Below are 54,241 nucleotides of genomic sequence, written 5' to 3'. Positions count from 1 at the left end.
GCGCCGGTCGCCGATCCGTCCTCGATCTCCCGTTGCAGGAACGCGGCCTTGGCAATCGGCGCATGGCCCAGGATGCGCGTGACCTCGGCAAACACCTTGTCCGCCCCGCTTGCGTGCTGCGCCACGATCACCGCGACGCGATGCAGGTGCTGCCGGTGCTGCACCAGGAAGCTGCGCATGGGCCCGGGCAGCCGGCCGATCCAGACCGGCGCGACCAGCACCACACAGCGGAAGTCGCCCGGATCGGGGCCGCGGTAGGTGACGGGCGGATGGCGCCGCAGCACCGAATCGAGCACGCAGCGCAGGAGGCCGCGCGGCTGCGGGTCGATCACCTCGCCCAGCGGCCAGCCGCGATGCGAGGCGAGCAACTGCGCGACGCGGCGCGCCGTGCCGGTGTACGAGTAGCAGACGACGAGCATGCTGTCCATGAGAGGGCTCCTTGCTGGCTTTTCCGCAGCGTAGGCAGCAGCCGGAACGGCGAGATGATGCAGATCAAGGGACGGCACGCGAGAATGCGGGCGTGGCCCACTTCGACGTGTTCAACGGCGATGCCGACGGGATCTGCGCGCTGCAGCAGCTGCGGCTCGTGCAGCCCCGCACGGCCACGCTGGTCACCGGCGTCAAGCGCGACATCGGGCTGCTCGCGCGCGTGCCGGCGCAGGCCGGCGACACCGTGACGGTTCTGGACGTCTCCCTCGATCGCAACCGCGCCGCGCTGCTGGCGCTGCTGGCTCGCGAGGTGGACGTGGAATATTTCGACCACCACCATGCGGGCGAGCTGCCCTCGCATCCGCGGCTGCATGCGACCATCGCCACGGAGTCCGGAACCTGCACCAGCCTGATCGTCGATCGCCAGCTGGCCGGCCGGCAACGCGCCTGGGCCATCGTCGGCGCTTTCGGCGACAACCTGCCCGAGCCGGCCGGCACGCTGGCGCAGACGCTGGGGCTGGCGGCGGAGGACGTGCAGGCATTGCGCCGGCTCGGCGAGGCCATCAACTACAACGCCTACGGGGACGACCTGCACGACGTGCTGCTGCCGCCCGCTGAGCTGTTCGTACGCCTGCAGCCCTACGCCGAGCCGCTGGAGTTCCTGGCGCGCGAGCCGGTGGCGGCCGCTCTCGTTGCGCGCTGCGGCGAGGACCTCGCCTGCGCCGATGCGCACGCCATCCGCCTGCCGCAACCCGGTGCCTGGAAGTTGCCCGACGCGGCGTGGGCCCGCCGCGTCTCCGGGTCTTTTGCCAACGTGCTGAGCCAGCGCGAGCCGGAGCGGGCGCATGCTGTGCTGCGCGCTGCGCAGGCCGGCGGCTGGATGGTGAGCGTACGCGCGCCGCGCACGCAGCCGCGCGACGCCGACACGCTGTGCCGCTTGTTCGGCGGCAGCGGCCGGGCGGCCGCCGCCGGCATCGACCACCTGCCCGCGGACCGGCTCGATGCCTTCCTGGCGGCGTTCGCGCGCGCTTATCCGCAGCAGCCCTGAGCTGCGGGCGCCAGGTGTCCGGCCGGTCGAGCGCATCCCCCGCAGCGGCGGCAGGTGTACCGCCAGTCGCCCTTTGCCTGCACCGCCCTTGACGCGGCTCAAGCGGCACGCGCATGCTGTGCTCGATCGTGAGGCACCATGACAGACAAGCGCAAGCAGCCAGCCCGGCGCCAGCCGAAGAAGTCACCCGTCCCACCGCGCCACCCCGCCGCGCCGGAAGTCGACGCGGGCGAGCTTGCCGACGCCGAAAGCCTGGACCCTGCGGAGACGCTGCGCGAAGCCGAAGAAGAGATCGGCATCAACGAGTGGCTGGACCCCGACACGGGCGAGCCGGCCGAAGGCCAGTCGCCGCCGCACATCGAGCGTGAGTAGGTCCTAGCCAGGGAGCGGACTGCCCTCCCATGACCGGCATCCTCACCGTCACGATGAATCCGGCGCTGGACCTCTTCACCACGGTGGAGCGGGTCCAGCCCACGCACAAGCTGCGCTGCGCCTCCCCGGTCGTGCACCCGGGCGGCGGCGGCATCAACGTCGCTCGCGTGCTGGCGCGCCATGGCGCGGACGTGCTGGCATTGCATCCGGCCGGTGGCGTCACGGGCGCGCAGCTGCAGTCGCTGCTGCAGGCCGAAGGGGTCTCCACGCAGGCGATCGCCATCGCAGGCGAGACGCGCGAGAGCTTCGCCGTGCACGAGACGGCCACCGGTCTCGACTGGCGCTTCGTGTTGCCCGGACCCACGCTCGCGCAAGCCGAGTGGCAAGCCTGCCTGGATGCGGCTGCGACCGTGCCGGTGCAGTGCGGCCTCGCCGTCGCGAGCGGCAGCCTGCCGCCCGGCGTGCCGGAGGACTTCTACGCGCGGCTGGCGACGCGGCTCGCGCGGGGCGGCGTGCGGCTGGCCGTCGACAGCTCGGGACCCGCACTGGCACGGGCGCTGGAGGCCGGCGTGTTCCTCGCCAAGCCCAGCCTGCGCGAGCTCGCCGAATTCAGCGGCGCTGCCCTGGACACGCGCGAGCAGCAACTCGCGGCGTGCCGCCGCATCGTCGAGGCCGGACGCGCCGAGGTGATCGCGCTGTCGCTCGGTGCCGGCGGCGCACTGCTCGTCACCGCGCAGCATGCGTGGTTCGCGCCCGCGCTCCCCGTGACCGTCGCCAGCACGATCGGCGCGGGCGACAGCATCCTGGCCGGGCTGGTCCTCGCCATCTCGCGCGGTGAGGCCTTCGCCGCTGCCCTCGCGCAGGGCATCGCCGCGTCGGCCGCGGCATTGCTCACGAGCGGCACGGCTCTGTGCCGGCCGGACGATGTGCAGCGGCTGCTGCCGCAGGTGCGGGTCCAGACGCTGGACTGAGCAGGGCGAGCCGGCGCTGGCGCTGCGTCCGACGCGCAACGACCCGTCCGCCGCATTCCGGCGAGAATGGCGGCCCACCAGAAGACACCCGCAATGAAAGAAAGCTCGCGCCCGTTCGAGGCATGCAGCCGCGCCGGCGGTACCGGCCTTCGTGCTTCCGTGCTGCGCTCGGTCTGCCGCTCGGCCCGGCCGATGCTGCTTCCGCTGGTCACGACCGCCGCCCTGCTCCCCGCGCTGGCGCAGGCCCACGGCTTGGTCGGCCAGCGCTTCTTCCCGGCCACGCTCGCGACCGACGACCCGTTCGTGGCGGACGAACTGTCCTTCCCCACCATCACCTCGACCCGCAGCAGTGCGCAAGGTGACACTCCGGGCACCCGGCAGACGTCCGCCGCGATCGATTTCGCCCGGCGCATCACGCCGGACTTCGGGCTCGCGTTCGGCGCCAGCCGTCTGCGCATCGCGCCGGACGGGCAGCCGACGGCCTCCGGCTGGGACAACGTCTCGATCGGCGCCAAGTACCAGCTGTACACCAACGCGCCGCACGAAACGATCCTGTCGATCGGCGCCGACTGGGACGTGGGCGGCACCGGCAGCAGTTCGGTGGGCGCCGAGCGTTTCAGCACCATCACCCCCACGGTGTACTTCGGCAAGGGCTTCGGCGACCTCGCGACGCCCGCGCTGCGGCCCTTCGCGGTGACGGGCACGGTGGGCGTGGGGATCCCGTCGCGCGCCAGCACCACGACGACCGGCGTGGACCCCGACACGGGACTGGCCACGAGCGAGGTCGAACACCATCCGCATGTCCTGCAGTTCGGGTTCGCAGTGGAATACAGCGTGCCCTACCTGCAGTCGGCGGTGAAGGACGTGGGCCTGGCTGCGCCCTTCGACCGCATGGTTCCTATCGTGGAGTTCACGATGTCCAGGCCGCTCGACCGCGTCGACGATCGCCGCACGACGGGCACCATCAACCCCGGCGTGCTGTGGGCCGGCCGGCAGGTGCAACTGGGACTGGAGGCCGTCATCCCGATGAACAGCCGCAGCGGTCATGGGGTCGGCGTGCTCGCGCAACTGCATTTCTTCCTCGACGACCTGTTCCCGGGCACCTTCGGCCATCCGATGGCGGGAGGGGCCAGGTGAACACGATGCGACGCTGCATCGCGGGCGCGTGCATGGCGCTGCTGGCCGTCGCTGCCCATGCGCATGGCTTCCTGGAGCGCGCCGAGCCGCGCGTCGGCTCGCAGGTGCAAGCCGCGCCCGCGGAGGTGAAGCTGTGGTTCAACGAGCCGCTCGAGATCGCGTTCAGCACGCTCACGGTGCTCGACGCCAGCGGCCGGCGCGTGGACCGCGCCGACGCGCACCTGGATGCGCACAACAAGGCGCTGCTGCGCGTCTCGCTGCCGCCCCTCGCGCCGGGCGTGTACACCGTGCACTGGCGCGCGGTCTCGATCGACACGCACGTCACGCAGGGCGACTTCGTGTTTCGCGTCGGCCCCTGAGCCCGGCGCCGCAGTGAACAGGGGCACGGCTTGGACCTGATCGCGCTCGTCCGCGCGCTGCACCTCGGCGCCGTAGCCGTCCTCATCGGCGGATTGGCCTTCCCCTTGCTGGTCCTGCCGCTGCGCCGGGTTCCGCAGCCGCAGCACGCGGCGCTGTCGGACTGGCTCGCGCGCCTGCGCCTTTACGCGACCTGGGTCGCACTCGCGACCTGGCTGGCCTGGCTGGCGCCCGTGGCCATGGCCATGAGCGGACTCGGCATGGCGCAAGCGCTGCGGCCCGGCGTGCTCGAACTCGTGCTGGCGCAGACACGCTTCGGCCACGTCTGGCTCGTTCGCTGCGCGCTCCTGCTGCTGCTCGCAGGCTGGCTGGCCTGGACGCGGCCCCGCGCTGCGCGCGCGAGCGGCCGCGATGCCATCGGTCTCGCGCTCGCTGCGGCGTTGCTCGTTTCGCAGGTGTTCGCGGGACACGCCACGGCCGCACCGGCCTCGCACGTCGTGGCCGACGCACTGCACCTGGCCGCCGCCGCCGTCTGGATCGGCTGCCTGCCCCCGCTGTTGTTCGTCCTGGCCCGCGCGCGCGCGGGCGCAGCGCCATGGGATGCGCTGGCGCTGGCGGCGGCACGCGGATTCACCGGCATGGGCGTGCTGGCCGTGGCCGTCCTCGCGGTCAGCGGCTTCCTCAACGGCCGCATGATGGTGGGCAGCCTGCAGGCGCTGGTGGACACCGGCTACGGACGGCTCATCCTGGCAAAGATCGTCCTGTTCGCAGTCCTGCTCGCACTGGCCGCGAACAACCGGCTGCGCCTGACCCCGCTGCTCGCCTCCGATCCTGCGCACAGGCTCGTCGCCGCGCGGCGGCTCTGGCGGACCGTGGCAGCGGAGCTGGTGCTGGGCGCGGCCATCTTCGGCATCGTCGGCGTGCTCGCAGGCAGCGAACCGCCGGCGCACCGGGACGACGGGCCCGGTGCCATGCAGGACCACATGGGCGCTCGCATGCCCGAGTGACGTGCACGGAGGCTCCGCGGCCGGAAGCTCGCATCGCCTCGCCTGCGCGAGGCGGGTGGCCGCAGCCTCTTACCGTGCGTTACCGGGCTGCGGCCGATGCCGCTGCGCCTGCGTGCGGCTTTCCGCACTCAGCTTGGCCTGCACCTCGGCCTGCCGGCGAAAGCTTTCGCGCAGCGCCTCGGCGCCCTTCGGGTCGAAGCGGCCGTTGACGTAGTTCGCTGCGTTCTCTTCCGGGAACTGTTCCGAGTCGGTTGCTTGTGCCATGGCATCCTCCACTGCAATGCTCTCGCCACTGTTATACCGGCGTGCGCGTGCCCTCGCCAGTGAAGTGTGGCGCGCATGCAAACACCGACGTGTGCATTGCGCCAAATGCGACAGCCCGCGCGGCCGACGCCGGTTTATTCGTCGGCCAGCACCTGGAAGCCGGAATCGCGCGTGGCGTCGATGGCCGTGCGGGCCGAGCTCGTGACCGCATCGATGAGCGCATTGCATTCCATGGCACAGCGGCGGCAGACCCGCACGACCAGGCTCCACGCCGCGCTGTTCACGCCCGGCGGCATCTGCGGCGTCGCGCACGCCATGCACATCTCGGCGCACCAGCGCAGGAGTTCCAGGTCGGCGTCGCCCTCGCGCAAGGCGCGCGACACGAGTCCGCAAACGGACGCGCACGAGACCATCGCGAGGTGCGGCCTGCTGTACGGGTCGGTGCCCGGACTGGTGTACGCGTTGTCCGTCGCGAGCGCGGCCTCGCAGGCCAGCGCGCACAGCTCGCTCGCCTGGATGCACCGGTCGATCAATCTCTTGCTCACCCCCAACTCCTGGTACGCGGGTGCATGGCCCGCCCAATATCCAAGCCGCCGATCCGACCCGCCACGACATTGGCGTGGCCCAGTGTCGCTGCTGCGACAACTCAAGCTTAACGCCGAGTCCCTGCGCCGGGATGACGTTGTTTGCTTAACCGGGAAGTGCTATTCGGGGCGATTGCGGATCGCAGAACGGCCGCCGTGCGCAGTCGCCATTCTCACGCCGCCGGACTGTCCGGCAAGTACGCGTCGAGCCACTTGAGCAAGGCGTCGCCTTCGGCCTTGTCGATGACCGCCGTCGCTCCGAGGCTCTTGCAGCGCTGCGCCACGCCCGCACTCGCATAGCCGCTGAACACCACGATGGGCGCATGCGCCGCCACTTGCCGCGCCCGCTCGATCACGCTGAAGCCGCTGCCCTGCGCCAGGATCAGGTCCACGATCGCGAGGTCCCAGCCGTGCGGGTTGTCGTCGAGCCAGAGCTTGGCTTCCGCTTCCGTCGTGGCAATGCCTTCGAGGCGGAACTTCTTCGACGATGCGAACAGCTCGTTGAGCAGGTCTCGCATCGACGCGAGATCCTCGACGAGGAAGACACGGATGGGGGTCACGGCGGGAGGGAAGGTACGTTTGGACGAATCATTATCGCGTCGGACGCCCGTGCCGCGTGCGGATCCCCGGTCCGGGAGATCGCCGGCGATGGGGAGAGCCGGTCTCCGCTCGAGCTGTTCGCTCCGAGACCCGCGACGGGGTTTCGTAGCTAAGGCGCGCGAACCTCAGCGATTCGGTGAAGCGCGGTAAGCTGGGGTTCGCCTGCGGCTCACCGCCAGCCTACGCCTTTCCGGGACGGGACTTGGCGACTTCGTAGCAATCTCACCCGGCCCCCCACTTGCATGCGGCGCCTTCCTACGACGAGGCGCAACGCAGCCGAAACGCGCGGCGCACCCTGCTTGCCTATGCTGATCGCATCCGCCACCGACGACCTTGGAAGATGCGCAACCGCTGCAGCCGCCCGCTATCCGTCCAGCACCTCCTGGCCGCCGCATGGCTGGCAGCGGGCGTGCTGGCCGGCCCTGCAGTGCATGCGGAGAGCGTCGCGGCCGCAACGGCGACGGCGACGCCGGTCGCAGCGCATCGCTTCCCGGCCAAAAGCCCGTCCGCTGCGCTGCAGCCCCGGCGGCTCGCGGACTTCGGCGGCACGCCGGTCTCCGCCGGCGTGCGCGAGGTGGCGAACTGGGCCTTCTACACCGGCGACAACCAGGGCCGCGCCGTCGTGATCCTGGACAAGCAGGCCGCCACCGTCTACGCCTTCGATGCGCGCGGCAAGCTGGTGGCCAGCGCACCGGCGCTGGTGGGACTGACCGTCGGTGACGACACGGCGCCCGGCGTCGGGGACAAGCCGCTTGCGGAAGTGCGCGACGACGAGAAGACCACGCCCGCCGGCCGCTTCGTCGCCGTGCCGGGCTGGGACGACTCCGGTGTGGACGTCGTCTGGATCGACTACGCCGGCGCGGTCGCCATGCACCGCGTCATCGACAAGGTGCGTGCCGAACGGCGCCCCGAACGGCTTGCTTCGCCCAACGCGGCGGACCGGCGCATCTCCTTCGGGTGCATCAACCTCCCCATCCCGTTCTACGAACAGGTGCTGAGCCCGACCGTGCGCCAGTCCGGCGCGATCGTGTATGTGCTCCCCGAGACGCGCAGCCCGCGCGAGGTCTTCCACTCCTGGGACGTCACCGATCCCGCCGCCCATCCGCCTGCCTGAGTACGGGAATCCCTGTACCCCGGCGGCCGTCGCGCGTGGCAATCTGCGGGCCGGCACTGTTGCCGATGCGAACCGAGGATGCCCCATGCGCCCTGCCCCGAAACTGGTCCTTGCCGCCGTTGCGGCGCTCACGCTCGCCGCCTGTGCCGAGATGCCCTGGAGCTCCACGCACAACGGTGCCACGCACCTCGGTGGCACGCTGACCGGCGCCCAGGAGGTGCCGCCGGTGACCTCGGCCGGCACGGGCACGCTCGACGCCAGCTACGACAAGACGTCGCACAAGCTGGAGTACACCGTGACCTACTCGGGCCTGAGCGGGCCGGCGACGGCGGCGCACTTCCACGGGCCGGCCGCGCCCGGGACGAACGCCGGCGTCATCGTCCCGTTCGCCAATGCGGCGAGCCCCATCAAGGGCGAGGCGACGCTGACCGATGCGCAGGCCGCCGACCTGCTGGCGGGCCGCTGGTACGTCAACGTGCACACGCGCGCGCATCCGGGCGGCGAGATCCGCTCGCAGGTCACGACGCGGTAAGCCGCGAGCGAAGGCACGGCCGCCCCCTGCCTGCTTGACGCGGCGCATGCGGCGCCCGTCACTTCCTTGACGTGAGGCAAATCGTGCGGGGCGGCTTGCGCTGGAATACGCGCATGGCCTCGATGACGTATTCAGTGACCCCTGGCGATCGCATGGCGCTTCAGGAGTACGAAGCGTTGTACGAGCAATGGCGCCATGCCGAAGCCGAACTCGCGGACTGCGAAGTGCGACTGTGGACCGAGGCGCTGCGCGCGCCCGGAGGCGAAGCGCCCTGCCCGCTCGGCGCCGAGACGCTGCGCCTGCGCGAGGTCGCCCACGCAGCCCGCGCTCGCGTGCTCGATCTCTCCAGGGCCGTGCTGCGCTGACAAGCCGGGCGGAAGGCGAAGCGCAAATCGTAGGCTGGCGGTGAGCCGCAGGCGAACCCCAGCTTGCGGCAGAACTGGAATGCTGGGGTTCGCGTGGCTCACCCCAGCCTACGAAGACTACGAAGACTCACTGCCAACCTGCGCGAAGGCCCCAGGCTGCGACCCGCGCGCTGCGCGCTGCCTCAGCGCTGCCGCTTGAGGACCTCGCTCATGGGCAGCATGTTGTGATCGAGGTGCGCCATGATCCACAGCGAGCCGCCCACGATCAAGGCGACGATGAGGATGCCGAAGGCGAGCGCCAGCACGTTGTTGGTGTTGTCCGGCGCGGTGGTCATGTGCAGGAAGAACACCAGGTGGATGCCGATCTGCGCGATGGCCAGCACGATCAGGGCCGCCGGGATGGCCGGGCCCCAGATCAGGTGTGTGCGCACCGCGTAGAAGGATGCCGCCGTGAGCAGCGCGGACAGCACCAGCCCCAGCGCATAGCTGCCGATCGCCGCCTTCGGATTCACCCCGGGGGTCGCGAGTCCCGGGCCGATGTCGTCCTCGTCGTGCGCCGGCGCCGCGAGGTGGTCGTGCTCGCTCATCGTCCTTCTCCGATCAGGTACACCATCGTGAACAGCGCGACCCAGATGATGTCGAGCGTGTGCCAGAACAGGTTGAAGCACAGCATGCGACGCATGATGTCGGCGCGGAAGCCCTTCGCGAGGAACTGGGCCATCATGGTCCCGAGCCACAGCAGGCCGGCGAGCACATGCAGGCCGTGGCAGCCCACCAGCGCGAAGAACGAGGAGAGGAAGGCACTGCGCTGCGGACCCGCGCCGCTGGCGATCATCCCGGCGAACTCGGACGCTTCCAGGCCGAGGAAGGCGACGCCGAGCAGGCCGGTGACCAGCAGCGCCAGCTGCGTCCAGAGCTGCCTTCCCATCTGCGCCGACACGCCGGCCAGCCCGCAGGTGAAGCTGGAGAGCAGCAGGCAGGCGGTCTCGATGGCGACCCGGCTGGGGTCGAACAGCTCGCGGCCCGAGGGTCCGCCCGCGGTCTCGGTCTGGAGCACCGCGTGCGCGGCGAAGAAGCACGAGAACATGACGACGTCGCTGAGCAGGAACAGCCAGAAGCCGTACCCGACGATCACGGTCTTGGAGGCCGGCCCGCCCTCGCCGCGGCCCGTGGCCACGGAGTGCCCGGCCTCGCCGTGGCGATGACCAACCCTGTACGGATCGAAGCCACCTTCGGCGAATGGAGCGGTCGCGCTCATGCCGGCTCCCCGCCCGCGTTGCGGGCCAGCCAGTCCGCGCGGGCGCGGCGCCGCTCGCGGTCGATCCGCGCGACCACCGTGGCCGGCACGATCTTCTCGGACACGTCGCGCCACGCGAACCAGACGAACACGGCATAGGCGGCCACCAGCCCGACGATCACCAGCCACCAGATGTGCCAGATCAGCGCGAAGCCGGTGAGCGTAGCGAAGAACGCGCAGATGAAGCCGGTGGGGCTGTTGCGGGGCAGCTCGATCGGTGCGTAGTCGGGCTCCTTGGGCAACTGCTGCGTCTCGATGGCGCGGCGCTTGATCTCCCAGTAGGGCTCGGTGCCATGCACGCGCGGCAGCACGGCGAAATTGAAGGACGGCGGCGGCGAAGACGTCGCCCATTCGAGCGAGCGGCCATGCCAGGGGTCGCCGGTGAGGTCGCGCAGCGAGTCGCGATGCCGGATGCTGTAGGCGAGCTGGAACACCTGGCAGGCCGCGCCCGCGGCCATGACGATGATGCCGGCACCGGCGATGAGCACCCACGGCCGCCATGCGGCGACGTCGTAGTGCTGCAGCCGCCGCGTCATGCCCAGCAGGCCCACCACGTAGAGCGGCATGAAGACGATGTAGAAGCCGGCGAGGCCCAGCCAGAACGCGGCCTTGCCCCAGCCTTCGTGCAGGCGAAAGCCGAACGCCTTGGGGAACCAGAACGTGATGCCCGCGAAGGCGGCGAACAGCACGCCACCCACGATCACGTTGTGGAAGTGCGCCACCAGGAACAGGCTGTCGTGCAGCTGGAAGTCGGCGGGCGGGACGGCCAGCAGCACGCCCGTCATGCCGCCGATGACGAAGGTGACGATGAAGCCGAGCGCCCACAGCATCGGCGTGTCGAAGCGGATGCTGCCGCCGTACATGGTGAAGATCCAGTTGTAGACCTTCACGCCGGTGGCCACGGCGATCAGGCTGGTCGCGATGCCGAAGATGGCGTTGACGTCGGCGCCTGCGCCCATGGTGAAGAAGTGGTGCAGCCAGACGGTGAAGGAGATCAGGCAGATCGCCATCGTCGCGATCACCATGGAGCGGTAGCCGAACAGCGGCTTGCGGGAGAAGGTCGAGAAGATCTCGGAGAAGATGCCGAAGGCCGGCAGCGCCAGGATGTACACCTCCGGATGGCCCCAGGCCCAGATCAGGTTGATGAACATCATCATGTTGCCGCCGGCCGTGTTGGTGAAGAAATGGAAGCCGAGGTAGCGGTCCAGCGCCAGCATCGCGAGCGTGGCGGTGAGCACGGGGAAGGCGGCGACGATGAGCAGGTTGGCGGCGAGCGCGGTCCAGGTGAACATGGGCATGCGCGTGTAGCGCATGCCCGGCGCGCGGGTCTTGAGGATGGTGGTGACCAGGTTGATGCCGTTGATCAGCGTGCCCACGCCCGAGATCAGCAACGACCACAGGTAGTAGTCGACGCCGACACCGGGCGAATACGGCAGCTCGGACAGCGGCGGGTAGGCGACCCAGCCGGTGCGCGCGAACTCGCCCACGACCAGCGACACGTTGATCAGCAGCGCGCCCGTGGCGGTGAGCCAGAAGCCGGTGGAGTTGAGCGTGGGGAAGGCGACGTCGCGCACGCCCAGCTGCAGCGGCACGACGAAGTTCATCAGGCCGATCATGAGCGGCATGGCCGCGAAGAAGATCATGATGGTTCCGTGCGCGGTGAAGACCTGGTTGTAGTGCTCGGGCGGCAGGAAGCCGGGCGCACGGAAGGCCAGGGCCTGCTGCGAGCGCATCATCACGGCGTCGACGAAGCCGCGCAGCAGCATGAGGATGCCCAGCAGCGTGTACATCACGCCGATGCGCTTGTGGTCGACGCTGGTGATCCACTCGCGCCAGAGGTAGGGAAGGTGGCCCTTGATGACCACCCACGCAATGACGGCGATCAGGATGACCAGCACGGTCGCGCCCGCGGCGAGCGGGATGGGCTGGTCCCAGGGGATGGCGTTCCAGGTCAGTTTTCCGAACATCTCAGCTTCCGGTGCGGGGATTGGCGGCCGCGCCCCCGTGGCCCACCTCGGGGCCGCCGGCGGGCGGGATCTGCTGCTGCACGACCGCGTCGAACAGTCCGGCCTGCACGGACCGGTAGGTGAAGGGCTGGACGTCGCGGCTCTGGCGCGCGAGCTCGGCATAGCTCGCGGCATCCAGCGCGCCCCCCGCCTGCCGCGTCGCGTTCAGCCAGCGGGCGAAGTTGTCGGCGGCAACGGCATGCACGAGGAAATGCATCCCGGAAAAACCGTCGCCGCTGAACTGCGCGGACTGGCCGTAGTAATCGCCGGCATCGTCCGCCTGCAGCGAGAGCTGAGTCGCCATGCGGTTCATGGTGGCGACCATGCCCCCGAGCTGCGGAACCCAGAACGAGTTCATCACGCTGCCGGAGGTGAGCGAGAAATGGACAGGCACACCCGTGGGCACGACCAGCTGGTTCACGGTCGCCACGCCCTGCTCCGGATAGATGAAGAGCCACTTCCAGTCGAGCGACACCACCTGCACCTCCAGCGGCCGCGCCGGCCCCGGCAGTGGCGCGAACGGGTCGAGCCGGTGGGAGCCGCTCCAGATCAGCCCGCCGATGAAGACGATGGCCAGCAGCGGAATGGACCAGACGATCAGCTCGACGCGGCCCGAGTAGGCGAACTGCGGCCGCCGGTGTGCGCGCGGATTCGAGGCGCGGAACCACCACGCGAAGGCCACTGCGACCAGAATGGTGGGGACCACGATGACCAGCATCACCGCCAGTGCATTCAGCGTGACCTCCCGCTCGGCAGCGCCCACCACGCCGTGCGGGTCCAGCACGCCCCCGGCGCAGCCGGAGAGCAGCAGGGCCAGCAGGAACGGGATGCGACGCGTGCCTGCCGTGGACCGCGCCGGCCGGCGGGGCAGCCTCGCGCATGCGCAGTCGAGGTCGTTCATGCAGGGTCTTTGTGTCGAAATGAATTCTGTCGCTGCGGCTTCGCGCCGTGCGCCCGGAGGCGCGATGAATTTGTAAGAATGTTTCCAGCCGTTCCGCAACGGGACGCCACATCCGGGAGAGATCGCATGGGCAGCGCAACCATCAAGCAATCGTTCGCAACCCTCGAGCAGGCCAACACCGCCGTGCAGGCACTCACCGAAGCCGGCATCGCCAAGGACGCGCTGCGCATCTGGGCGCGCGAGGACGAGGCCGGCCCTGTGAGCGGCAACTTCGCCGTCGGCAACGGCGCGACGACCGATTCGGGCTTCAACGATCCTGCGCGTCCGGGCTATGGCACGACCTACCAGGGCAACTTCGACCGGCCCGTTGCGCGCGGCACCGTCCTGCTGCTGGCGGCGGGCCTCGACGAAGGGCAGGAACGGATCGCGCGCGACGTGCTGTCCGGCATGGACGGCACGGACCTGAGCGCGTCGTGAAAAGAACGAGGACGCGGGCGGTCCTGGCTGCGCGGTAGAAGGAGGCGCCAGGCCACCCGTTGTTCGAACACATGTGCCGCAATGCATTTCCCCGCGCCACCCTCGTGGGGCGATGGCCGTGCCGGGGCGCGAGAGCAACGACAGCGTCGCGCACGCACCCAGGATGCACTAGTGACCGAGAGGCAAGTTCTTGTCCTGCGCCTCCGGGCCCAGCAGCTCGATCAGCTTGGCCAGGTCACGGTCCAGGCGCGCCAGGGCCTTGGGATCGAGCTTGCGCAGGGCGTCCGGCAGGATGCCCTCGAACGGGCCCGGCGCTTTCGCCAGCACCTTCTGTCCGCGCGGCGTGAGGTACAGCTGCACGGAGCGGCGGTCCTCCTCCTCGCGCAGGGAGTGCACGAGGTCCGACTGCACCAGCGAGCGCAGCAGGTTGCTGGCGGTGGACTGGTGCACGTGCATCGCGTGGGCGAGATCGCTGACGCCCAGCCCGGGTTGCTGCCGGATGACGCTCAGTGCCCACAGCTGCGCGCCCGAGACGCCGGCTTCGGACTCCACCGCCCGCAAATGCGCCTTGACCGAATTGAACACCACACGGAAGCGGCGCAGCACCTTGTGCGCAGGCTCGGCGACGGGGGCGGGCTGCATTGACTTGCTGTCGGGTGCCGGGTGCGCCGCGCGTGCCCGCCTGGTAGCGCGTGCCTGCGCAGGGGCGGTCCTGGCCTGCGTACCCATATGCCCGGTTTATCGGGTCGCCGGCGGGGCAGCTGCGGCTCCGGACACCAGCAGCTTGCGCACCTGGCGCAGCTTGGCCTTGAGCGTGCGCTCGTTCGCAAGCCCGACCCGCACGAGGATCTTCTGGCCGGCGGCGAGGCTTTCCAGTTGCGGGTCGGCGTACTGGTAGCGCACCCACGGGTGCGTCGATGGCACGGGCCCCTTCACTTCCGTGAGCTGCAGCTGCGGCGGCTCGGCGGGCTCGGGCGCGGCGAGCATGAGGTCGATGACCGTCATGACGCGGTCGTTCAGGTAGCGGTCGCCGAAGCCCAGTTCGCGATAGGCGCCCTGCAGCAGCGGGTACATGCGGCGGTAGAGCGCCACCGCCCGGTCCGCGTCGATGCTCGCCACGAACTGCACGAAGGGCGTGTACCTTGCTGCATTGCCGGGCGCGATCACCGGACCATCGGGACGTTCCTCGACGCTGAAGGCGCCGGGGATCGGCTGCACCGGCCAGGCCGCGACAGGCGCATGCTCGCGCCCGAGGCTGTCGATGGTCGCCGCCACGCGGCGCGGAAAGTCGACGGTCTGCAGGAAGGTCCGGACCGCAGCCGCGCCCAGCAGCTGCGTGAGCGCCTGCGGGATATCGTCTGCGCGCAGGGCCGCCTCGGGCGCGGGGACTGGATACTGGATCGCAGGCGTCGGCGCTGGCGCAGCGGGCGCTTGCGCCGCGACTGGAGCGGGTGCGGCGCCGGGCGCGACCGGCGCTTGCGGCGGCCCACGCATCAGCCACGCCGCGATGGCGGCAGCCACGACGAGCGCTGCCAGGCCGATCAGGCGGCCGGAGCGCCGGGGCGGCGCGTACGGGCGGTCGTCGCTTTCCGCCCGGATTTCGGCTTCGAGGTTGGTGACCATGGGACCTCACCTGCGCCACGTGCATTTGTGGCAATCCAATCTGCCCGGACTGTACACCCGTTGCCGAGCCGCGGGCAGCTCTCTTTACAAGCGTGTGGCCATGCCGACGCAGCGCCCCAGCCGGCGGCGTCCAATCTTCAGGATGCATTGCGGGCGTCGCCCGCATCGGCTTGCGCGGCGCGCCGCGTCCGGGACACCGATTCGCGCGTGCCCACGAGCGTGCGGGCCTGCATCTTGCGGCGGCAGGCCACGGCGAGCTCGCGCAGGCAGGCCTGGTGACGCCGCGTGGCCCGGGCGAGGGCTTGCTCGTGGTCATCGGTGCGCGGCCGCGGTCCCTCGTCCAGCCGTTCGAGCAGTTCGTGGTGCGAGATCATGAGATCCAGCCAGGGGACGGTCAGCCCCGCGCATCCCGCGCAGCAGCGGCGCAGTTCCGCCATGTGTTCGCGCAGCCGGTGACGCCTGCCCGGCTCGGCGGGGTCGTGCAGCAGCACTTTCAGCTGCGCCTCGTAGAGCTCCAGCGCGGCCAGTGCGCGGAACGCGCGGATGTCGACGGTGCTGGCGGGGTCGCTGGATTGCATGCGGGTCGGGCTCATGGTTCCTCCACGGACTTGGCGCAGCGCAACGGGGCAAGGATGGGGTCGCGGCGTCGCATGGAAATGCGAGAAGGTTCGCGCGCAGCCGCCGCACAGCGTGTCGGACGAATTCGCACGCGTGCGTCGCGCGACTACATTTGTCCAAATTCTATCGTGCCCCGTGGCAAAAGGGGTCACCTGCCGGGCGCCGGCAGCCCGACAATCGCAATCGGCGCGCCCGCCGATCGGGCCAGGGAACCAAGCCTGCATATTTGTCCCAAACGTAATACGGAACAAGGGAGCAGCTCATGACTGAACGCAGGCACCTCTTCACGACCATCCTCGCGGTGCTTCTCGCCCTCAGCGGGCTCGCCCTGCTCTTCGGCGGGGCGTGGCTGGTGGCCGAGGGCGGCTCGGCTTACTACCTCATCGCCGGTTTGCTGCTCGTCGTGGATGCGGTGCTGCTGTGGCGCCGCAGCGCGTGGGCGCTGCCCCTGTTCGCCGCGATCTTCGCCGGGACCCTCCTCTGGGCGCTGTGGGAATCCGGTCTCGACTGGTGGCCGCTCGCCGCGCGACTGGACGTCCTGTTCGTGCTGGGGGTGCTCCTGCTCATTCCTGCCGCCAGCCGCGGCGCCGCGCGCGCCGGCGCGGGCAGGCTGGCCGTGGCGGTCGCGCTTGGTGCGTTCGCGCTGGTCGCGCTGGTCACGCGCATCCACGACCCGCACGACCTGTCGGGCACGCTGGCGTCCAGCACCGCGGCATCCCCGCCGGCCGGCGTGGCCGCCGCCGACTGGACGGCTTACGGCGGCTCGCCGTTCGGGCAACGCTATTCAGCGCTGCGCCAGATCACGCCCGCCAACGTGCACGAACTGAAGGAGGTCTGGCACTACCACACCGGCGACCTGCGCGGCCGGCCCGGCGACCCGGTGGAAACGACGTACGAGGTGACGCCGCTGAAGATCGGCAACCGCCTCATCCTCTGCACGCCGCACCAGAACGTGATCGCGCTCGACGCGACGACGGGCCAGCAGCTCTGGCGTTTCGATCCGCAGATCCAGATCCAGGACAAGCTCGCATTGCAGCACCTGACCTGCCGCGGATTGAGCTGGCAGGGACCCGCTACGGGCAACAGTGGCAGCGCGAGCGCGGCGCCAGCGCCGGCGCAGTCCGTCGCGGCCGCGGCCGGCGCGTCCTCAGCGGCCGCGAGCGCACCATCGCCCGCGGCCAGCGCCGCCTCGGAGGCCGGCGCCGACACACAGGCCCGCAGCCAGGGCCAGGTCGGCGCACTCTCGATCACCGGACCGGTGCCGGCCGGCAAGGTCCCCGGGACACCGCCGATCGCGGTGGTGTCGCCTTCGCACGCACCCATGGTCGCTGCGACCACTTCGGCTGCCGATGCGACCTGCGCGTCCAAGCTGTTCTTCGCCACGGCCGACGGGCGCCTGATCGCACTCAACCCGGAAGACGGCCACGTCTGCGCTTCGTTCGGCGGCGGCACGGGCCAGATCGACCTGTGGGCGGGCATGCCCAACTACCGGCCCGGTTCGTACTACTCGACGTCGCCGGTCGTCGTGACGCGCAACCTGGTGATCGTCGGCGGCACGGTGCTGGACAACGTCTCCACGCACGAGCAGTCAGGCGTGATCCGGGCGTTCGACAGCGACACCGGCGCTCTGGTGTGGAACTGGGACTCGGGCAATCCGGACCAGACCGCGCCGATCGCCCCGGGCCAGACCTACACCGTGAACTCGCCGAACAGCTGGAGCATCTCCGCGGCGGACGAGAACCTCGGCCTGGTCTACGTGCCGATGGGCAACCAGCCGCCGGACCAGTGGGGCGCCAATCGCAGCGCGCCTGTGGAGAAGTACTCGTCGTCCATCGTCGCCCTCGACCTGCACACCGGCAAGGTGCGCTGGGTCTTCCAGACCGTGCACCACGACCTCTGGGACTACGACGTGCCTTCGCAGCCCAGCCTGCTGGACCTGCGCATCGGCAGCACCACCGTGCCCGTGCTCGTGCAGCCGACCAAGCAGGGAGAACTCTTCGTGCTGGACCGGCGCACCGGCCAGCCGGTCGTCCCGGTCAACGAGGAGCGCGCGCCGCAGGACGCCATCCAGGGCGACCACTCCGCGCCGACGCAGCCGCGCTCCGGCATCTCCTTCGACCCGCCGCCGCTCACGGGCAGCCAGATGTGGGGCGGCACCATGTTCGACCAGCTGTGGTGCCGCGTGGCGTTCCACAAGCTGCGCTACGACGGCCGCTTCACGGCGCCTTCGCTGCAAGGCTCGCTGATCTATCCCGGCAACTTCGGCGTGTTCAACTGGGGCTCGATCGCGGTGGACCCGGTGCATGGCTGGGCGTTCACCACGCCGACCTACCTCGCCTTCGTCTCGAAACTGGTGCCGCGGCCCGACGGCCAGGCGCTTGTCGTGAACAAGACGCCGCCCCAGGGCAGCCTGCCCGCGCTGAACGAGAACTTCGGCGCGCCGTATGGCGTCGACCTGCACCCCTTCGAGTCGCCCCTGGGCATTCCCTGCCAGCAGCCGCCCTGGGGCTACGTGGCCGGAGTGGACCTCACTGCGGGTCACGTCGTGTGGCGGCATCGCAATGGCACGGTGCGCGACCTCGCACCCGTGCCCGTCCCGTTCCGCATGGGCGTGCCGAATCTCGGAGGCCCGATCCTCACGGCCGGTGGCGTCGCGTTCCTCTCCGGCACGATGGACTACTACGTGCGTGGCTACGATGCGGCGACCGGCAAGCAACTCTGGCGCGCGCGGCTGCCGGCCGGCGGCCAGGCCACGCCCATGACCTACGAGGGCTCCGACGGTCGCCAGTTCCTGGTGGTGGTTGCCGGCGGCCACGGGTCGACCAAGACCAAGGCGGGCGACAGCGTGATCGCCTACGCGCTGCCGCGGTGAGCGGTGGGGCGGGCGCGTAGCGGGGGCCGCTTGAAGCTTGCGTGCTGATGGAGGCAGGAGAACGCAGAGGGCGCAAAGGTTACGCAGAGGACGCAGAGAAGACATTCAAAGGAATTTCTCGAAGCGGTTTTCTTTGCGTCCTCTGCGTAACCTCTGCGCACTCTGCGTTCTTCTATCGACAAAGCACCCCCGCGTACTACCGCGCACCCCCGCTCACGATCCCAAGCCCACACGGCGCGCCGCTAAGCACGTAAACTGAAACGGCCGGTCCTTCCCTTCACGAGCGATGCCACAGCGTTCACCCGACCCGAAACCGAGGCCCTGGTGGCTGCATGGCGGCACCGAGGAGTGCCCGCATTGCGGCCAGCGCTACCACCTCGAAGCCGAGCGCCGCTGCGCCGGCTGCGACGCGCCCAGTTGCGCCCACTGCCTGGGCGAGGCGGACCAGCTGTGTCCTGGGTGCACTCCCGAAGGCGACCCATGAGCGCGCGGGCGATCTGGAAAGGCCAGTTGCTGGTCGGCCGGCACCAGGTGACGGTCAAGATGTATTCGGCGGTGGAAGACCGCACGGTGCACTTCAAGCTCCTGGACCGCAAGAACCACGCGCACGTGCAGCAGGAGATCGTGCGCAAGGACACCGGCGAGCCGGTGGAGCCGGACGCGCGGCGCAAGGCCTTCCCGCTCGGGAACGGCGAGGCCGTGATCCTGCAGCCTGAGGAACTGGCCTCGCTGGAGCCGCCGGCCAGCCGCGACATCCACCTGTGCCGATTCGTCCCCGCCGGCCTGCTCTCGGACCAGTGGTACGACCGGCCGTACTGGTTGGGCCCCGACGAGGACGAGGACCGCTATTTCGCGCTGGCCCGGGCCGTCGCGCAGAAGCAGGCGGAGGGCATCGCCCGCTGGGTGATGCGCAAGAAGCGCTACCTGGGCGCGCTGCGCGCCGAAGGCGACTACCTGCAGATGATCACCTTGCGGCGCTCCGAGCAGGTCATGGCCATGCCCGAGGTCCAGCCGGCGAAGTCCAAAGCGCCCTCGGAAGCCGAACTGAAGCTCGCCACGCAACTGGTCGACTCGATCTCCGGCGACTTCGATCCCGCGCAATGGCACGACGAATACCGCGAGCGCCTGAGCGCCCTCATCGAAGCCAAGCTCCACGGCCGCAAGGTGACGCCGCTGCGTCCGCGCGAGCCGGCGGCCAGCTCCAGCCTGGAGGACGCGCTGCGCGCGAGCATCGGACAAGGACGCAAGCGTGCCTGAGCATCACGCGCCTGCCGCGCCCGTGCGCGCCTTCTGGTCCGGCACCATCACCTTCGGGCTGGTCAGCATCCCCGTGGATTTCTATGCCGCCGCCCGCGCCCGCGACACCTCGATGAAGATGGTCGACGCGCAAGGGCATCCACTGGGCCGGCGCTACACCAGCGCGAGCGACGGCAAGCCGCTGGACGACGACGAGATCGTGCGCGGCTACGAGACCGACAGCGGCAAGGCCGTCGTGATCACGGAGGCGGAGTTCGAAAGCGCTGCGCCCGAGACCTCGCGCGACATCGACCTGCTGCGGTTCGTGCCGCTGCAGCAGGTGCCGCCCGCGAGCTTCGTGCGGCCTTATTTCCTCGCCCCCACGCAGCGCGCCGGCAAGGCGTATTCCCTGCTCGCCCAGACCATGGAACGCACCGGCAAGGCCGGCATCGGCCGCCTGGTCATGCGCGGCCACGAGTACCTCGTCGCGATCATCGCCGAGCACGGCGCACTGCGCGCCGAGACGCTGCGGTACGTCGATGAACTGCGCACGCCGGAGGCCATCGGGCTGCCCGCGCCGACGCGAGTGACCGCCGCGAAGGTCGAGGAATTCACCCGCGAGATCGACCGCGCGCTGGAAAAACGCCTGGACCTGCACGAGCTGGAAGACCGGGACGCCGAAGCGCTGGAGCAACTGGCGCGCAGCAAGCTGAAGGCGCACAAGGACGTGGTCACCTTGCCGGAGACGGCCGAAGACGAAGAGCCCGACGAAGGAGGGGCGCAGATCATCGACCTGGTCCAGTTGCTGCGCAACAGCCTGGGCGGAGAGGTGAAGGCCACGCCGGGCGCCGCGGCGAAGCATGCGCGCGTGAGTCACGCGGACTCGGGCGGCGAGCTCGCGAGCATGACGCGCGAACAGCTTGCCCGCCTGGCGACGGACCTGGGGATCGCGGGCCGCAGCAAGATGGACAAGGGCGCGCTGGTGAAGGCCGTGCAAGCGGCGCGGCGGCGCAAGGCGGCGTAGCCACGCCCTTGAACGACTTCCTGAGCCAGGAAGTTCAGCAGAAAAGCAAGGACGAAGCGAGCGAGCGCGCGAGCCCGCGCCGCAGAGCCACGTGCCCTCGGTGCCTTCGCCGGCGCGAACGCTTTCGAACGCCGGCATCAGGCAGCGGTCAGTTCACCTGCTCGGCACTGCTATCGCCCGGCTGCGTTATGAAAAAGTATTTGTAACAAACCAAGCACGGTCGAGGAGCGCGCCGATATAACTCGCATCGCGACATAAAAACACCTGGAGACGTCATGACCCACCGTGGTCTTCTCCCCGCGCTGCGTGCTGGTTGGGCGCGCTGGTCGGGAGCCCTGTTCCTCGCCTCCTTGCTCGCGGGCCCGGCTTTCCCGCAAGGCACACCCCAGGCAGCGCCCGCTGCCGCCACCTCGGCGAACTTCGCGCCGAACGACCCGCCCGGCGAATGGCACATGCAGGCGCGCGATTACGCGAACACCCGCTACAGCCCGCTCGCCGAGATCAACGCGTCCAACGTGGCCCGCCTGCGGACCGCCTGGACGTTCTCGGACGGCACGCAGAACGGGCACGAGGCGGCGCCGCTGGTGGCGAACAACACGATGTACCTCGTGACGCCGTTCCCGAACATCGCGTATGCGCTCGACCTCACCAAGCCGGGTTCGCCGATCAAGTGGTCGTATGCGCCCGATCCCACCCCGGTGTCGATCGGCAAGGCCTGCTGCGACACGGTGAACCGCGGTGGCGTGCTCGTCAACGGCAAGCTGATCTACAACCTGCTGGACAACCACACGATCGCGCTGGATGCCAAGACCGGCAAGGAGTTGTGGCGCACGAAGATGGGCGACACGACCCACGGCGAGACCATGACCATGGCGCCGTTCGCGGTCGGCAACCGCGTCTTCGTCGGCAACAGCGGCGGCGAACTGGGCGTGTGGGGCTGGATCGCCGCGCTCGACGTCGACACGGGCAAGGAAGTCTGGCGCGCCTACAGCACGGGCACCGACCAGGAAGTGCGCATCGGCCCCGAATTCAAGCCGTTCTACGACTGGATGAAGGGCAAGGACCTCGGCGTCAGCACCTGGCCTCCGGGCGCGGCGCGCCGCGGCGCGGGATCGGTGTGGGCCTGGATCTCCTACGACCCGGACACCAACACCATCTTCTACGGCACCAGCAATCCGGGGCCGCGGGTGCCGGCGCAGCGGCCCGGCTACAACCTGTGGACCAGCACGATCTTCGCGCGCGACGCCAGCACCGGCATGGCCCGGTGGGCCTACCAGTTCACCCCGCACGACGAGTGGGACTACGACGGCGTCAACGAGAACGTGCTGCTGGACGCCACCATCAACGGGCGCAAGCGCAAGGTGCTGGTGCACTTCGACCGCAACGCCTTCGCCTACACGATCGACCGCATGACCGGCGAGGTGCTGACGGCCCAGCCCTTCGCGTACCAGAACTGGTCCAAGGGCATCGACCTGAAGACGGGCATGCCGATCGTGAACCCCGCGATGGAGCCCAAGCCCAACGTCAAGCTGCCCAACGTGTGCCCGCCCGACATCGGCGGCAAGGACTGGCAGCCCTCGGCGTACTCGCCGCAGACGGGCCTGGTGTACGCGGGCATCTTCAACATCTGCATGGACCTGACGGACCATCCGCAGTCGTACATCCCCGGCACGCCCTACGACGGCATGGAGATGAAGCGCTACGCGGGACCGGGCGACAACTGGGGCGAGTTCATGGCCTGGGACCCGGTGGCCGGCCGCAAGGTCTGGTCGATCCGCGAGAAGTTCATGACCATGAGCGGCTCGCTCGCGACCGCCGGCAACCTGGTGTTCTATGGCACCGCAGATGGCTGGTTCCGCGCGGTCGATGCGCACAGCGGCAAGGTGCTGTGGTCGCACAAGCTCGGCTCCGGCGTGATCGGCCAGCCGATGACCTACACGGGCCCCGACGGCCACCAGTACATCGCGATCTATTCGGGCATCGGCGGCGCGGCGATGGTGAGCTCCACGATGCCCGGATTCCCCCCGCGTGGCAGCACCTTGTATGTGTTCTCGCTCGACGGCGTTTCATCGGCCACGGGCACCACGCAGCTGGAGACCGAAGCCGGCGGTCCGGCGGCCCGCGCGGACCACGGCATGGGAGGCAAGCCGTGAGCCCCGCCGGCCGCACCGCGCTCGCGCTGGCCGTGCTCGCGCTCGGCGGCTGCGACCGCATGCAAGGCGGCAGCACGGTCGCCGCCGCACCCGAGAACGCGGCCCCGTCCATCGAAGCCATCTCGGCCGTGCCGCTCGGCGACGTGGCCGGTCCCGGCAAGACGCCGGCTCCCGCGATCCAGGACAACCCGTACGCGCACAACCCGCAAGCCGTGCAACAGGGAGAGGATCTGTTCGTGCGCATGAACTGCGCGGGCTGCCACGGCTACGGTGCCAAGGGCAGCATGGGCCCCAACCTCACCGACCACTACTGGCGCTACGGCGGCACCCCGGTGCAGATCTTCAAGTCGATCTACGAAGGGCGGCCGCAAGGCATGCCCGCCTGGAACCCCGCGCTGCCCCCGAACGACATCTGGAAGCTGGTCTCGTACATCCAGTCGCTGGGCGGAACGTTCCCCGCCAGCGCGTACCAGGCCTGGGTGCAAGGCGACGTGCCCGGCACGCAGTTCTCGCCGGAGACTGCCTCCACGCTGCCGGCGGATGCAGCGAAGGCCAAGCCCAGGAACGAGACGGCCACGAGCAGCCCGGCGGAGGCGCGACCGGACCCGGGCAAGACGCCATGACGCGGATCCCGCAGTCCCTGCTCCTCGCGCTGCCCCTGCTGCCCGCCGGTGCGCGCGCGGCCACGGCGCTGCCTCTTTCGTACGTGCAGACCTTCGGCACGGCGGGGGATCCAGTCACGCGTCTCGGCTGGGGGCTCGCCGTGATTTCGATTGTCGTGTTCGCCCTTGTCACCATCGCGCTGCTCGCCGGCCTCCTGCGCCGGCGCCCGCCCGTCCCCGAATTTGAACTGGCCGTGCGCCGCGACGCGGGCGGCATGAGCTGGCTCTACGTCGGCGTGAGCATCACCGTCGTCGTGCTCGCGGCCTGCGCCGTGTGGACCATGCTGACGCTGCGCGCGATCGCCATGCCGGGCGCGGCGGACCAGATGAAGCTGCACGTCACCGGCGCCCAGTGGTGGTGGCGCGTGGAGTACCAGGCGAGCGATCCCAGTCGTGGGTTCACGACCGCCAACGAGATCCACATCCCCGTGGGCCAGCCGGTGAAAGTGGAGTTGTCCAGCGAGGACGTGATCCACTCGTTCTGGGTCCCGCAGTTGTCCGGCAAGATCGACATGATCCCCGGCCACACCAACGAGCTCTGGCTGCAGGCGTCGCAGCCCGGCACCTACCGAGGCCAGTGCGGCGAGTTCTGCGGCGCGCAGCACGCGCACATGGCGATGCTGGTGGTGGCGCAGCGTCCGGAGGACTTCGCGACCTGGCGCGACCGGCAACTGCAACCCGCAGCCGCGCCGGCACCGGGCAGCCCGGGCGAGAACGCCGAGCGGCTGTTCGTGAGCCGTTGCGGCGCCTGCCACACGGTGCGCGGCACGGACGCGGGGGGCATCCTCGGCCCCGACCTGACGCACCTGATGGAGCGCAGCACCGTGGCCGCGGGCGCGCTGCCGAACACGCCGGGCAACCTGGCCGCGTGGATTTCCAACCCGCAATCCATCAAGCCGGGCACGCGCATGCCTGCCCCATCGATCACGCCGGCGGAACTGCAGCAAGTGGTCGCCTACCTGCAGACCCTGCGCTAGACGAGGAGCCCCGTGGACAGCACTGCCATCGCCCATTTGCGCCGCCCGGTGATCACCCGCGCAGCCGACGACCCCGGCCTGCACGAGCGGCTGCGCGGGATCTGGGAAACGCGCCCGGGATTCTGGGGCGCCCTCTGCTCCGTGGACCACAAGGAAATCGGGCTGCGCTACCTGGTCACCTCCTTCGTGTTCCTGCTGCTCGGCGGACTGGAGGCGGCCGTGATCCGGCTGCAGCTCGCGCAGCCGAACGGCCACGTGCTCGCGCCCGAGGCGTACAACCAGCTGTTCACGATGCACGGCGTGACCATGATCTTCCTGTACGCCCTGCCCGTGCTCTCCGGCTTCAGCAACTACCTGTGGCCGCTGATCCTCGGTTCGCGCGACATGGCCTTCCCGCGCCTCAATGCGCTTTCGTACTGGGTGTACGTGGCGTCGGGCATCTACCTGTACTCCAGCTTCCTGATCGGCCGCGCGCCGGACGCGGGCTGGTTCAACTACGTGCCGTATTCGGGGAAGGTGTTCGACCCCGGCATCAACATCGACGTCTACGCGCTGGGCATGGTGCTGCTGGGCATCTCCACCACCGTCGGCTCCGTGAACTTCGTCGTCACGCTGTTCCGCACGCGCGCGCCGGGCATGTCGATCAACCGCGTGCCGATCCTGGTGTGGGGCACGATCACGGCGTCGGTCGGCAACCTGCTGGCGGTGCCCGCGGTGAGCCTCGCGTTCTTCATGCTGTGGCTGGACCGGCAGTTCGGCATGCATTTCTTCGACGTCAACGGCGGCGGCCAGCCGCTGCTCTGGCAGCACCTGTTCTGGATGTTCGGCCACCCCTGGGTGTACGCGATCGTGCTGCCGGCGATGGGGATCGTCTCCGACGGCCTGCCCACCTTCTGCCGGCGGCCGCTGGTGGGCTACACGCCGGTGGCGCTCGCCACGGTCACGACGATGGTGCTCGGCCTCGGCGTCTGGGTGCACCACATGTTCGCCACCGGGCTGCCGCCCGTGTCGCTCTCGTTCTTCAGCGCGGCAAGTTTCGCCATCGTGATCCCGAGTGCGGTGGCCGTGTTCTCGTGGCTCGCGACCATCTGGACCGGCCGGCCGGTGTTCCGCACGCCCTTCCTGTTCTTCGCCGGCTTCATCCTGCTGTTCGTGATCGGCGGGCTCTCGGGCTTCATGACCGCAGCCGTGCCCGTGGACCGGCAGCTCACCGACACGTACTTCGTCGTGGCGCACCTGCACTACGTGATCATCGGCATCAACGTCTTCGCGGTCGTCGGCGGCACCTACTACTGGTTCCCGAAGATGACCGGCCGCATGATGAGCGAGCGCCTGGGCAAGTGGAACTTCTGGGTGATGTTCATCGGCTTCAACGTGGGCTTCTTCCCGATGCACATCGCCGGCCTGCTCGGGATGCCGCGCCGCATCTATACCTATCCGGCGGGCATGGGCTGGAGCACGCTGAACCTGGTGATCTCGCTGGGCTCCTGGCTGTTCGCCATCGGCGTGCTGCTGTTCCTCATCAACATCGTGTACAGCCTGAAGCGCGGCCTGCCGGCGGGCCCGAACCCCTGGGATGGCGCCTCGCTGGAGTGGTCCACGTCGTCGCCGCCGCCGCCCTACAACTTCGCGGTGATCCCCAGCGTGGCGAGCCGCAATCCCTTGTGGGAAGACCGCATGGACGACACGCCCAAGCGCACCCGCCTCGCCGAGGGCATGCTGCTCGATCATGGACGGGAGACCATCGGCACGACCGTGCTCGATGCGGAGCCAGACGTGATCCTGCGCATGCCCGGCGACTCGCCGGCGCCCCTGATCCTCACGCTGGGCCTGAGCGCCCTGTTCGCGGGACTGCTGCTGCACTCGTGGACCTTCGCCGGCGCGAGCGCCGTCATCACGGCCATTGCCACCATCGTGTGGCTCTGGCCCGAGGAACAACTGGGCCAGACCGCGGAGTTCGAACATGAGCGTGCATGACACGATGGACCTGCAGCAGCCGCTGCCGGTGGGCAGCCGCGGCCGGCTGTCGTCCGGGTGGTGGGGCATGTGGAGCGTGGTCCTCACCGAAGCCGCACTCTTCGGCTACCTGCTCTTCAGCTACTTCTACGTCGCGGCGCAGGCGCACGCGCCCTGGCCCGCGGGCGGCGCGCCCAAGCTCACCATCGCCCTGCCCGACACGATCATCCTGCTGCTGGCCAGCGGCACGGTGTGGTGGGGCGAGCGGGGCCTGCGCCGGGGCGAGCAGGGCAAGCTGCGCCTCGGCCTGCTGCTCACGATCGTGCTGGGCGTCGTCTTCCTCGCGCTGCAGGTGCTCGAGTGGAAGCACAAGAGCTTCACGCCCGCGTCGAACGCCTACGGCTCGCTCTACTTCACCATCACCGGCTTCCACATGGCGCACGTGCTGGTGGGCCTCGGGATGCTGCTGTTCCTGCTGGTCTGGGCGCTGCTCGGCTACTTCGACGTGCGGCGGCATTCGGCGGTGTCGATCGGCGCGGTGTACTGGCACTTCGTGACCGCGGTGTGGCTCGCCGTGTTCGCGACGATCTACCTCTCGCCCTATCTCGGGGTGCAGAGATGAACACGGACACGCGCCAGCCCGGCACCGCGCACCCGCACCCGGCGCCGCAACGCCATGAGGTGGGTCGCTGGTGGATGTGGGTCTGCCTTGCGCTTCCGCCCGCGGTCTGGTTCGTCCAGCTCACGCTGGCCAACATCCTGACCAGCCAGGCCTGCTACCCCAGCGACATGCCCTTGCAGGAGCCGCGCCTGGACGTCCTGCCGTGGGTGGTCGGCTGCGACCTGGTGGTGCTCGTGGTCGCAGTGGCGGGCGGTTTCGTCGGCTGGCTCAACTGGCGGCGGACAGCTGGCGAGAAACCCGGCGGCGGCCATCACCTGCTCGAAAGTGGCGACGGCCGCACGCGCTTCATGGCGATGTCCGGGATGCTCACGAGCGGCATCGTGCTGGTGGCCAGCATCTATGCGATCCTGAGCCACCTCACCGTTCCCTGGTGCGGAACATGAAGACGCTCGCTGCCTGGTGTGCCGCGGCACTGCTGTGCGCCACTGCGCCTGCGAGCCATGCCGACGGCTGGCTGCCGCTCCCCAAGGTGCCGCAGGCGCTGGGACGCCCGGCCTGGAATGTGCCGGGCGGCGACCCGCAGCGCGGGCAAGCGCTGATCTCGCGCATGGGCTGCGCGGGCTGCCACACGATTCCGGGGATCGCCGGCGCGGACGGCAACGTCGGGCCACCGCTCACGCGCATCGGTGACCGCATCTTCATCGCCGGCGTGCTGCGCAACACGCCGGAGAACATGGTGCACTGGGTGCAGCACCCGCAGAGCGTCGTGCCCGGCAACGCGATGCCCGAGATGGGCATCACCGAGGCGCAGGCGCGCGATATCGCAAGCTATCTCTACACCTTGCGCTGAAGGCGCAGCCACCCTCAGGCCGGACCCGGCCGAGGCAGTTCGGCGCGGTCGCGGACCGCGGCGTCGACGCGCCGGCCATCGGGGCCCCAACGCCGCCACAGCCACGCGTCGAGCGACAGCGCGCCCGGCCCGCGGCACAGCAGCACCAGCAGCATCGCGGCCCATTGCAGGTGGGTCGGCCAGGCCTGCGGATAGACGAACACCTCGATCACCGTCGTCATTCCCAGCAGCACCACGGCCGCCGGCCGCGTGAGCAGGCCCAGCACGAGCAGCACGGGGGTCGCCAACTCGATGCTCACGGCCAGGTACGCCGCCAGTTCCGGCGGCAGCACCGGCACGTGGTATTCGTCGGTGAACAAGGCCACCGCCGTGGCCCAGTTCGCCAGCTTGGTCATGGCGGAATTCCAGAAGATCGTGGCCACGGCGAAGCGCAGCGGCAAGGCGAGCACGGAATAGGACACACGCTCCAGGGCGGCACGGATGCGAACCAGCAAGTCGGTCATGGGGAATCTCCTTCGGGTGGATGGGTCGCGAAGGCGACCAGGCGCCCCGCGCGGAAGTGCCGGGCCAGCAGGTCCGGAATGTCGATGGCTCCCGGCGCGTCGAGCAGTTCGGCGAGCGGGCGCCCCTGCAGCAGGCACTGCGACGCCGGCCACTCGCTGGCTGCGATCCGCGTGACCTCGACGCTGCCGGCGACCCGCTCGACGATCAGGTGCACGGGGCCGCTGTCCAGGTCGACCGCCGCCATCGCGTCATCGTCCTGCTGCAGCACGGCGCGCCAGATCGCATCGACCGGGAACGGCGAGCACAGCAAGGACACGGATGGATGCGCGACGAAGCGAAGCCGGTCCGGATCGGTGCTCGCAGCGGCGGCCGCAAGAGCGCCGAAAGCAAGGGGCTCGGCGTCCTCCGCGTGCAGCGCGCGGTGGACGGCCCGGTCGAGACGCGCGACGTCGGGCACATAGGTGAGCGTGGCGCACGGTGCGAAGTCCTGCAGGAACTGCGAAAAGCCGTCGCCGTAGCGATCGAGGTCCGCACTGGCGGGCAGGTGCTGCTGCGCGAACAGGCGCCCCGCGCCGTGGAAGAAGGCGTCGCCGACCAGTCGGTGCACCGTGGGATGGGACAGCCGCAGCGCGCGAACCAGCGTGTCCAGCACGGTGCCCCGGTACACGGCCAGGCGCTCCGCGACTTCCGCGGCCGGCGCCTGGATCCATGCTGGCGCGTCGTCGTTGCTAACGCCGGCGAGCCGCGCGTGCATCGCGTGCTGCAGTTCAAGCAGGGCAGGCAAGGTGCGCCTCCATGACGGCCGACGCCGTGCGCGCCTCGGCGAGCAGGACTTCCAGCGCGGGGATGTCGTTGTCCCACTCCACCAGCGTGGGCAGGGGACCGAACCGGTCCAGCGCCTGCTCGTACAGGCGCCACACCTCGGGCGCGACGCGCGAGCCGTGGTCGTCGATGCGCAGCGTGCCGCCGCTCTCGAGCCGGCGCACCGCGTGGCCGGCGAGATGGATCTCGCCGACGGCATCGCGCTGCAACGCGTCCAGGTAAGCGTGCGCATCCCAGCCGTGGTTGCAGGCGCTGACGAAGATGTTGTTGACGTCGCACAGGATGCCGCAGCCGGTGCGCTGCGCCAGCGCGGCGAGGAACTCGCACTCCGGGATCGTGGAGTGCGCGTACTGGATGTAGCTGGAGGGGTTCTCCACCAGGATGCGGCGGCCCAGCGCAACCTGCACCGCATCGACGTGCCTGCAGACGACCGCCAGGGCTTCCTGCGTCATCGGCAAGGGCAGCAGGTCGGGCAGGTGGTGGCCGCCCACGGCGCTCCACGACAGGTGCTCCGACACGAGGCCGGGCTCGAACCGTCGCACGGCTTGCTGCACACGCAGCAGGTGCGCGCGATCGACTCCGTCGGCGCTCCCGAGGGACAGCCCGACTCCATGCAGCGATAGCGGATAGTCGCGGCGCACCGCGTCGAGCGTGCGGGCCGATGGGCCGCCGCGCAGGTAGTTCTCCGTGTGCACTTCGAGCCAGGCGATGGCCGGCCGCGTCTCCAGCACCCGCTGGTGGTGCTGGAAACGCAGGCCGATCCCCGCCGCGGCAGGCACGCTCGCGGTGGCTGCAGGCATGGGCTCGACGCTCAGCTCGCCATCAGCTTGCCGCCGGCGATCTTGCCGCAGTCGCCCGCGGGCAGCAGCACGAACGATTTGCCGTCGCGTGCCTGCGTGGACTGGCCCGCGCAGGAATGCGCGCCCTCGGCGCAGTCGTTCTTGGCGACGGCGTTGATGCCGTAGCACTTCTCCAGCTTGTTGGCCTGCGCGCGCATCATGTTGTCCTTCACCACCTGCGGCGTCTTGCTCATGTCGGCCTGGGCCTGCGCGGGCAGACCGGCCGAAGCGAGCATCAGGCCCAGGGCAGCAGACAAGGCCGAACCGGCCAGCAATCGACGTTCCATCGTGTCACCTCTTTCATGGGAACGGCCTCACCATTGAGTCCGTGCCATTCCATTCGGTGCGGCGGCGCGCGGGGTTACAGCGGGGTGGAGAAATATTCGACGGGTTTCGGGAAGCGCAGCGCGGCCGTGGCTTGGCCGGTAGGAGGCAATGCGGTACGGCGAATGTCTTTCGCGCGGGGGGTCGCGTGGCTGCGGCCCTTGGGTCCGGACCAGGACGGGGCAGCCCGCCTGGGCGAATGTCCCCCGGAGCGGGCTTTGGCAAGCCCACTCCTCCTCCTTTATTTCGCCCAGACGGGCTGCCCCGCCCTGGTCCTGTAGTGCGGCGGTGTACACCGATGTGCCCCCTGCAAGTTGCGGGGCACGCTGTTACGGGCGTCGAAATAGAAAGTAGGCTGGTGGTGAGCCGCAGGCGAACCCCAGCTCGCTGCGCCACGCTGGATCGCTGGGGTTCGCGGTGCTCACCGCCAGCCTACGAGGGCCGTCGCGGAGTTGTAGTGGACCCCGTCTTCCTCGCCGCAGGGGCCCGACTGTCCATCGTCGCGGCAGGCGGCGTGCGGTGCAGGCCCGCATCAGGGGCATCGCCTGGAAGCCGGTCCGGGCGGCGGAGCGCGACTCGAGAGCGACAGCGTCGAGCCGCGCGTACGTTTCATGCTACCGCGGCACTTGTCCGAGCAGAGAGTTTGATCGCGCAGCGGGCAAACTCTCTGCGAGTTGTGCCGCGCGACGCCGCCCGGACCGGCTTCCAGGGGAGTCGGCGCGCAGCGCCGACCGGTGCCCAGCGGGCCTGCACCGCACGCCGCCTGCCGCGACGCCCACCGCCCTCCGCCGAGCGCACTTCTCCGCACACCGTCGAGCGCACCTCTCTCCGCTCCGCGCCCCAGGCGAAAATCACATCCAGGGCCGCACCGGAAGCCCGCGCCCTTCGCTCACCCCAGCAAGCGCGGCACCCAGGCGTTCACCACCGCACCACCGACCACCAGCCACGCAAACAGCGCGAGCGCGAGCAGCAGCGGGCGGCTGCCGGCCTGCCGCACGGCGCGCACCCGCGTCGCGAGCCCAAGCGCGGCCATGGCCATCGCGAGCAGGACCGTATCGATATCGATCAGCGACGCGACCACGCGGGCACCGAGCCAGTGCAGCGAGTTGAACAGGACCAGCGCGATGAATGCAACGGCGAACCAGGGGATGGTCACCGACCGGCGTTGGCCCGCAGCGCTGCGGGGCGCGCTGTCGTCGCGCTCGAAATTGCCGACGGTGGAGAGCGCCAGCAGGAACGGTGCAAGCATCATCACGCGGACCATCTTGGCGATCACCGCCGTGTCCGCGGCGGTCGGGTCGACGGAGCGGGCCGCCGCGATCACCTGGGCCACCTCGTGGATCGTGGAGCCGACGTAGAGGCCGAAGTGCGCGCTGTCCGCGGGGAACGGCCAGCCGTGCGCGGCGGCCACGAACAGCAGCGGATAGAGGAAGGTGGCCAGCGTGCCGAACACGACGACGGTCGCCACCGCCACGGTCACCTGGTCGGGTCGTCCCTTGACGACGGGTTCGGCGGCGATGACGGCAGCGGCGCCGCAGATGGAACTGCCGATGCCGATCAGCATGGCCGTCCTGCGGTCCAGGCCGAGCCAGCGAATGCCGATCCAGCAGGCCAGCGCAAAGGTGCTGCACACGACGACGCCGTCGATCAGCACGCCGGTCCAGCCGACGTGGCCAATGTCCTGCACCGTCAGGCGCAGGCCGTACAGGACCACGCCCAGGCGCAGCAGCCGCTGCTTGGAGAAGCCGACGCCCGGCTCGCAAGCCGCCGCCGTGTCCGTGGGCCACAGGTTGCCCACGACCATGCCCAGGATCAGCGCGAGGGTGAGCGCGCTCAGCCCATGCTGTGCCAGCACCGGCACCCTGGCGAGCTGGCTGCCTGCAGCGGCCAGCAAGCCGCACAGGACGAGGCCCGGGAGCAAGCCTCGCGTGGCGGCGAACAGGCTGGCGGGAGAGCGGGCGGTCAAGGCGGCGGTCATGGGATGGAGGTGTGAGCGGATGGAGTGTCCGGCTTGCACATCGAACGGTCCAACGGTTTGTCTCGCTAAGATCGAGCGATCCGATCGTTCACCCGAGGACCCGCATGACCACTCCCCTGCGCCTGAGCCTGCGGCAGCTGCAGATCTTCGAATCGGTGGCGCGCACCGGGTCCACCCGCGCCGCCAGCGAGGAGATTGCCCTCTCGCAGTCGGCGACCAGCGCCGCGGTCAACGAGCTGGAGCGCCTGCTGGCCATGCGGCTGTTCGACCGTGCGGGCAAGCGGCTGCTGCTGAACGACAACGGACGCGAGCTGCTGCCCCGCGCCCGTGCGCTGCTGGAAGCCGCGCGGCAACTCGAGGACCTGGGCCAGTCGGCGGCCGCGCGCCTGCAGTCGGTGCGCATCGGCGCCAGCATGACCGTCGCCGCGCACCTCGTGCCGCCCCTTCTTGCCGCCCTGTACGAGGACGAACTGCAGCACGCGCCGCACTGGAAGTCCTCGGTCGCCGTGGGCAACACCTCGGAAATCTGCGCCGCGGTCGCCGCCTTCGAGCTCGACCTCGGGCTGATCGAGGGGCCTTGCCACGATCCGGCGCTGGACGTGCACGCCTGGGTGCGCGACGAGATGGTGGTGGTCGCAAGCCCGCAGCTTGCGCAGCGCGGACCAGTCCGGCTGGGCGCGCGCGAATTGCGCGAAGCGGTGTGGCTGCTGCGCGAGCCGGGGTCCGGCACGCGCGAGGCGACCGACCAGGCGTTGCTGCCACACGTGCGCTCGTACCGGCGCAGCATCGAGCTGGCGAGCGCCGAGGCGATCCGGCACACTGCGGTGCTCGGGCTCGGCCATGCGGTGCTGTCACGGTGGGTGGTCGCGGACCTGCTTGCTTCCGGCGCGCTCAAGGAAGTGCGGACAGTGCTGCCCGTGATCACGCGCCAGTGCTACTGGGTCGTGCACCGCGACAAGCACGCCAGCGCGGCCTTGCAGCGCTGCGTCGACGTCCTGTCGGCGGGTGCGCCGATTCTTTGATGCGATCGAGCTTGCGCGTGCTGCTAGCGCCGCCGCCCGCCGTCACTCCGACTCGCGCGTCTGCAGCTGGTGGTAGCGGAACTGCTTGCGCGCCTCATCGAGGCGCATGCCGCCGCGGACCGCTTCGCGGATGCGGTTCTCCGCGGACTCGATCGCTTCGGCGGCGGCCAGCACCCGATCCTCGTGCTCGCGCGGAATCACCACCACGCCGTCGGCATCACCCTTCACGAGATCGCCGGGCGCTACCCGCGCGTCGCCGATGTTCACCGGCACGCCCGTGGCTTCCACCTGCACGCGGTCCTTGCCGGTGCGCATCCAGTGGTCCTTGCTGAAGATCGGGTAGCCGAGTTCGCGGCACAGCTGCGTGTCGCGGCAGATGCCGTCGATGAGCGTCCCCGCGATGCCGCGGCGGCGCGCGATCTCGGTGAGGATGTCGCCCCACACCGTGGCGTTCTCGCGGCCCCCGTTGTCCAGGACGATCACGCTGCCGGGCGGCACGTCGTCGATGTAGTCGCCGACCGTGCCCGGCGGATTGCCCGCGGGTCCGTACAGCAGCGTCCACGCCCGACCAGCCATGCGGAACGATGCATCGCGCGGCTTGACGCGGTAGCACTGCCCCGCGATCCCCAGCTTGTCGAGGGCGTCGCTCAGGCTGGCCGTGTCGAGCTTCGCGGCGCGCGCGACGTTGCCGTCCGTGTTCTCGTTCATCGTCCGTCCTTCTGCAGCATGTGTTCGTAGTTGCCGCCCATGACCTCGGCAATGGGCGTGCCGGCGCGGATGGCCTGCGCCATCGCTGCTTCCTTGGCGACGATGTCCTCCGCCGCCTGCAGCACCCGCTCGATCTCCGCAGCCGCGATGAAGATCACCGCGCTGCGGTCGGCCAGCACGTAATCGCCGGGATGCACGACGACCTGTCCGCCCGCATCGGGGCCGGCGCCGATCGTGACCGGCACGTTGGTTCCCAGTTCCACCACGCGGCCGCGCGCGGTGCGCGAGGTAAGGCTGCGGGCGAACACGGGGAAGCCGTAGGCGATGGCTTCGTCGACGTCGCGCAGCGGCCCGTCGGCGACCACGCCTTCGGTGCCCCGCACCTTGGCGCCCAGCGTCAGCAGGCCGCCCCAGCAACCGGCCTCGACGCCGCTGCGCTGTTCGACCACGACCACGTGGTCCGGGCCGGCGCTCTCGATCGCGCGGCAGCCGAGGTGCACGGTGGGGCCCGGCGGGCGTTCGCCGGGACCGACCTTCATGGTCACGGCACGGCCGGCAATGCGGCCGCCGCCCTGGTCGGGGCCGCTGCGCTGCTGCAGCCCGGTGATGGCGCCGGCCAGGCCCAGCTTGTCGAGCGCGTCGGAGACGGCACAGGCATCGAGCTTGCGCAGCCGTTGCACGAGGGGGTCGGTCATCGTTTTAGTCGAGGGTGTGCCATGCGGCGGATTGTGGCGGATGACCTCGGTGAGCTGCTGCCACCGCCCCGCCCCTCAGCGATCGCCGCCTTCCAGGTGCCAGCGGGTGGTGAACTCCACCCGGCCAGGCGGATGCACGTTGATCGACACCGACAGCAGCCGCCCGTTGCGTCCGAGATAGAAGCGGCGCACCAGCAGCCCCGGAGAGCGCGGCTTCACGCCAAGCAGGCGCGCGCTGGCGGCAGGCACGGCGATCGCGCCCACGACCTGCTGCGCCTCCAGGATGCGTTCACCGCCGTACTTCTCGATCAGGCCGAACACCCACGTTTCGCCGCGCTCCAGTTCCGCGCGCATGCCCTCGCATTCGGGCCGCACGAAGATGCGCATGTGCACGATCGGTTCGTTGGTGTCGCGGGCGAAGCGGCAGGTGTCCCACTCGATCCACGCCTCCCCTTCCTTGCAGCGCAGTTGCGCTGCCAGAGCGGCGTCCGCGACCACCTTGCGCGAGCCGATGAGTTTCAGCTGCGTGTCCTTCGCATACGCCATCAGGTCACCGAGCGACGACAGCGAAGCGCTGTACTGCCGGGTGCTCTCGCGCGCGCGGATGACGGTGCCGATCCCCTGATGCCGCGACACCAGCCCCATGTCGCACAGCTGGCGCACGGCCTCGCGTACCGTGTGCCTGGACACGCCGAAGCGTTCGCACAGTTGCGGCTCTGCCGGCAACAGGGTACCCACGGCGTAGCGCCCGTCCCGGATCTCGCGCGAGAGCATCGAAGTCAGCTGCTGGTAGCGCGGGGCGCGCCCGTCGTGCGTGGGCTGCGGAAGGCGGGCGGGCATCGTGCGGGCAGGAAGTTTCTCGATCGGGCTGCGCATTGTCGCCGTCGGACCGGGACCGGCTTCGGCAAACCGGTTGACCGCGGCGGGCTCCCAGCATAACATCCGGACGTCCGGACGACTCGATGCCGGCGCTTCCTGCACAACAACACCGGAGACAACATGAAACGTCGCGAGGCCGGCTTCGCGCTGGCTGCATTTGCCCTCACGCTCCCTGGCTTCTCGCGCGCCCAGGCCTATCCCGACCGGCCGCTGCGGCTGGTGGTCCCCTACCCGCCCGGCGCATCGACCGACGCCGTTGCGCGCATCGTGGGGCAGAAACTCGGGACCCTGGTGGGTCAAACCGTCGTCGTCGACAACCGCGGCGGCGCGAGCGGCAACATCGGCACCGACCTGGTCGCCAAGTCGGCACCGGACGGCTACACGTTCGGGCTGGGCACCGACGCGACGCACGCCGCGAACGTCCACATGCTGCTGAAGCCACCGTTCGACCCGCTGCGCGACTTCACGCCGCTTGCCCTGGTCGCCATGAACCCCATCGTGCTGGTGGTGAACCCCTCGGTGCCCGCAAAGAACCTCACCGAGCTCATCGCGTACGTGAAGGCGCACCCGGAAAAAGGCGGCTTCGGCTCGTCGGGCACCGGCTCGCCGCACCACCTGGCCGGCGAGTTGCTGCGCGTGCGCACCGGCGCGCCTTTCGTCCACGTGCCTTACCGCGGCGGCGGTCCGGCGCTCAGCGACACACTCGGTGGCCAGATCATGCTGCTGTTCGCCAGCGCGATCACGGTGCTGCCGCACATCAGGAGCGGCAAGCTGCGCGCCATCGCGGTCAGGGGCGCGAGCCGCTACGAAGGCCTGCCCGACGTGCCTACTATCGCGGAGACCCTGCCGGGCTTCGACGTGCCGTCGTGGCTTGCCTTCTTCGGCCCGGCAAAGATGCCGGCTCCCATCGCCGCGCGCCTGAGCAACGAACTGCTCAAGGCCATCCGCGACCCCGAGGTGAAGGGCAAGCTCACCGAACAGGGCATGGTGGTCGTGGCCGGCGACCCGGCCGAACTCGCGGCCTTGCAGCGCAAGGATTACGAGCTCAAGGGCAAGCTGATCCAGGATTCGGGCGTGAAGCCGGAGTGAATGTGACGCAAAAGTCCCCGCTTCCCCTGGCCAACTGCGTCGTGGTCGAACTCGGGCACAGCGTCGCCGCGCCTTTCGCCGGCCAGATCCTGGCCGACCTCGGCGCCGAAGTGATCAAGGTGGAGAAGCCGGCCGGCGACGACGCGCGCCACTGGGGGCCGCCTTTCGTGGACGGCGCCTCCGCCACCTTCCAGTCGCTCAATCGCAGCAAGCGCTCGCTGGTCCTCGACTTGCGCGACCCGCGCTGCTTCGCCCAGCTCAATGCGCTGATCGACGAGCGCGCCGACGTCGTGCTGCAGAACATGCGGCCGGGCCAGGTCGAACAGCTCGCGCTCGACGCGGCCACGCTGCGCTCGCGCAAGCCCTCGCTCGTCTACTGCAACCTCGGCGCGTTCGGCGGCGCCGGCCCGCTCGCCGACCGCCCCGGCTACGACCCGCTCATGCAGGCCTTCAGCGGCATCATGAGCGTGGTCGGCGAACCGGGCGGCAATCCCGTCCGCGTGGGCCCGTCCATCGTCGACATGGGCTCGGGCATGTGGGCTGCGCTCGGCATCGTGTCGCTGCTGATGCGCCGGCAGGCGACCGGAGAAGGCGGCTTGGTGGACGTGTCCCTGTTCGAGACGGCGGCTGCGTGGATGACCATGTACGCCGCGCAGTACCTGGCGAGCGGCAAGCTGCCGGGCAAGAACGGCTCCGGCCAGACCGGCATCGTGCCGTACCGCGCCTATCGCACCGCCGATGGCGACCTGGTGGTCGCAGCCGGCAACAACGACCTGTTCCGGCGGCTGGCCGCAGTGCTGCGACACCCCGAGTGGGCGCAGGATCCACGCTTTGCGGACAACCCGTCGCGCGTGGAAAACGCGGCAGCCCTGTACGCCCTGCTCGAACCGTGCTTCCTGGAGCAGACCAATGCACAGTGGACGGAATTGCTCGACGCAGCGGGCGTCCCCTGCGCTCCGGTGCAGGACGTGGCCGGCATGCTCGCGCATCCGCAGACGCAGGCGCTGGGGCTGGTGCAGCCGGTCGCGGGCAGCTCGATTCCGATGATCGGGCTGCCCATGCGCCTGGACGGAGAGCGGCCAGTGCCGCGCAGTTGCTCGCCGCGCCTGGGCGAAATGAACGCGGCCGCCGCCGTCAACGAACGGACGACCACGCCGTGAACTTCCCTGCCTTCGAAACGCTGCGGATCGAGCCACGCGAACCGCACTTGCTGGTCGTGACGCTGCATCGCCCCGAGGTGCTCAATGCGATCAACACGCAGATGGGCCGCGACCTGCTGGAGCTGTGGACGCGCCTCATCGGCGATGCGGGCGACACGCGCTGCGTGGTGCTCACCGGCGCCGGCGATCGCGGCTTCTGCGCCGGCGGTGACCTGAAGGAGCGCAACGGCATGAGCGACGACGCATGGCGGCGCCAGCACGAGATCTTCGAGCGCGCCTTCTTCGCGCTGATGGAAGTGCCGGTGCCCGTGATCGCGGCCGTCAACGGCCACGCCTACGGCGGCGGCTTCGAGACCGCGCTCGCCTGCGACTTCATCTACGCCAGCCGCAACGCGCGCTTGGCGCTGTCGGAAGTGCGCCTGGGCATCATGCCCGGCGGCGGCGGCACGCAGAACCTGGCGCGCGCCGTCGGCGAGCGCCGCGCCAAGGAACTGATCCTGCGCGCCCAGGCCTTCACGGCGGAACAAGGCCTGGCCTGGGGTCTCGTCAACCACCTGAGCGAACCCGGCCAGGTGCTGGACGACGCCCTTGCCGCTGCGCGCGACGTCGCGGCGAATGGCCCGCTCGCGGTGCGCCAGGCGAAGAAATCCATCCACTTCGGACTGCAGGGCGACCTGCTGACCGGCTGCCGCTTCGAGATCGAAGCCTACAACCGCCTGGTCTCTTCCGAGGACCGGCATGAAGGGGTGCGCGCCTTCAACGAGAAGCGCGCCCCGAACTTCCAGGGACGCTAGACATGGCACAGGACATCGACGTGCTGGTGCGCGAGGTCGGCTTGCGCGACGGCCTGCAGAACCTCTCCACCTTCGTGCCCACCGAGGCCAAGCTGGCGTGGATCCGCGCGGAGTTCGCGGCGGGCGTGCGCGAAATCGAGGTGACCTCGTTCGTCCCGCCCAAGCTCATCCCGCAGTTCGCCGACGCGGAACAGGTGGCGCAGGCTGCGCTGGCGATGCCGGGCCTCACCGTGATGACGCTCGTCCCCAACCTGCGCGGCGCCGAACGCGCGTTCGCACTGGGCGTGCACAAGGTGGACTACGTGGTCTCCGTGAGCCGCACGCACAACCTGAAGAACGTGCGGCGCGAGCGCGAGGAATCCCTGGAGGACTTCAAGCGCATCGTCGCGGCACGCGACGCGGCCGGCCTGAAGGGCCGCACGCAACTCGCCGCGGGCCTGTCGACGGCGCTGGGCTGCTCCTACGAGGGCCGCATCGCGGTCGACGAGGTGCGGCGCTGTGCCGCCTTCCTCGCCGAAGCCGGCGCCGAAGAGATCATGGTGGCGGACACCGTGGGCTACGCCGATCCGTGGCAGGTGCGCGAGGTGTTCGAAGCCGTGCTGGCCGAAACCGGGAAGATTCCGGTCGCTGCGCACTTCCACGACACGCGCGGCACCGGGCTGGCCAACGTCGCGGCGGCCATCGAGTGCGGCATCCGCCGCTTCGATGCGTCGCTCGGCGGACTCGGCGGCTGCCCGTTCGCGCCGGGCGCGAGCGGCAACATCGTCATGGAGGACCTCTGCTTCATGCTGGACTCCATGGGCCTGCGCACCGGCGTCGACCTCGGCAAGCTGCTCGACGTGCGTGCCATCCCGGCCGCACACCTGGGCGCCGACAGCCTCACCGGCGCACTGGCCAAGGCCGGCCTGCCGCGCCACTACCAGACCGCGGCCGAACGCGCCGCCGCCATTCACTGATTGCTTGCAAGACATGACCGTCGCCACCGACCACGCCGCCCCCATCTCCATGGACCTGGGCGAGGACTATCCCGAAATCCGCGAGAGCGTGCGCCGCATCTGCGCCGATTTCCCCGGCGCCTACTGGCGCGACCTGGACGAGCGCGAGGCCTATCCCTCCGAGTTCGTGCAGGCGATGACCGAGGCCGGCTTCCTGGCCGCGCTGATCCCCGAGCAGTACGGGGGTGCGGGACTGCCGCTGCGCGCCGCCGGCGTGATCCTGGAAGAGATCCACGCGTCCGGCGGCAACGCCGGTGCCACGCACGCGCAGATGTACACGATGGGCTCGGTGCTGCGGCACGGCAGCCCTGCGCAGAAGGACAAGTACCTGCCGAAGATCGCTTCGGGCGAGCTGCGGCTGCAGGCTTTCGGCGTGACCGAGCCCACCTCGGGCACGGACACCACCAAGCTGAAGACGCGCGCCGTGCGCGAGGGCGACGAGTACGTCATCAACGGCCAGAAGATCTGGACTTCGCGCGCGTTGTACTCCGACCTGATGCTGCTGCTTGCGCGCACCACCCCCCTGGAAGAGGTGACAAAGAAGTCCGAAGGGCTGTCGGTGTTCCTGGTCGACATGCGCAAGGCCGTGGGCCACGGCATGACCATCCGCCCGATCAAGGCGATGATCAACCACAACACGACGGAAGTGTTCTTCGACAACCTGCGCATTCCCGCGGACAGCCTGGTGGGCCCGGAAGGCAAGGGGCTGAAGGTGATCCTCGACGGCATGAACGCCGAACGCATCCTGGTGTCGCACGAGTCGCTCGGCGACGCCAAGTGGTTCGTGCGGACCGCGGTGAAGTACGCCAACGAACGCGTGGTGTTCGACCGCCCGATCGGCAAGAACCAGGGCATCCAGTTCCCGATCGCCAAGGCTTACGCGCAGACCCAGGCCGCCGAGCTGATGCTGCGCAAGTCCGCCGCGATGTTCGAGGCCGGCCTGCCCTGCGGCGAGTTCGCCAACCTCTCCAAGCTGCTCACGGCCGAAGCCGCGTGGGAAGCGGCCGAGGCCTGCATGCAGACGCACGGCGGTTTCGCCTACGCGCGCGAGTACGACATCGAGCGCAAGTGGCGCGAGGCGCGCGTGCAGCGCACGGCCCCGATCTCCACCAACCTGATCCTCTCGTACATCGCCGAGCACGTGCTCGGCCTGCCGCGCTCGTACTGAGGCCATGGCCGGACTCACGCAGGCGCTCGGCGCCTTCATCGCCGGACTGCGCAGCGAGCAGGTCCCCGCGGAAGCGATCGCCACGGTGCGCCGCGGCATCGCGGACACGATCGGCGTCGCGTTCGCCAGCGTAAACGAGCCGGTGCTCGGGCATGCGCTGGCGACCGTGGCGAGCGGCGCGTCCGGCGAGGCGCGGCTGTGGACCTCGGCCGCATTCGCGACCTCCGCCGACGCAGCTTTCGTGAATGCCGTCGCCGGCCACGCGCTGGACTTCGACGACACCGGACTGGACGGCCATCCGAGCGTGGTGCTCGCCCCCGCGGTGCTCGCGGAGACGCAGCGGCTGGGAGGCACGTGGCGCGACGCCGTGACGGCTTATGTCGCAGGTTACGAGACCTGGGCCGAGCTGATCGGCCGCGACCCCGACAAGCACCACGGCAAGGGCTGGCACCCGACCGCGGTGTTCGGAACCGTGGCCTGCGCGGCCGCGAGCGCCTGGTTGCGCCGCCTTTCGCCCGAGCAGGCCGCGCACGCGCTCGGCATCGCGGCGTCCATGGCCGCTGGCGTCGTGGCGAACTTCGGTTCGATGACCAAACCCTTGCAAGTCGGCTTCGCCGCGCGCAATGGCATCACCGCGGCCGCGCTGGCGCAGCGCGGGGTGACCGCGACGCCGGACGCGCTGGAAAGCCCGCGCGGCTTGCTGGCTGCGGTCTCACCGGCGGGCCGCGTCCGCCTGGACGGTCCCTGCAACGCCGGCGCGCCCTGGCAGATCGTGCAGCAAGGGCTGAACGTCAAGCGCTATCCGGCCTGCTATGCGACGCACCGCATCATCGATGCGGCGCTCTCCTTGCGCGCGGACCTCGCCGGCCGCACGGCGCAGATCGAGGAGGTCCTCGCCGAAATCGGGCAACTGCAAGCCGCCATGCTGCGCGCCAGCCGCCCGGTGACGGGACTGGACGCGAAGTTCAGCGCGGAGTTCACGATTGCCTGCGCGCTCGCGCGCGGCCACGTGGACCTGCAGGACCTCACGGATGCGAGCGTCAACGCAGCCGACCTGCAGCAACTGCTGCGCAAGGTGCGCGTGGTCACGCAGGACGAGCGCGACGCGCAGGAGCCGCTGTTCTCTCCGGCGGACCGGCTCAGCGTGCGGCTGCGGGACGGATCCGTGCTGGAAGCGCAGCCGGTCCGGCGTGCCTTGGGCCACGCCAGCCGGCCGATCGGCGAGGCGGAGCTGCGGCAGAAGTTCCTGGCCTGCGCGGCAACGTGCCTGCAGCCGGCGCAGGCGCAGGCATGGTGGGACGCTGCCTGGGCCGCGCTGGAAAGGCCCGTGGTCCTGGGTCAGGCCGAATACCAGTCCTGCACCGCCGCCACGTAGCGCTCCACGCCTTCGGCGACGGTCGCCGCATCGAGCGCACCGAAGGACAGGCGCTGGTAGTTGTCATTGCGCGTGTCCCCGAGGCCGAACGCGAAGCCGGGGATGGTCGCGACCTTGTGCTTCTCGATCATCGCCCGGTTGAAGGCCAGCGGCTCGTCCACGCCCGGCAGGCGCATGAGCACGTAGAAGGCGCCCTGCGTGCGCGGAAAGCGCGCCAGGTCCCCGAGCTTTTCGAGCGACTTGTACACGCTGGCTCGCACGCGCGCGAGCGCGTCCACTTTCGACTGCACCCAGGGCTTGCCGAGGCGCAGCGCCTCCAGCGCCAGCAATTGCGACGGCACGGGCGCGCAGATCAGGTTGGTGTCCTGCACCTTCTCCATGGAGGCCGCCAGCGCGTTCGGGAACACGACGTACCCCACGCGCCAGCTCGCCATGCCGAAGTTCTTGGAGAAGGAATAGAACGACAGCGTGTGCGCATGCGCGCCCGGCAGCGAGCCGGGAGAGAAATGCCGGGCGCCGTCGAACGTGAAATATTCGTAGGCCTCGTCGCTGAAGTGATAGATGCCCGCGCGCGCGCACAGCGCGTTGACCGCGCGCAGGTCGGCTTCGCTGTAGACCGCGCCCGTCGGGTTGTTCGGCGACACGGTGACGATCGCGCGCGTGCGCGGCGTGATCGCGGCGGCGAGCGCGTCCACGTCCAGCGACCAGTCGGTGCGCGTGGGCACCCGCACCGGCTCGCAGCCGCACATGCGGATCGCCATCTCCTGGTTGAAGTAGAAGGGCGTGGGCAGGATGAACTCGTCGCCGGGATCGGCCACCGCCAGCACGCTGTTCAGGAAGGCCATGTTGCTGCCCGCAGTCACCATCACCTGCGACACGCCCTGGGTCTGCAGGCCGTTCTCGGCGGCGAGCTTGGCGCGGAGGGCTTCCACCAGCGGCGCGTAGCCCATCACGGGCTGGTACTTGTGCAACTGCCCGTCGGCCATCAACTCCGGCAGGCGGGCGATCGCCTCGGCCGGCGGGCCGAAACTGACCACCCCCTGGCCGAGCGAGATGGTGCCGGGCGTCTGCCGCGTGAGGGCGGCGATGGTGGGAATGATGGGCGCGTCGACGCGCTGGATGCGCTGGGCTGGAGGCTTCATGGGGTCGTCGTACGAAGGTGTGCGCCGATGATAAGCGGGTACCTCGGCCCCGGGCCGGCAGCGCCAAGGACGGTGCGACGTGAAGAGGTCCGCTTCATTCCATCCGCAGCACGATCTTGCCGACGTGCTCGCCCGCTTCCATCGCGCGGCGCGCATCCTCCAGCGCATCGAACGCGAACACCTTGTCCACCAGCGGCACGAGCCGTCCTTGCGCGAGCCACGGCAGGAGGTCGCGGGCCAGGGCAGCCGCGGCGTCGATGCGGTGCTGCAGCGTGCGCAGCTTGTTCGACACGCCGAACAGCTGCAGCCGCTTCGCGTGCAAGGCCATCAGGTCCAGCTCGGCCCGCACCACGCCGTCCACGTAGCCCACGGTGGCGAGCCGCGCTTCGAAGCCCATGGCTTCGATGCAGGCGCCGAACAGCGAGCCGCCGACGGTGTTCACGACCAGGTCGACGCCGCGCCCGCCGCTCGCTTCGAGCACCGCCGGCACGAAGTCCGGCGCGCGCGTGGCCAGGGGCACGTCCAGGCCGAGGGCTTGCAGGCGCTGCAGCTTTTCGGGCGACCGGGAGGTTCCCATCACGCGCGCGCCGATCGCCTTCGCCACTTGCAAGGCCGCCACGCCCACGCCGGAGGAGATGCCGGTGACCAGCATCCACTCGCCCGCGCGCAGCCGGCCTTGCGCGATGAGCATGTCGTGCGCGGTGAGATAGGTGACGGTCGCACACGCAGCCTGTTCCCAGGACAGGCGTTCCGGCACGACGCACGCCTCGCCCGCTTGCATCAGGCCGTGCTCCGCAAAGGCACCGTCGCAGCGGCCCATCACGCGGTCGCCGGGCGCGAAGCCGGTGACGCCCGCGCCGACCTCCGTCACCTCGCCGGCGGCCTCGAAGCCGGCCGGTCGCGCCGTGCCGCTCGCGTGCAGGCCATGGCCGGCGATGAACTCGCCGCGGTTCAGCGCGGCGGCCCGGATGCGCAGCGCCAGCTGCCCCGGGCCCGGTCGCGGGACCGGTACTTCGCGCTGCTCCAGCGCGATGGCGCCCGGCTCGGGGCGGATCCACCAGGATTTCATCGTGTCGGTGCTCATTGGCGTTCGATCTTTGCCTGCTGCACGACGTGGGTCCAGCGCTCCATGTCGCGCTTGATCTCCGCGCCGAACTGCTCCGGCGAAACGGCACGGACGTCGTAGCCTGCCTTGTTCAGTCGCGCCACCACGTCCGGGTCGCGCAGCACCTGCTCCGAAGCCTGCTGCAGGCGGGCGAGCACGGGGCGCGGCACCGCAGCCGGCGCCACCACGCCGTACCAGACCTCGTACGGATCCGAAACGACGCCGGTCTCCATCACCGTGGGCACCCCGGGCAGGTCGCTCGATCGCTGCGCGCCCGTGACGGCCAGCGCGCGCAGCTTGCCCGATTGCACGTAAGGCACCATGGGCGCCGCGGTGGAGATGATGAAGTCCACCTGGCCGCCGACGGTGTCGGAGATCGCGGGTGCCGTGCCCTTGTAGGGAACGTGATTGAACTGCGCGCCCGTGTTCAGCGCGATCAGCTGCCCGTACAGGTGCGGCCCGGTCCCCACGCCGGGCGACGCGTAGTTCAGGGACCGCGTCTTCGCGAGCGCGATCAAGTCCTTCAGCGTCTGCACCGGCAGCGAGGGCGTGGCCGCGATCAGCGACGCCGAACTCGCCACGCGCGCGACCGGCGCGAAGTCACGCATCGTGTCGAAGCGCAGCGACTTGAACAGGGCGGGGTTGGTCGCCAGGAACTCGTTGCCGAACAGCAGCGTGTAGCCGTCGGCCGCCGCGTGCGCCACGGCTTCGGCGCCGATGTTGCCCGAGGCGCCGGGCTTGTTGTCGACGACGATGGGTTGGCCCAGCACGGACGCGAGCTTCTCGCCGTACACGCGGGCGGCGTTGTCCGCGCCGCCGCCGGGCGGGAAGGGCACGATCATGCGGATCGGCCGCTCGGGCCAGGCCTGCGCGAGGGCACGGCCACCGGCGAGGGCCCAGGTGCCCAGTGCCAGCACGGCACGGCGGCCAACGGGATGCGAAAGCGAATCGAACATGGCTGTCTCCTTTTTTGGTGGTTCGGGTTTCAGACGACGCCCTGCTCGCGCAGGCGCCGGATCTCGTGCTCGGCGAAGCCGGCTTCGCGCAGGACTTCGTCGCTGTGCTCGCCGCAATCGGGTGCAGCCGCCTGCACCGAAGCCGGCGTGCGCTGCAGGTGCACCGGCTGCGTGATGAAGGTGCAGGTCGTGCCCGAGCGCGTCGTGGCCTGCGCGGTCGCGCCCATGTGGCGCACCTGCGGGTCGTCGAACACCTGCGGCACCGAATACAGCGGGCCGGCCGGAACGCCCGCACGATTGAGCCGGTCGACCCAGTGGGCCACCGGCTGGGTCGCGAACACGGCCTCGATCTCCTGCGTCAGCGCAGCGCGGTTCGCGATGCGCGCGCGCTCGGTGGCGAAGCGCTCGTCGACGATCCACTCCGGGTGCTCCAGCGACTCGCAGAAGCGGCGCCAGTTGCCGCTGCCGGCCACGCCGATATTGAGGCTGCCGTCGCGCGCCCGGAACAGGCCCATGGGGCTGGCGGTCGGATGGTCATTGCCGCACGGCTGCGGCACTGCGCCTTCGTTCAGGTAGCGGGCGGCCTGGAAATCCATCATCGCGATCATCGAGTGCAGCAGCGACGCGTGCACCCACTGGCCCTGCCCTGATCGCTCGCGCTCCAGCAACGCGGCGAAGATGCCCAGGGCCAGGTACAGCCCGGTGCTCGAGTCGGCGACGGCGATGCCGGCACGCACCGGCTGGCCGGGAAAGCCGGTGACGGACGTCAGCCCGCCCATGCCCTGGATCACCTGGTCGAAGCCGGGACGGTTGGCATAGGGGCCGTCCTGGCCGAAGCCCGAGATGCTGGCCAGGATGATGCGCGGATTGATCGCCTGCAAGGACGCATAGTCGAGGCCCAGGCGCGTCTTCACGTCGGGCCGCCAGTTCTCCACCAGCACGTCGGCGCCGGCGACCAGGCGGCGCAGGACGGCCATGCCTTCGGGTGTCTTGAGGTTCAGCGTCATCGAGCGCTTGTTGCGGTTCAGGTTCTGGAAGTCGCCGCCTTCGCGCTGGTCCACGAACATGTTGTCGTTCGCGTCGATTCCCGGCGGCGGCTCGATCCGGATCACGTCCGCGCCGAAGTCCGCGAGCACGCGCACGCAGGTGGGGCCGGCTCGCACGCGCGACAGGTCGAGCACGCGAAACGGGGCGAGCGCCTCGCCGGCCTGGATGCGCGGCACGTCAGCGCCCCTTCCATTGCGGCCGGCGCTTCTCGCCGAAGGCGCGCTGCGCCTCGGCGAAGTCTTCGCTGGCCATCGTGCGTTGCGCGCGCGCGCGCAACTGCTGCACGTCCCATTCGCCGCGGGCGAGTTCGTTGAGCGAGCGCTTCAGGCTCTCCAGCGCCAGCGGCGCCAGCGACGCCACTTGGGCGGCCAGTGCCTCCACCCGCGCCGGCAGCGCCGCGCGCGGCAGCAGCTCCTGCACGTAGCCCACGCGCAGCAGCGTCTGCGCATCGATCGCCTCCGCCGTGAGGAAGGCGCGCTTGGTGAAGTTCACGCCCAGCCGCGACACGTAGCGGCGCAGCCCGCTCGGGTAGTAGTGCATGCCCAGCGCGGCGGCCGGCATGCGCATCTCGATGCCCTCGGACGCGATGGCGAGATCGCAGGCGAGCACGAGGTCGGTCGCGCCGCCATACACGCTGCCTTCGAGCACGCACAGCGTGACGACGCGCAGCCGCTCCAGCGCGTCCACCACTTCCTCGAACGACACAGGGGGCGGGCCGGCCTGGAAGTCGCCGATGTTGTAGCCGGCGCTGAAGACGGGACGATCCGCCAGCACATGCGCATCCAGCACCAGCACGCGCAGGTCCGGGTCGGCGTCGATGCGGCGGAAGCTCTCCATCAGGAACGCAAGGTCTTCGTTGTGCAGGCGATTGCGGTGGGCGGGGCGGCGCAGCGTCAGCCGGGCGACGCCCTGCGCCACCTCCAGCTGCGGCAAGCGCGATTCGGGGACGATGGTGCTCATGGCCCGCAGCTTACGGGGCCCGGCCGCCCCAGGGCGCAAAATCACATATGTGATCAAAGATCAGGAGTGTGAATGGCCGAACCGGGCGTGAAGTCGGCGCGCCGCGCCATGGAGCTGCTGGAGTTCTTCGCCGAGTGGCGGCGCCCGGCCAGCGTGAAGGAGGTGTCGCAGTCGCTGGGCTGGCCCCAGTCCAGCACCTCGGTGTTGCTGCGGGCGCTCGCCGACGCGGGCTTCTACGACCAGGACGCGCGCACCGGCATGTACGCGCCCAGCGTGCGCATCCTGCTGGCCACCGAGTGGATCGGCGAGCAGCTGTTCAGCGAGAAGAGCCTGCTGCGCCTGATGGAGAAGGTGCACGAGCAGACCGGGCACACGGTGATGATCGGCGCGCAGCACGGCGTGCACGTGCGCTACCTGCACGTCCTGCAGGCCACGCGGGAGGGCCGCTTCACGGCCAGGATCGGCTCGCTGCGCCCGCTGTTCCGCAGTGCCACGGGCAAGATGCTGCTGACGCTCAAGCCCGAGCGCGAGATCGCGCTGCTGCTGCGGCGGGCCAATGCCGCCGAGACCGACGCGGCACGGGTCATGACGCTGCAGGACGTCTTGCGCGAGCGCGAGCAGGCGCGGCGCAACGGCCATGCGGTGTCGCTGGGCACCTCCGAACCCGGCGCGGCCGCCGTGGCGGTCCTGCTGCCGGTGCCCCCCGGCGAGCGGCCCATGACCTTGAGCGTGGGCGGCCCGATGCGGGATGTGGTGAAGGAACAGGCCAGGCTGCTGAAGGCGCTCCAGGACGCGGTGGGGCCGATCCGGGCGGCGGTACGGCAGTAGGGCTCGTCCGCGATGCGGTGCGTCCGCCACCGTACAGACCGCGCAGCTGCAGAGGCGCATTCTGGCCAATTCACGCCCGATTGAACCCAGCATGCTTGCGCCTCACAGCACCACGCAGAACCACCTGCTCGCGGCGTTGCCCGAACTCGAATACGCACGCGTCGCGCCGGACCTGGAGCTGGTGTCGATGCCGCTGGGCGAGGTGCTGGGGGAACCGGGCCGGGCGATGCAGTACGTCTACTTTCCGACCACCTGCATCGTCTCGCTGCTGTACATCCTCAAGGACGGCGCCTCCGCGGAAATCGCGGTCGTGGGCAACGAAGGCATCGTCGGCATCTCGCTGTTCATGGGCGGCGGCTCGACCTCCAGCCGGGCCGTCGTCCGCGGCAGTGGCCACGCGTATCGCATGAAGGCGAACCTGCTGCTCAAGGAGTTCGAACGCGGCGGCCCGGTGCAGCGGCTGCTGCTGCGGTACACGCAGGCGCTGATCACGCAGATGACGCAGACCGCCGTCTGCAACCGCCACCACTCCGTCGAGCAGCAGTTGTGCCGCAGCCTGCTGCTCACGCTGGAGCGCCTGAACGGAACCTCCCTCACGCTCACGCACGAACTGATCGCCGGCGTGCTGGGCGTGCGCCGCGAAGGTGTCACCGAAGCGGCGGGCAACCTGCAGCGCGCCGGCCTGATCCGCTATGGCCGCGGGCACATCGAGGTGCTGGATCGGGCGGGGTTGCAGTCGGCCGCGTGCGAGTGCTACCGCGTGGTGAAGACGGAATTCGACCGCCTGCTGTCCGATATTCCGCGCGTCAACCCGCCCCCGGCCCCGCGCACGCACGGCCCCTGAAAGCGTCGAGCGCTGCGCGCCCGCACACGCGACCCCTCGCGCCTTCGTGCGCCAGCAGACAGACGCGCGCAGGGCGCTGGCTTACGGTTGGGCCATGCCTGCAACATCCCCCATCGTCAATGCGCGAGCGAACCGCGGACCCGCCGAAGCCTCGCGCCTGCACACCGTGCTGAAGGCCGAGGCGGTGCAGCAGGTGGATCTCACCAGCGCCAACTTCTGCATCATCGCCACCGACGAAGACGGGATCATCCGGCAGGCGCTGGACGCGGGCTTCTTCAACTACATGACCAAGCCGATCGTCGTCGGCCCGTTCATGGACGCACTGGGCATGGCCTTGACAGCCCACGCCGCCGCCACGACACGCAAGGACCCGCAATGATTGCCCGCACGGACATGCAGGCGGCCCGGATCCTGATCGTCGACGACCAGGAGGTGAACGTCTCCCTGCTGGGGCAGACCCTGCGGCAAGCCGGTTACCTGAACGTGGCGTCCACCACGGTGGCGGAAGAGGTGTGCGCGCTGCACCGACGCAACGACTACGACCTGATCCTGCTGGACCTGCAGATGCCCGGCATGGACGGTTTCCAGGTGATGGAAGCGCTCAAGACCAACGACCGCGACGCCTACCTGCCCGTGCTGGTGATCACCGCACAGCCCGGGCACAAGCTGCGTGCACTGGAGGCGGGCGCCAAGGACTTCATCAGCAAACCCTTCGACCTGCTGGAGGTCAAGATGCGCATCCAGAACTTGCTGGAAGTCCGCCTGCTATACCGGCAGCTGGATCTCCACAGCCAGGAACTCGAAGCGGCGGTGCGCGAACGGACGGCGGTACTGCGCGAAAGCGAGGCACGCTACCGCAGCCTGACCGAGCTGGCTTCCGACTGGTACTGGGAGCAGGACGCGGACGGCGCCTTCACGAAGGTGTCGGGGCCGGTGCTGGAGATGCTGGGGCTGCGGGTCGAGCCGCTGGGCGACACCGCGACCGCCAGCGCAGGCGCCGGCTGGAACGAAGCACAGCACAAGCACCTGCAGGAGGCGATCGCGGCCCGCCAGCCTTTCCTGGACTTCGTCTTCACCCGCGCCCGGCCCGACGGCACGCTGCAGAAATTCCAGGTGAGCGGCGAGCCGATGTTCGGGCCTGCCTGCAACTTCATCGGCTATCGCGGCATCGGCCTCGAGATCACGGACCGGAAGTAGACATGGGCGACGTACCGGGGTCGTGGGCCGAGGATCGGTGCGACGACGAGGTGAGGAGGGCGTCGACTCAGGCGGGCTGGGCATCGGCCTGTCGGTCGCGAAGGAACCGGTGACGGCGCACGAAGGCAGCGTGCTCGCCTTCAGCGACCGCGAAGCGGGCGGCAGCGAATTCGTGGTGCGCCTGCCGCTGGCCAGCGTCGGCCTGCCCTGATCGCGGCCCAGGGGCTCGCTGCGCGCGCGCCCCTATCAGCCCCTGTCAGTTACCGTAGTACCCGTACCCGTAGCCGTAGCCAGGGGTGGAATAGGCGGGCGGCGGAGCGTAGTACCCCGGAGGCGGTGCGTAATACGCCGGAGGCTGCGCGTAGGCGTACGGGTTCGCGGCCTGTGCGAGCACGGAGCCGGCGAGCGTCCCCAGCACCAGGGCGCCCACCACGTTGCCGTTGTCATGGCGGTAGCCGTAGTCGTAGCCATACGAGCGGTGGTCATAACGGGGAGCGGCGTAGCGCTGGTGGTCGGCCCACTGGCCGCGGCCCCCATGATCGCGTGGCTGGTGCTGCCATCCGGACTGGCGTCCGTCGTAGTGGCGGTAATCCTGGGCGAATGCAGCGACCGAGCCGAGCCCCAGGGTGGCGGCAACGGCGAGGGCAACAATTCTGGTGTTCATCATCGACTCCTTGTTGGACGCTTTCCAGTTCGGTGCCGGGGAGGGCGCGACAAGGGCTGGGCAGGCAAAGCTCCGGTGCACGCCGTAAGCGGATGCACAGTGCAGAGCCAGTTTTTGCTGCCGCGGTCCCAGTCGTTCCAGGCGCGAGACCCGCTTGGCGACAACGTCCGCGTGAGGCGCGTACCGGTGGCGTCCGGTTGGTCCTACATGGCGGAGAGTTACGTTCCTACCTTTTGATTGCACGTTTTCCCTCAATCTCCGGGCTCAGCCGACGGGCGTCTGAGCATTTCCGGCGCCCGTTCGAGCGCCTGAGCAGGAGAGGGAAAGTGAAAAAGTTTGCGGCAGTGGCAGTCTCGGTAATCGCTTCCATTCTGGTGTCGGGGTGCGGCGGCGGCGGCTCCACATCTTCCGGCTCGGCCACGAGCGCTCCTGCCGACCTCACCACGCGCGGTGGCATGGTGGCCTCGTCCAGGGCCGCCACGACTACCGTCGGCAACCTCCTCGCCAACCCGAGCTTCGAGTCCGGCATGGCGAATTGGGGCGACTGGGGCAATACGCAGGTCCTCGACGGCACGGGTGCGGCGGGCACCTTGCGTGCCTTGCGCGTCGGCACCGCTGCCGGCGGGGCCGCGCAGGACGTCACAGGCCTCACCACGGGCACGCGGTACCAGCTGAGCGTGCTGGCGCGGGTGAGCGATCCCTCGGAAACGGTGGTGGTCGGCGTGAACATGGTCGATGCGTCGGGCGTCAACCTGGCACAGGAAGCAGTGCGGGTCACGAACACCACCTACTCGCAAGCCAGCGTGGGCATCACGGCGCCCGCGAATGCACTCAAGGCCCAGGTCTACGTCTGGAAGAACAGCGGCGTCGGGTACGCGTTCGTCGACGAGCTCGTGTTCGCCCAGGCAAGTGCCTCCCCGCCGCCCCCGACCACCGGCGGCAACCTGATGTCCAACGGCGGCTTCGAGTCCGCGCTCGACGGCTGGCAGAACTGGGGCAACGCCGCAGTGGTGACGGGGCAGTCGAACTCAGGGCTGAACGCGGTGCGCGTGGGCACGGGCGCCGGCGGCGTGGGCAACGTGGTCTCCGGCATCCAGCCGGGCAAGTCCTACCGCTTCACCGGCCAGCTGAAGGTGAGCGTCGCCTCCGAAGTGGGACTGATCGGCCTCGCCTTCATGGACTCCCTCGGCAACCATCTGCTGGAGCAGAACGTGGCCGTGCGATCCACCAGCTACACGACCGCACAGCTGGACATGGTCGCGCCACCCAACGCCGATCGCGCCCTTGTGTACCTGTGGAAGAACGCCGGCACCGGTTTCGTTTACGCGGACGACATCACCCTGACGGACACGAGCGCACCCGTGACCGACTTCGGCATCGTGCCGCTGGGGGTGTGGCCGCATACGCTGTTGCAGGTCGGCCGCGCCAACGATGCGTACTGGGTGGAGGACGGCGTCTGGGGCGCCTGGCAGCTCACGCGCGGCAACTTCACGGACATCTACGGCTCGACGTACGAGCAGTACACCGGGGTGAGCCCGGTCACCGGGCCGAATGGCGAGGTCGCGGCGCGCATCGCATGGAAGTGGCCGATGTGCTGCAACGAGATCAAGAGCTTCCCCAGCATCATCGCCGGCCAGAAGCCGGGCTGGTTCAACACCTGGACCACGCCGGGCGGCTTCGACATCCTGCTGCCGGACGGGACGACGTCGCAGGTCTACCCCTCGGGCCGCACGCCGGGCACCTTCTTCCCGCTGCAGTTGCCGATCGTGTCGCTGAAGACAACGTACGACTACAAGCACATGAGCCCGCCCACGGGGCGCGGGCACCTGGCCTACGACATGTATCTCCAGAGCGTGCCGACGCAGTTCAACGGCTGGGGTCCGGGCATCAGCCACGAGATCATCGTGCCGCTCGACTACTGGGGCGGCTACGGCCAGTACCCGACGCGCAACCCGCAGTGGTACGACCACGATGTCACCATCGACGGCATCCTGTACCACGTCTACATCTTCAAGGATGCGACCGGACTCGTGCTCTCGACGTTCGGCGGCAGCTGGAAATTCATCGTGTTCGAGCCCGACAAGCCGATCCCGCCAGGCACGCTGGACCTGGCCAAGATCGTCAATTACGTGACGACCCGCAAGGACGTCTTCGGCAATCCCTGGGCCACGGGCCACGAATACCTGGTGAGCGCGGAACTGGGCGTGGAGACGCAGTACGGCACGGGCGACATCCAGGTGAACAACTTCCGCATCTGGCGTTGAGGCGGAACCGGCGCGTGCTGCGGCCGCGCCGGGATGACGGGCCCTGCGGCCGCGCCCGTTGACGGGCCCTGCGGCCGCACTCGGGCGGATCACGGCCGCTGCCCGCGGCGAAGTACGGCCGATGCGGAGAGCCATTCCCCAGTGCATGAGGAGCCCCGCGGCGCGCGGAACCTCCAGAAACACCCCTCGACCACCCTTCCCAGCCCAGGAATATTTCTCAGGCTCGAGTATCGCCGAGCAAGAGTGTGTGTCACCCCGTGTGCGGTGCAACAGCTGAAAGCTGCCTGAGCAGTCCGCGCCCCTGGCTCAACCGTTGGGGCGTTGGGGGACTCGCTTTACGGTAGCGGCATCCGCAGCATTTACGCTGCTGACCTTCCGTTGCCGAGCCGACCGCCCCCCGTCCACCGCTGTGCTAGCGAAGGGTGCGAATCCGTCCCCAGCAGCAGCGGCAAGCCGAGCCGAATGTAAGCCAACGGCTTAGCCTCCTTACGGTTTGTAGGAGCTACCGCAGTGTGGTGTAGGTCGCGTCTGACTACTATCCGCGGCGCGCCACACTGAGAAAGCACAACAGGAATTCGCCGGCTGGCGCTGCCGTCCCACCCTTTCCTCACTACATCCCGATGGAACGCAACAAGCAAACTTCAGCCTCAACCACGCGCACCCTCCGCTGGGGCAGCAGCGCGATCACGCTCGCCATGGTGCTCAGCGCCTGCGGCGGCGGCTCCAGCTCCGTCGGCTCGGCTGCCGACACGAGCGTGCCTTCCGATCTCTCCACGCGAGGCAGCCTGGCCGCCTCCGTCCGCGCGGCCATCGTGCCCGGCGGCAATG

General features: G+C 69.7%; 59 protein-coding genes (2 of these 59 running past the window's edge). 34 read left to right on the top strand and 25 right to left on the bottom strand.

Annotated elements, in window-relative coordinates; genetic code table 11:
* On the bottom strand, nt 1-428 hold the 5' portion of the coding sequence (locus tag JJB11_RS14705) for a flavodoxin family protein (RefSeq protein WP_201172552.1). It extends 85 nt beyond the left edge of the window; only the first 428 of its 513 coding nucleotides appear in the window; it begins with the start codon at nt 426-428; its stop codon lies off the left edge, out of view.
* 92 nt (nt 429-520) lie between these two features.
* Here JJB11_RS14705 and JJB11_RS14700 point away from each other — a divergent pair, with 92 nt between their 5' ends.
* The 6 genes from JJB11_RS14700 (at nt 521) to JJB11_RS14675 (ending at nt 5,321) form a co-directional block, all read left to right on the top strand.
* Nucleotides 521-1,477 carry an acetyltransferase gene (locus tag JJB11_RS14700; protein WP_201172549.1) on the top strand — a complete coding sequence of 319 codons (957 nt, stop codon included), beginning with the start codon at nt 521-523 and terminating at the stop codon, nt 1,475-1,477.
* A gap of 138 nt (nt 1,478-1,615) precedes the next feature.
* A complete protein-coding gene (locus JJB11_RS14695) occupies nt 1,616-1,849 on the top strand; it encodes a hypothetical protein (RefSeq protein WP_201172748.1) in 234 nt (77 codons plus the stop codon).
* A 29-nt stretch (nt 1,850-1,878) separates the two neighbouring features.
* The gene (locus tag JJB11_RS14690; RefSeq protein ID WP_201172547.1) at nt 1,879-2,820 is read left to right on the top strand and encodes a 1-phosphofructokinase family hexose kinase; all 942 of its coding nucleotides are present in this window, start codon (nt 1,879-1,881) and stop codon (nt 2,818-2,820) included.
* A gap of 93 nt (nt 2,821-2,913) precedes the next feature.
* Entirely contained in the window at nt 2,914-3,957 is a 1,044-nt protein-coding gene (locus JJB11_RS14685) for a hypothetical protein (protein ID WP_201172545.1), read from the top strand.
* Between the two features lie 5 nt (nt 3,958-3,962).
* Nucleotides 3,963-4,316 carry a copper resistance CopC family protein gene (locus JJB11_RS14680; protein WP_201172543.1) on the top strand — a complete coding sequence of 118 codons (354 nt, stop codon included), beginning with the start codon at nt 3,963-3,965 and terminating at the stop codon, nt 4,314-4,316.
* A 30-nt stretch (nt 4,317-4,346) separates the two neighbouring features.
* Nucleotides 4,347-5,321 carry a CopD family protein gene (locus JJB11_RS14675; protein ID WP_201172541.1) on the top strand — a complete coding sequence of 325 codons (975 nt, stop codon included), beginning with the start codon at nt 4,347-4,349 and terminating at the stop codon, nt 5,319-5,321.
* A 69-nt stretch (nt 5,322-5,390) separates the two neighbouring features.
* On the opposite strand, the gene JJB11_RS14670 is transcribed toward JJB11_RS14675, so the two are convergent.
* The 3 genes from JJB11_RS14670 to JJB11_RS14660 all read right to left on the bottom strand — a co-directional run bounded on the left by JJB11_RS14670 (nt 5,391) and on the right by JJB11_RS14660 (nt 6,729).
* Nucleotides 5,391-5,585, bottom strand: coding sequence for a hypothetical protein (locus JJB11_RS14670; protein WP_201172526.1), 195 nt, complete (start codon nt 5,583-5,585; stop codon nt 5,391-5,393).
* A 134-nt stretch (nt 5,586-5,719) separates the two neighbouring features.
* Entirely contained in the window at nt 5,720-6,130 is a 411-nt protein-coding gene (locus JJB11_RS14665; RefSeq protein WP_201172522.1) for a four-helix bundle copper-binding protein, read from the bottom strand.
* Nucleotides 6,131-6,342: 212 nt separating this feature from the next.
* Nucleotides 6,343-6,729: a response regulator gene (locus JJB11_RS14660; protein ID WP_201172519.1), complete on the bottom strand. Its 387-nt coding sequence runs from the start codon at nt 6,727-6,729 to the stop codon at nt 6,343-6,345.
* Between the two features lie 380 nt (nt 6,730-7,109).
* Here JJB11_RS14660 and JJB11_RS14655 point away from each other — a divergent pair, with 380 nt between their 5' ends.
* The 3 genes from JJB11_RS14655 (at nt 7,110) to JJB11_RS14645 (ending at nt 8,780) form a co-directional block, all read left to right on the top strand.
* Nucleotides 7,110-7,883 carry a hypothetical protein gene (locus JJB11_RS14655; protein WP_201172517.1) on the top strand — a complete coding sequence of 258 codons (774 nt, stop codon included), beginning with the start codon at nt 7,110-7,112 and terminating at the stop codon, nt 7,881-7,883.
* A 151-nt stretch (nt 7,884-8,034) separates the two neighbouring features.
* Nucleotides 8,035-8,415 (top strand): CHRD domain-containing protein, encoded by a 381-nt coding sequence (locus JJB11_RS14650; protein WP_242528983.1) that lies wholly within the window; start codon nt 8,035-8,037, stop codon nt 8,413-8,415.
* Between the two features lie 113 nt (nt 8,416-8,528).
* Nucleotides 8,529-8,780 (top strand): hypothetical protein, encoded by a 252-nt coding sequence (locus JJB11_RS14645; protein WP_201172512.1) that lies wholly within the window; start codon nt 8,529-8,531, stop codon nt 8,778-8,780.
* A 182-nt stretch (nt 8,781-8,962) separates the two neighbouring features.
* Here JJB11_RS14645 and cyoD read toward each other — a convergent pair whose 3' ends face one another.
* Genes cyoD through cyoA form a run of 4 tightly spaced genes read right to left on the bottom strand, consistent with a single transcriptional unit; the run spans nt 8,963 to nt 12,984 of the window.
* The gene (cyoD, locus tag JJB11_RS14640; RefSeq protein WP_201172509.1) at nt 8,963-9,367 is read right to left on the bottom strand and encodes a cytochrome o ubiquinol oxidase subunit IV; all 405 of its coding nucleotides are present in this window, start codon (nt 9,365-9,367) and stop codon (nt 8,963-8,965) included.
* Nucleotides 9,364-10,038 (bottom strand): cytochrome (ubi)quinol oxidase subunit III, encoded by a 675-nt coding sequence (locus tag JJB11_RS14635; RefSeq protein ID WP_201172506.1) that lies wholly within the window; start codon nt 10,036-10,038, stop codon nt 9,364-9,366. Before JJB11_RS14635 ends, cyoD begins: the two co-directional genes overlap by 4 nt.
* Nucleotides 10,035-12,044: a cbb3-type cytochrome c oxidase subunit I gene (locus JJB11_RS14630; RefSeq protein ID WP_201172503.1), complete on the bottom strand. Its 2,010-nt coding sequence runs from the start codon at nt 12,042-12,044 to the stop codon at nt 10,035-10,037. Before JJB11_RS14630 ends, JJB11_RS14635 begins: the two co-directional genes overlap by 4 nt.
* Nucleotide 12,045: 1 nt before the next feature.
* Complete coding sequence (gene cyoA / locus JJB11_RS14625; protein ID WP_201172500.1) at nt 12,046-12,984, bottom strand: ubiquinol oxidase subunit II; 939 nt, start codon at nt 12,982-12,984, stop codon at nt 12,046-12,048.
* 126 nt (nt 12,985-13,110) lie between these two features.
* On the opposite strand from cyoA, the gene JJB11_RS14620 reads away from it, so the two are divergent.
* On the top strand, nt 13,111-13,461 hold the full coding sequence (locus JJB11_RS14620; protein WP_201172497.1) for a hypothetical protein: 351 nt from the start codon (nt 13,111-13,113) through the stop codon (nt 13,459-13,461).
* A gap of 168 nt (nt 13,462-13,629) precedes the next feature.
* On the opposite strand, the gene JJB11_RS14615 is transcribed toward JJB11_RS14620, so the two are convergent.
* From JJB11_RS14615 to JJB11_RS14605, 3 genes are all read right to left on the bottom strand, one after another.
* On the bottom strand, nt 13,630-14,103 hold the full coding sequence (locus tag JJB11_RS14615; RefSeq protein WP_201172494.1) for a MarR family winged helix-turn-helix transcriptional regulator: 474 nt from the start codon (nt 14,101-14,103) through the stop codon (nt 13,630-13,632).
* A gap of 96 nt (nt 14,104-14,199) precedes the next feature.
* Nucleotides 14,200-15,084, bottom strand: a complete 885-nt coding sequence (locus tag JJB11_RS14610) for a DUF3014 domain-containing protein (protein WP_201172491.1) — start codon at nt 15,082-15,084, stop codon at nt 14,200-14,202.
* Nucleotides 15,085-15,221: 137 nt separating this feature from the next.
* Entirely contained in the window at nt 15,222-15,677 is a 456-nt protein-coding gene (locus JJB11_RS14605; RefSeq protein ID WP_201172488.1) for a hypothetical protein, read from the bottom strand.
* A 287-nt stretch (nt 15,678-15,964) separates the two neighbouring features.
* On the opposite strand from JJB11_RS14605, the gene JJB11_RS14600 reads away from it, so the two are divergent.
* The 10 genes from JJB11_RS14600 (at nt 15,965) to JJB11_RS14555 (ending at nt 28,054) form a co-directional block, all read left to right on the top strand.
* Nucleotides 15,965-18,574 (top strand): outer membrane protein assembly factor BamB family protein, encoded by a 2,610-nt coding sequence (locus JJB11_RS14600; protein ID WP_201172486.1) that lies wholly within the window; start codon nt 15,965-15,967, stop codon nt 18,572-18,574.
* Nucleotides 18,575-19,054: 480 nt separating this feature from the next.
* Nucleotides 19,055-19,831, top strand: a complete 777-nt coding sequence (gene ku, locus JJB11_RS14595) for a non-homologous end joining protein Ku (RefSeq protein ID WP_201172475.1) — start codon at nt 19,055-19,057, stop codon at nt 19,829-19,831.
* Entirely contained in the window at nt 19,824-20,834 is a 1,011-nt protein-coding gene (gene ku / locus JJB11_RS14590; RefSeq protein ID WP_201172473.1) for a non-homologous end joining protein Ku, read from the top strand. The genes ku (JJB11_RS14595) and ku (JJB11_RS14590) overlap by 8 nt, the downstream gene beginning before the upstream one ends.
* A 275-nt stretch (nt 20,835-21,109) precedes the next feature.
* Complete coding sequence (locus JJB11_RS14585) at nt 21,110-22,987, top strand: PQQ-dependent dehydrogenase, methanol/ethanol family (protein WP_201172458.1); 1,878 nt, start codon at nt 21,110-21,112, stop codon at nt 22,985-22,987.
* Entirely contained in the window at nt 22,984-23,610 is a 627-nt protein-coding gene (locus JJB11_RS26030; protein ID WP_201172455.1) for a c-type cytochrome, read from the top strand. The genes JJB11_RS14585 and JJB11_RS26030 overlap by 4 nt, the downstream gene beginning before the upstream one ends.
* Complete coding sequence (coxB, locus tag JJB11_RS14575; protein ID WP_201172452.1) at nt 23,607-24,626, top strand: cytochrome c oxidase subunit II; 1,020 nt, start codon at nt 23,607-23,609, stop codon at nt 24,624-24,626. Before JJB11_RS26030 ends, coxB begins: the two co-directional genes overlap by 4 nt.
* A gap of 27 nt (nt 24,627-24,653) precedes the next feature.
* Entirely contained in the window at nt 24,654-26,603 is a 1,950-nt protein-coding gene (gene ctaD / locus JJB11_RS14570) for a cytochrome c oxidase subunit I (RefSeq protein ID WP_377372013.1), read from the top strand.
* A complete protein-coding gene (locus tag JJB11_RS14565; RefSeq protein WP_201172447.1) occupies nt 26,590-27,204 on the top strand; it encodes a cytochrome c oxidase subunit 3 in 615 nt (204 codons plus the stop codon). Before ctaD ends, JJB11_RS14565 begins: the two co-directional genes overlap by 14 nt.
* The gene (locus JJB11_RS14560) at nt 27,201-27,647 is read left to right on the top strand and encodes a hypothetical protein (RefSeq protein WP_201172446.1); all 447 of its coding nucleotides are present in this window, start codon (nt 27,201-27,203) and stop codon (nt 27,645-27,647) included. The genes JJB11_RS14565 and JJB11_RS14560 overlap by 4 nt, the downstream gene beginning before the upstream one ends.
* Nucleotides 27,644-28,054, top strand: coding sequence for a c-type cytochrome (locus JJB11_RS14555; RefSeq protein WP_201964855.1), 411 nt, complete (start codon nt 27,644-27,646; stop codon nt 28,052-28,054). Before JJB11_RS14560 ends, JJB11_RS14555 begins: the two co-directional genes overlap by 4 nt.
* Before the next feature lie 14 nt (nt 28,055-28,068).
* Here the strand turns inward: JJB11_RS14555 and JJB11_RS14550 are convergent, their stop codons facing one another.
* From JJB11_RS14550 to JJB11_RS14530, 5 genes are all read right to left on the bottom strand, one after another.
* The gene (locus JJB11_RS14550) at nt 28,069-28,557 is read right to left on the bottom strand and encodes a DoxX family protein (protein WP_201172444.1); all 489 of its coding nucleotides are present in this window, start codon (nt 28,555-28,557) and stop codon (nt 28,069-28,071) included.
* A complete protein-coding gene (locus JJB11_RS14545) occupies nt 28,554-29,342 on the bottom strand; it encodes an HvfC/BufC N-terminal domain-containing protein (protein WP_201172442.1) in 789 nt (262 codons plus the stop codon). Before JJB11_RS14545 ends, JJB11_RS14550 begins: the two co-directional genes overlap by 4 nt.
* Nucleotides 29,326-30,180, bottom strand: coding sequence for an MNIO family bufferin maturase (bufB, locus tag JJB11_RS14540; protein ID WP_201172440.1), 855 nt, complete (start codon nt 30,178-30,180; stop codon nt 29,326-29,328). The genes JJB11_RS14545 and bufB overlap by 17 nt, the downstream gene beginning before the upstream one ends.
* Nucleotides 30,181-30,191: 11 nt before the next feature.
* Entirely contained in the window at nt 30,192-30,506 is a 315-nt protein-coding gene (gene bufA1, locus JJB11_RS14535; RefSeq protein ID WP_201172438.1) for a BufA1 family periplasmic bufferin-type metallophore, read from the bottom strand.
* A gap of 926 nt (nt 30,507-31,432) precedes the next feature.
* Entirely contained in the window at nt 31,433-32,521 is a 1,089-nt protein-coding gene (locus JJB11_RS14530; RefSeq protein WP_201172435.1) for a YeiH family protein, read from the bottom strand.
* A gap of 104 nt (nt 32,522-32,625) precedes the next feature.
* Between JJB11_RS14530 and JJB11_RS14525 the strand changes: the two genes are divergently transcribed.
* The gene (locus JJB11_RS14525; RefSeq protein ID WP_201172432.1) at nt 32,626-33,543 is read left to right on the top strand and encodes a LysR substrate-binding domain-containing protein; all 918 of its coding nucleotides are present in this window, start codon (nt 32,626-32,628) and stop codon (nt 33,541-33,543) included.
* 42 nt (nt 33,544-33,585) lie between these two features.
* Here JJB11_RS14525 and JJB11_RS14520 read toward each other — a convergent pair whose 3' ends face one another.
* The 3 genes from JJB11_RS14520 to JJB11_RS14510 all read right to left on the bottom strand — a co-directional run bounded on the left by JJB11_RS14520 (nt 33,586) and on the right by JJB11_RS14510 (nt 35,786).
* A complete protein-coding gene (locus JJB11_RS14520; RefSeq protein ID WP_201172429.1) occupies nt 33,586-34,251 on the bottom strand; it encodes an RraA family protein in 666 nt (221 codons plus the stop codon).
* Nucleotides 34,248-34,946 carry an RraA family protein gene (locus JJB11_RS14515; protein WP_201172426.1) on the bottom strand — a complete coding sequence of 233 codons (699 nt, stop codon included), beginning with the start codon at nt 34,944-34,946 and terminating at the stop codon, nt 34,248-34,250. Before JJB11_RS14515 ends, JJB11_RS14520 begins: the two co-directional genes overlap by 4 nt.
* Before the next feature lie 75 nt (nt 34,947-35,021).
* Nucleotides 35,022-35,786, bottom strand: a complete 765-nt coding sequence (locus tag JJB11_RS14510; protein WP_201172423.1) for a GntR family transcriptional regulator — start codon at nt 35,784-35,786, stop codon at nt 35,022-35,024.
* A 159-nt stretch (nt 35,787-35,945) separates the two neighbouring features.
* On the opposite strand from JJB11_RS14510, the gene JJB11_RS14505 reads away from it, so the two are divergent.
* The 6 genes from JJB11_RS14505 to JJB11_RS14480 are packed head-to-tail and all read left to right on the top strand — an operon-like array spanning nt 35,946 to nt 42,406.
* On the top strand, nt 35,946-36,914 hold the full coding sequence (locus JJB11_RS14505) for a Bug family tripartite tricarboxylate transporter substrate binding protein (RefSeq protein ID WP_201172420.1): 969 nt from the start codon (nt 35,946-35,948) through the stop codon (nt 36,912-36,914).
* Nucleotides 36,911-38,074: a CaiB/BaiF CoA transferase family protein gene (locus tag JJB11_RS14500; RefSeq protein ID WP_340643154.1), complete on the top strand. Its 1,164-nt coding sequence runs from the start codon at nt 36,911-36,913 to the stop codon at nt 38,072-38,074. Before JJB11_RS14505 ends, JJB11_RS14500 begins: the two co-directional genes overlap by 4 nt.
* Nucleotides 38,071-38,868: an enoyl-CoA hydratase-related protein gene (locus JJB11_RS14495; protein ID WP_201172414.1), complete on the top strand. Its 798-nt coding sequence runs from the start codon at nt 38,071-38,073 to the stop codon at nt 38,866-38,868. The genes JJB11_RS14500 and JJB11_RS14495 overlap by 4 nt, the downstream gene beginning before the upstream one ends.
* Before the next feature lie 2 nt (nt 38,869-38,870).
* Complete coding sequence (locus tag JJB11_RS14490; protein WP_201172411.1) at nt 38,871-39,824, top strand: hydroxymethylglutaryl-CoA lyase; 954 nt, start codon at nt 38,871-38,873, stop codon at nt 39,822-39,824.
* A 13-nt stretch (nt 39,825-39,837) separates the two neighbouring features.
* Nucleotides 39,838-41,031 (top strand): acyl-CoA dehydrogenase family protein, encoded by a 1,194-nt coding sequence (locus JJB11_RS14485; protein WP_201964854.1) that lies wholly within the window; start codon nt 39,838-39,840, stop codon nt 41,029-41,031.
* A gap of 4 nt (nt 41,032-41,035) precedes the next feature.
* On the top strand, nt 41,036-42,406 hold the full coding sequence (locus tag JJB11_RS14480; protein ID WP_201172409.1) for an MmgE/PrpD family protein: 1,371 nt from the start codon (nt 41,036-41,038) through the stop codon (nt 42,404-42,406).
* Here JJB11_RS14480 and JJB11_RS14475 read toward each other — a convergent pair.
* From JJB11_RS14475 to JJB11_RS14455, 5 genes are all read right to left on the bottom strand, one after another.
* Nucleotides 42,370-43,548 (bottom strand): aminotransferase class I/II-fold pyridoxal phosphate-dependent enzyme, encoded by a 1,179-nt coding sequence (locus JJB11_RS14475; protein WP_201172407.1) that lies wholly within the window; start codon nt 43,546-43,548, stop codon nt 42,370-42,372. The two genes, JJB11_RS14480 and JJB11_RS14475, sit on opposite strands and share 37 nt — an antisense overlap.
* A 94-nt stretch (nt 43,549-43,642) precedes the next feature.
* Entirely contained in the window at nt 43,643-44,632 is a 990-nt protein-coding gene (locus JJB11_RS14470) for a quinone oxidoreductase family protein (RefSeq protein ID WP_201964853.1), read from the bottom strand.
* On the bottom strand, nt 44,629-45,609 hold the full coding sequence (locus JJB11_RS14465; RefSeq protein ID WP_201172397.1) for a Bug family tripartite tricarboxylate transporter substrate binding protein: 981 nt from the start codon (nt 45,607-45,609) through the stop codon (nt 44,629-44,631). Before JJB11_RS14465 ends, JJB11_RS14470 begins: the two co-directional genes overlap by 4 nt.
* Nucleotides 45,610-45,638: 29 nt before the next feature.
* On the bottom strand, nt 45,639-46,832 hold the full coding sequence (locus JJB11_RS14460; protein ID WP_201172394.1) for a CoA transferase: 1,194 nt from the start codon (nt 46,830-46,832) through the stop codon (nt 45,639-45,641).
* Nucleotide 46,833: 1 nt separating this feature from the next.
* Nucleotides 46,834-47,616: an enoyl-CoA hydratase/isomerase family protein gene (locus JJB11_RS14455; protein ID WP_201964852.1), complete on the bottom strand. Its 783-nt coding sequence runs from the start codon at nt 47,614-47,616 to the stop codon at nt 46,834-46,836.
* A 72-nt stretch (nt 47,617-47,688) separates the two neighbouring features.
* On the opposite strand from JJB11_RS14455, the gene JJB11_RS14450 reads away from it, so the two are divergent.
* From JJB11_RS14450 to JJB11_RS14430, 5 genes are all read left to right on the top strand, one after another.
* On the top strand, nt 47,689-48,444 hold the full coding sequence (locus JJB11_RS14450; protein ID WP_201172391.1) for an IclR family transcriptional regulator: 756 nt from the start codon (nt 47,689-47,691) through the stop codon (nt 48,442-48,444).
* Between the two features lie 91 nt (nt 48,445-48,535).
* Entirely contained in the window at nt 48,536-49,288 is a 753-nt protein-coding gene (locus JJB11_RS14445) for a Crp/Fnr family transcriptional regulator (protein ID WP_201172388.1), read from the top strand.
* A 94-nt stretch (nt 49,289-49,382) separates the two neighbouring features.
* Nucleotides 49,383-49,667 carry a hypothetical protein gene (locus tag JJB11_RS14440; RefSeq protein WP_201172386.1) on the top strand — a complete coding sequence of 95 codons (285 nt, stop codon included), beginning with the start codon at nt 49,383-49,385 and terminating at the stop codon, nt 49,665-49,667.
* The gene (locus JJB11_RS14435) at nt 49,664-50,485 is read left to right on the top strand and encodes a response regulator (protein ID WP_201172385.1); all 822 of its coding nucleotides are present in this window, start codon (nt 49,664-49,666) and stop codon (nt 50,483-50,485) included. Before JJB11_RS14440 ends, JJB11_RS14435 begins: the two co-directional genes overlap by 4 nt.
* Before the next feature lie 37 nt (nt 50,486-50,522).
* The gene (locus JJB11_RS14430) at nt 50,523-50,696 is read left to right on the top strand and encodes a histidine kinase (protein WP_201172375.1); all 174 of its coding nucleotides are present in this window, start codon (nt 50,523-50,525) and stop codon (nt 50,694-50,696) included.
* A gap of 45 nt (nt 50,697-50,741) precedes the next feature.
* Here the strand turns inward: JJB11_RS14430 and JJB11_RS14425 are convergent, their stop codons facing one another.
* Nucleotides 50,742-51,149 (bottom strand): hypothetical protein, encoded by a 408-nt coding sequence (locus JJB11_RS14425; protein ID WP_201172371.1) that lies wholly within the window; start codon nt 51,147-51,149, stop codon nt 50,742-50,744.
* Between the two features lie 326 nt (nt 51,150-51,475).
* Here JJB11_RS14425 and JJB11_RS14420 point away from each other — a divergent pair, with 326 nt between their 5' ends.
* Together JJB11_RS14420 and JJB11_RS14415 are read left to right on the top strand one after the other, a co-directional pair.
* Nucleotides 51,476-53,413, top strand: a complete 1,938-nt coding sequence (locus JJB11_RS14420; protein WP_201172368.1) for a carbohydrate binding domain-containing protein — start codon at nt 51,476-51,478, stop codon at nt 53,411-53,413.
* Between the two features lie 620 nt (nt 53,414-54,033).
* On the top strand, nt 54,034-54,241 hold the beginning of the coding sequence (locus tag JJB11_RS14415) for a carbohydrate binding domain-containing protein (RefSeq protein WP_201172367.1). 1,892 nt of this gene lie beyond the right edge of the window; the window shows 208 of its 2,100 coding nt (coding positions 1-208); the start codon lies at nt 54,034-54,036; its stop codon lies off the right edge, out of view.

The sequence above is a fragment of the Ramlibacter ginsenosidimutans genome (assembly GCF_016654015.1).
GTDB classification, from domain to species: domain Bacteria; phylum Pseudomonadota; class Gammaproteobacteria; order Burkholderiales; family Burkholderiaceae_C; genus Ramlibacter; species Ramlibacter ginsenosidimutans.
Note: the sequence above shows the minus strand (reverse complement) of the source record. Positions and strands in the feature narration are given on the sequence as shown.

Coding starts and splice junctions, on each gene's coding strand:
- JJB11_RS14695 (WP_201172748.1), top strand. CDS start 1,616: ATGACAGACAAGCGCAAGCAGCCAGCCCGGCGCCAGCCGAAGAAGTCA.
- JJB11_RS14690 (WP_201172547.1), top strand. CDS start 1,879: ATGACCGGCATCCTCACCGTCACGATGAATCCGGCGCTGGACCTCTTC.
- JJB11_RS14685 (WP_201172545.1), top strand. CDS start 2,914: ATGAAAGAAAGCTCGCGCCCGTTCGAGGCATGCAGCCGCGCCGGCGGT.
- JJB11_RS14680 (WP_201172543.1), top strand. CDS start 3,963: ATGCGACGCTGCATCGCGGGCGCGTGCATGGCGCTGCTGGCCGTCGCT.
- JJB11_RS14670 (WP_201172526.1), bottom strand. CDS start 5,585: ATGGCACAAGCAACCGACTCGGAACAGTTCCCGGAAGAGAACGCAGCG.
- JJB11_RS14655 (WP_201172517.1), top strand. CDS start 7,110: ATGCGCAACCGCTGCAGCCGCCCGCTATCCGTCCAGCACCTCCTGGCC.
- JJB11_RS14650 (WP_242528983.1), top strand. CDS start 8,035: ATGCCCTGGAGCTCCACGCACAACGGTGCCACGCACCTCGGTGGCACG.
- JJB11_RS14645 (WP_201172512.1), top strand. CDS start 8,529: ATGGCCTCGATGACGTATTCAGTGACCCCTGGCGATCGCATGGCGCTT.
- cyoD (WP_201172509.1), bottom strand. CDS start 9,367: ATGAGCGAGCACGACCACCTCGCGGCGCCGGCGCACGACGAGGACGAC.
- JJB11_RS14635 (WP_201172506.1), bottom strand. CDS start 10,038: ATGAGCGCGACCGCTCCATTCGCCGAAGGTGGCTTCGATCCGTACAGG.
- JJB11_RS14630 (WP_201172503.1), bottom strand. CDS start 12,044: ATGTTCGGAAAACTGACCTGGAACGCCATCCCCTGGGACCAGCCCATC.
- cyoA (WP_201172500.1), bottom strand. CDS start 12,984: ATGAACGACCTCGACTGCGCATGCGCGAGGCTGCCCCGCCGGCCGGCG.
- JJB11_RS14620 (WP_201172497.1), top strand. CDS start 13,111: ATGGGCAGCGCAACCATCAAGCAATCGTTCGCAACCCTCGAGCAGGCC.
- JJB11_RS14615 (WP_201172494.1), bottom strand. CDS start 14,103: ATGCAGCCCGCCCCCGTCGCCGAGCCTGCGCACAAGGTGCTGCGCCGC.
- JJB11_RS14610 (WP_201172491.1), bottom strand. CDS start 15,084: ATGGTCACCAACCTCGAAGCCGAAATCCGGGCGGAAAGCGACGACCGC.
- JJB11_RS14605 (WP_201172488.1), bottom strand. CDS start 15,677: ATGAGCCCGACCCGCATGCAATCCAGCGACCCCGCCAGCACCGTCGAC.
- JJB11_RS14600 (WP_201172486.1), top strand. CDS start 15,965: ATGACTGAACGCAGGCACCTCTTCACGACCATCCTCGCGGTGCTTCTC.
- ku (WP_201172475.1), top strand. CDS start 19,055: ATGAGCGCGCGGGCGATCTGGAAAGGCCAGTTGCTGGTCGGCCGGCAC.
- JJB11_RS14585 (WP_201172458.1), top strand. CDS start 21,110: ATGACCCACCGTGGTCTTCTCCCCGCGCTGCGTGCTGGTTGGGCGCGC.
- coxB (WP_201172452.1), top strand. CDS start 23,607: ATGACGCGGATCCCGCAGTCCCTGCTCCTCGCGCTGCCCCTGCTGCCC.
- JJB11_RS14565 (WP_201172447.1), top strand. CDS start 26,590: ATGAGCGTGCATGACACGATGGACCTGCAGCAGCCGCTGCCGGTGGGC.
- JJB11_RS14560 (WP_201172446.1), top strand. CDS start 27,201: ATGAACACGGACACGCGCCAGCCCGGCACCGCGCACCCGCACCCGGCG.
- JJB11_RS14555 (WP_201964855.1), top strand. CDS start 27,644: ATGAAGACGCTCGCTGCCTGGTGTGCCGCGGCACTGCTGTGCGCCACT.
- JJB11_RS14550 (WP_201172444.1), bottom strand. CDS start 28,557: ATGACCGACTTGCTGGTTCGCATCCGTGCCGCCCTGGAGCGTGTGTCC.
- bufB (WP_201172440.1), bottom strand. CDS start 30,180: ATGCCTGCAGCCACCGCGAGCGTGCCTGCCGCGGCGGGGATCGGCCTG.
- bufA1 (WP_201172438.1), bottom strand. CDS start 30,506: ATGGAACGTCGATTGCTGGCCGGTTCGGCCTTGTCTGCTGCCCTGGGC.
- JJB11_RS14530 (WP_201172435.1), bottom strand. CDS start 32,521: ATGACCGCCGCCTTGACCGCCCGCTCTCCCGCCAGCCTGTTCGCCGCC.
- JJB11_RS14525 (WP_201172432.1), top strand. CDS start 32,626: ATGACCACTCCCCTGCGCCTGAGCCTGCGGCAGCTGCAGATCTTCGAA.
- JJB11_RS14520 (WP_201172429.1), bottom strand. CDS start 34,251: ATGAACGAGAACACGGACGGCAACGTCGCGCGCGCCGCGAAGCTCGAC.
- JJB11_RS14515 (WP_201172426.1), bottom strand. CDS start 34,946: ATGACCGACCCCCTCGTGCAACGGCTGCGCAAGCTCGATGCCTGTGCC.
- JJB11_RS14510 (WP_201172423.1), bottom strand. CDS start 35,786: ATGCCCGCCCGCCTTCCGCAGCCCACGCACGACGGGCGCGCCCCGCGC.
- JJB11_RS14505 (WP_201172420.1), top strand. CDS start 35,946: ATGAAACGTCGCGAGGCCGGCTTCGCGCTGGCTGCATTTGCCCTCACG.
- JJB11_RS14490 (WP_201172411.1), top strand. CDS start 38,871: ATGGCACAGGACATCGACGTGCTGGTGCGCGAGGTCGGCTTGCGCGAC.
- JJB11_RS14485 (WP_201964854.1), top strand. CDS start 39,838: ATGACCGTCGCCACCGACCACGCCGCCCCCATCTCCATGGACCTGGGC.
- JJB11_RS14480 (WP_201172409.1), top strand. CDS start 41,036: ATGGCCGGACTCACGCAGGCGCTCGGCGCCTTCATCGCCGGACTGCGC.
- JJB11_RS14475 (WP_201172407.1), bottom strand. CDS start 43,548: ATGAAGCCTCCAGCCCAGCGCATCCAGCGCGTCGACGCGCCCATCATT.
- JJB11_RS14470 (WP_201964853.1), bottom strand. CDS start 44,632: ATGAGCACCGACACGATGAAATCCTGGTGGATCCGCCCCGAGCCGGGC.
- JJB11_RS14465 (WP_201172397.1), bottom strand. CDS start 45,609: ATGTTCGATTCGCTTTCGCATCCCGTTGGCCGCCGTGCCGTGCTGGCA.
- JJB11_RS14455 (WP_201964852.1), bottom strand. CDS start 47,616: ATGAGCACCATCGTCCCCGAATCGCGCTTGCCGCAGCTGGAGGTGGCG.
- JJB11_RS14450 (WP_201172391.1), top strand. CDS start 47,689: ATGGCCGAACCGGGCGTGAAGTCGGCGCGCCGCGCCATGGAGCTGCTG.
- JJB11_RS14445 (WP_201172388.1), top strand. CDS start 48,536: ATGCTTGCGCCTCACAGCACCACGCAGAACCACCTGCTCGCGGCGTTG.
- JJB11_RS14440 (WP_201172386.1), top strand. CDS start 49,383: ATGCCTGCAACATCCCCCATCGTCAATGCGCGAGCGAACCGCGGACCC.
- JJB11_RS14435 (WP_201172385.1), top strand. CDS start 49,664: ATGATTGCCCGCACGGACATGCAGGCGGCCCGGATCCTGATCGTCGAC.
- JJB11_RS14425 (WP_201172371.1), bottom strand. CDS start 51,149: ATGAACACCAGAATTGTTGCCCTCGCCGTTGCCGCCACCCTGGGGCTC.